The organism is Thermosynechococcus sp. (genome assembly GCF_046299655.1).
In the GTDB taxonomy this organism is placed as follows: Bacteria; Cyanobacteriota; Cyanobacteriia; order Thermosynechococcales; family Thermosynechococcaceae; genus Thermosynechococcus.
Genome location: NZ_JBKBHZ010000006.1, coordinates 55489 through 111021, shown reverse-complemented (window position 1 = coordinate 111021; position 55533 = coordinate 55489). Strand labels below are relative to the sequence as shown.

General features: G+C 54.0%; 56 protein-coding genes, 1 tRNA gene and 2 pseudogenes (2 of these 59 cut by a window edge). 34 read left to right on the top strand and 25 right to left on the bottom strand.

What is annotated here, in order from left to right; genetic code table 11:
* The 4 genes from ACK4HN_RS06050 to acsF all read left to right on the top strand — a co-directional run.
* A protein-coding gene (locus ACK4HN_RS06050) for a dienelactone hydrolase family protein (protein WP_409869598.1) crosses the window boundary here: on the top strand, window positions 1-337 show its end. 407 nt of this gene lie to the left of the window's left edge; 337 of the gene's 744 nt are visible here — the last part of the coding sequence; its start codon lies beyond the left edge, outside the window; the stop codon is at window positions 335-337.
* A 289-nt stretch (window positions 338-626) separates the two neighbouring features.
* Window positions 627-1307 carry a hypothetical protein gene (locus tag ACK4HN_RS06045; RefSeq protein ID WP_409869600.1) on the top strand — a complete coding sequence of 227 codons (681 nt, stop codon included), beginning with the start codon at window positions 627-629 and terminating at the stop codon, window positions 1305-1307.
* 11 nt (window positions 1308-1318) lie between these two features.
* A complete protein-coding gene (locus tag ACK4HN_RS06040; RefSeq protein ID WP_409869602.1) occupies window positions 1319-1687 on the top strand; it encodes an Npun_F0494 family protein in 369 nt (122 codons plus the stop codon).
* A gap of 86 nt (window positions 1688-1773) precedes the next feature.
* Window positions 1774-2916 carry a magnesium-protoporphyrin IX monomethyl ester (oxidative) cyclase gene (gene acsF / locus ACK4HN_RS06035; protein WP_409869604.1) on the top strand — a complete coding sequence of 381 codons (1143 nt, stop codon included), beginning with the start codon at window positions 1774-1776 and terminating at the stop codon, window positions 2914-2916.
* A gap of 469 nt (window positions 2917-3385) precedes the next feature.
* Here acsF and ACK4HN_RS06030 read toward each other — a convergent pair whose 3' ends face one another.
* Window positions 3386-4366, bottom strand: a complete 981-nt coding sequence (locus ACK4HN_RS06030) for a carbohydrate kinase family protein (RefSeq protein ID WP_409869606.1) — start codon at window positions 4364-4366, stop codon at window positions 3386-3388.
* A 113-nt stretch (window positions 4367-4479) separates the two neighbouring features.
* Between ACK4HN_RS06030 and ndhC the strand changes: the two genes are divergently transcribed.
* The 4 genes from ndhC to ACK4HN_RS06010 are packed head-to-tail and all read left to right on the top strand — an operon-like array spanning window position 4480 to window position 6837.
* On the top strand, window positions 4480-4842 hold the full coding sequence (gene ndhC / locus ACK4HN_RS06025) for a photosynthetic/respiratory NAD(P)H-quinone oxidoreductase subunit C (RefSeq protein WP_409850162.1): 363 nt from the start codon (window positions 4480-4482) through the stop codon (window positions 4840-4842).
* A gap of 35 nt (window positions 4843-4877) precedes the next feature.
* The gene (locus tag ACK4HN_RS06020; protein WP_409869608.1) at window positions 4878-5399 is read left to right on the top strand and encodes an NAD(P)H-quinone oxidoreductase subunit J; all 522 of its coding nucleotides are present in this window, start codon (window positions 4878-4880) and stop codon (window positions 5397-5399) included.
* A gap of 6 nt (window positions 5400-5405) precedes the next feature.
* Window positions 5406-6530, top strand: a complete 1125-nt coding sequence (gene dprA, locus ACK4HN_RS06015) for a DNA-processing protein DprA (RefSeq protein ID WP_409869610.1) — start codon at window positions 5406-5408, stop codon at window positions 6528-6530.
* Between the two features lie 22 nt (window positions 6531-6552).
* The gene (locus ACK4HN_RS06010) at window positions 6553-6837 is read left to right on the top strand and encodes a DUF3288 family protein (RefSeq protein ID WP_409869612.1); all 285 of its coding nucleotides are present in this window, start codon (window positions 6553-6555) and stop codon (window positions 6835-6837) included.
* Here ACK4HN_RS06010 and ACK4HN_RS06005 read toward each other — a convergent pair.
* Entirely contained in the window at window positions 6834-7400 is a 567-nt protein-coding gene (locus ACK4HN_RS06005; RefSeq protein WP_409877342.1) for a J domain-containing protein, read from the bottom strand. The two genes, ACK4HN_RS06010 and ACK4HN_RS06005, sit on opposite strands and share 4 nt — an antisense overlap.
* A gap of 90 nt (window positions 7401-7490) precedes the next feature.
* Between ACK4HN_RS06005 and ACK4HN_RS06000 the strand changes: the two genes are divergently transcribed.
* Window positions 7491-8282: a WecB/TagA/CpsF family glycosyltransferase gene (locus ACK4HN_RS06000; RefSeq protein WP_409869616.1), complete on the top strand. Its 792-nt coding sequence runs from the start codon at window positions 7491-7493 to the stop codon at window positions 8280-8282.
* Here the strand turns inward: ACK4HN_RS06000 and ACK4HN_RS05995 are convergent.
* The gene (locus tag ACK4HN_RS05995; protein WP_409869618.1) at window positions 8250-9497 is read right to left on the bottom strand and encodes a DUF697 domain-containing protein; all 1248 of its coding nucleotides are present in this window, start codon (window positions 9495-9497) and stop codon (window positions 8250-8252) included. The genes ACK4HN_RS06000 and ACK4HN_RS05995 overlap by 33 nt on opposite strands.
* A gap of 473 nt (window positions 9498-9970) precedes the next feature.
* On the opposite strand from ACK4HN_RS05995, the gene hisA reads away from it, so the two are divergent.
* Window positions 9971-10744: a 1-(5-phosphoribosyl)-5-[(5-phosphoribosylamino)methylideneamino]imidazole-4-carboxamide isomerase gene (gene hisA / locus ACK4HN_RS05990; RefSeq protein ID WP_409877340.1), complete on the top strand. Its 774-nt coding sequence runs from the start codon at window positions 9971-9973 to the stop codon at window positions 10742-10744.
* A gap of 37 nt (window positions 10745-10781) precedes the next feature.
* Complete coding sequence (locus tag ACK4HN_RS05985) at window positions 10782-12596, top strand: ABC transporter ATP-binding protein (protein WP_409877339.1); 1815 nt, start codon at window positions 10782-10784, stop codon at window positions 12594-12596.
* Here ACK4HN_RS05985 and ppk1 read toward each other — a convergent pair.
* Window positions 12593-14791: a polyphosphate kinase 1 gene (gene ppk1, locus ACK4HN_RS05980; protein ID WP_409869629.1), complete on the bottom strand. Its 2199-nt coding sequence runs from the start codon at window positions 14789-14791 to the stop codon at window positions 12593-12595. The two genes, ACK4HN_RS05985 and ppk1, sit on opposite strands and share 4 nt — an antisense overlap.
* Window positions 14792-14923: 132 nt before the next feature.
* Here ppk1 and lysS point away from each other — a divergent pair, with 132 nt between their 5' ends.
* The 3 genes from lysS (at window position 14924) to ACK4HN_RS05965 (ending at window position 17635) form a co-directional block, all read left to right on the top strand.
* Complete coding sequence (gene lysS / locus ACK4HN_RS05975; RefSeq protein WP_409869623.1) at window positions 14924-16444, top strand: lysine--tRNA ligase; 1521 nt, start codon at window positions 14924-14926, stop codon at window positions 16442-16444.
* 74 nt (window positions 16445-16518) lie between these two features.
* Window positions 16519-16800: an ATP-dependent Clp protease adapter ClpS gene (gene clpS / locus ACK4HN_RS05970; protein ID WP_298615240.1), complete on the top strand. Its 282-nt coding sequence runs from the start codon at window positions 16519-16521 to the stop codon at window positions 16798-16800.
* Between the two features lie 28 nt (window positions 16801-16828).
* Entirely contained in the window at window positions 16829-17635 is an 807-nt protein-coding gene (locus tag ACK4HN_RS05965) for a CPBP family intramembrane glutamic endopeptidase (protein ID WP_409869626.1), read from the top strand.
* On the opposite strand, the gene ACK4HN_RS05960 is transcribed toward ACK4HN_RS05965, so the two are convergent.
* From ACK4HN_RS05960 to ACK4HN_RS05940, 5 genes are all read right to left on the bottom strand, one after another.
* Entirely contained in the window at window positions 17607-18935 is a 1329-nt protein-coding gene (locus ACK4HN_RS05960) for a 16S rRNA (cytosine(967)-C(5))-methyltransferase (protein ID WP_409869627.1), read from the bottom strand. The two genes, ACK4HN_RS05965 and ACK4HN_RS05960, sit on opposite strands and share 29 nt — an antisense overlap.
* Window positions 18926-19384, bottom strand: a complete 459-nt coding sequence (locus tag ACK4HN_RS05955) for a DUF3531 family protein (RefSeq protein WP_409851721.1) — start codon at window positions 19382-19384, stop codon at window positions 18926-18928. The genes ACK4HN_RS05960 and ACK4HN_RS05955 overlap by 10 nt, the downstream gene beginning before the upstream one ends.
* A complete protein-coding gene (locus ACK4HN_RS05950) occupies window positions 19381-19941 on the bottom strand; it encodes a glutathione S-transferase family protein (protein ID WP_409851719.1) in 561 nt (186 codons plus the stop codon). The genes ACK4HN_RS05955 and ACK4HN_RS05950 overlap by 4 nt, the downstream gene beginning before the upstream one ends.
* Window positions 19942-20035: 94 nt before the next feature.
* Window positions 20036-20704: a dethiobiotin synthase gene (gene bioD / locus ACK4HN_RS05945; RefSeq protein ID WP_409877352.1), complete on the bottom strand. Its 669-nt coding sequence runs from the start codon at window positions 20702-20704 to the stop codon at window positions 20036-20038.
* A gap of 67 nt (window positions 20705-20771) precedes the next feature.
* A complete protein-coding gene (locus ACK4HN_RS05940; protein WP_409877338.1) occupies window positions 20772-21413 on the bottom strand; it encodes an L-threonylcarbamoyladenylate synthase in 642 nt (213 codons plus the stop codon).
* Between the two features lie 181 nt (window positions 21414-21594).
* Between ACK4HN_RS05940 and ACK4HN_RS05935 the strand changes: the two genes are divergently transcribed.
* The 6 genes from ACK4HN_RS05935 (at window position 21595) to ACK4HN_RS05910 (ending at window position 27260) form a co-directional block, all read left to right on the top strand.
* Window positions 21595-22578, top strand: a complete 984-nt coding sequence (locus tag ACK4HN_RS05935) for an alpha-ketoacid dehydrogenase subunit beta (protein WP_409869635.1) — start codon at window positions 21595-21597, stop codon at window positions 22576-22578.
* Window positions 22579-22580: 2 nt separating this feature from the next.
* Window positions 22581-24011, top strand: coding sequence for a protein translocase subunit SecD (secD, locus tag ACK4HN_RS05930; RefSeq protein WP_409869636.1), 1431 nt, complete (start codon window positions 22581-22583; stop codon window positions 24009-24011).
* Window positions 24008-24961 (top strand): protein translocase subunit SecF, encoded by a 954-nt coding sequence (secF, locus tag ACK4HN_RS05925; protein ID WP_409869638.1) that lies wholly within the window; start codon window positions 24008-24010, stop codon window positions 24959-24961. Before secD ends, secF begins: the two co-directional genes overlap by 4 nt.
* Before the next feature lie 6 nt (window positions 24962-24967).
* Window positions 24968-25663, top strand: a complete 696-nt coding sequence (locus tag ACK4HN_RS05920) for a phosphate ABC transporter permease (protein ID WP_409869640.1) — start codon at window positions 24968-24970, stop codon at window positions 25661-25663.
* Window positions 25664-25708: 45 nt separating this feature from the next.
* A complete protein-coding gene (locus ACK4HN_RS05915; protein WP_409869642.1) occupies window positions 25709-26431 on the top strand; it encodes a DUF3120 domain-containing protein in 723 nt (240 codons plus the stop codon).
* A 61-nt stretch (window positions 26432-26492) separates the two neighbouring features.
* Complete coding sequence (locus ACK4HN_RS05910; protein WP_409869644.1) at window positions 26493-27260, top strand: E3 ubiquitin ligase family protein; 768 nt, start codon at window positions 26493-26495, stop codon at window positions 27258-27260.
* Between the two features lie 7 nt (window positions 27261-27267).
* On the opposite strand, the gene ACK4HN_RS05905 is transcribed toward ACK4HN_RS05910, so the two are convergent.
* The 10 genes from ACK4HN_RS05905 to ACK4HN_RS05860 all read right to left on the bottom strand — a co-directional run bounded on the left by ACK4HN_RS05905 (window position 27268) and on the right by ACK4HN_RS05860 (window position 35649).
* Window positions 27268-27591 carry a hypothetical protein gene (locus ACK4HN_RS05905; protein ID WP_409869646.1) on the bottom strand — a complete coding sequence of 108 codons (324 nt, stop codon included), beginning with the start codon at window positions 27589-27591 and terminating at the stop codon, window positions 27268-27270.
* A 144-nt stretch (window positions 27592-27735) separates the two neighbouring features.
* Entirely contained in the window at window positions 27736-27831 is a 96-nt protein-coding gene (gene psaM / locus ACK4HN_RS05900; protein ID WP_409851699.1) for a photosystem I reaction center subunit XII, read from the bottom strand.
* Between the two features lie 106 nt (window positions 27832-27937).
* On the bottom strand, window positions 27938-28528 hold the full coding sequence (locus ACK4HN_RS05895; protein WP_409869648.1) for a PepSY domain-containing protein: 591 nt from the start codon (window positions 28526-28528) through the stop codon (window positions 27938-27940).
* A complete protein-coding gene (locus tag ACK4HN_RS05890; protein ID WP_409869650.1) occupies window positions 28525-29682 on the bottom strand; it encodes an ATP-binding protein in 1158 nt (385 codons plus the stop codon). Before ACK4HN_RS05890 ends, ACK4HN_RS05895 begins: the two co-directional genes overlap by 4 nt.
* Window positions 29683-30132 carry a hypothetical protein gene (locus tag ACK4HN_RS05885; protein WP_409869652.1) on the bottom strand — a complete coding sequence of 150 codons (450 nt, stop codon included), beginning with the start codon at window positions 30130-30132 and terminating at the stop codon, window positions 29683-29685. It abuts the gene before it with no gap.
* A gap of 127 nt (window positions 30133-30259) precedes the next feature.
* On the bottom strand, window positions 30260-32608 hold the full coding sequence (locus tag ACK4HN_RS05880; protein WP_409877336.1) for a GH116 family glycosyl hydrolase: 2349 nt from the start codon (window positions 32606-32608) through the stop codon (window positions 30260-30262).
* 45 nt (window positions 32609-32653) lie between these two features.
* Window positions 32654-33046, bottom strand: a complete 393-nt coding sequence (locus ACK4HN_RS05875) for a Fur family transcriptional regulator (protein ID WP_409869656.1) — start codon at window positions 33044-33046, stop codon at window positions 32654-32656.
* A gap of 67 nt (window positions 33047-33113) precedes the next feature.
* Window positions 33114-33704, bottom strand: coding sequence for an SAM-dependent methyltransferase (locus ACK4HN_RS05870; protein WP_409869658.1), 591 nt, complete (start codon window positions 33702-33704; stop codon window positions 33114-33116).
* Window positions 33705-33742: 38 nt separating this feature from the next.
* Complete coding sequence (locus ACK4HN_RS05865) at window positions 33743-35047, bottom strand: bifunctional folylpolyglutamate synthase/dihydrofolate synthase (RefSeq protein ID WP_409869660.1); 1305 nt, start codon at window positions 35045-35047, stop codon at window positions 33743-33745.
* The gene (locus tag ACK4HN_RS05860; RefSeq protein ID WP_409869662.1) at window positions 35017-35649 is read right to left on the bottom strand and encodes an MORN repeat-containing protein; all 633 of its coding nucleotides are present in this window, start codon (window positions 35647-35649) and stop codon (window positions 35017-35019) included. Before ACK4HN_RS05860 ends, ACK4HN_RS05865 begins: the two co-directional genes overlap by 31 nt.
* 255 nt (window positions 35650-35904) lie before the next feature.
* On the opposite strand from ACK4HN_RS05860, the gene ACK4HN_RS05855 reads away from it, so the two are divergent.
* The 6 genes from ACK4HN_RS05855 to purU all read left to right on the top strand — a co-directional run bounded on the left by ACK4HN_RS05855 (window position 35905) and on the right by purU (window position 44333).
* Window positions 35905-37428 carry an ammonium transporter gene (locus ACK4HN_RS05855; protein ID WP_409869664.1) on the top strand — a complete coding sequence of 508 codons (1524 nt, stop codon included), beginning with the start codon at window positions 35905-35907 and terminating at the stop codon, window positions 37426-37428.
* Window positions 37429-37462: 34 nt separating this feature from the next.
* Window positions 37463-38224 (top strand): carbohydrate ABC transporter permease, encoded by a 762-nt coding sequence (locus ACK4HN_RS05850; protein ID WP_409869665.1) that lies wholly within the window; start codon window positions 37463-37465, stop codon window positions 38222-38224.
* A 186-nt stretch (window positions 38225-38410) separates the two neighbouring features.
* A complete protein-coding gene (gene groES / locus ACK4HN_RS05845; protein WP_149820030.1) occupies window positions 38411-38722 on the top strand; it encodes a co-chaperone GroES in 312 nt (103 codons plus the stop codon).
* A 68-nt stretch (window positions 38723-38790) separates the two neighbouring features.
* Window positions 38791-40428: a chaperonin GroEL gene (groL, locus tag ACK4HN_RS05840; RefSeq protein ID WP_409869668.1), complete on the top strand. Its 1638-nt coding sequence runs from the start codon at window positions 38791-38793 to the stop codon at window positions 40426-40428.
* A gap of 139 nt (window positions 40429-40567) precedes the next feature.
* Complete coding sequence (gene uvrA / locus ACK4HN_RS05835; RefSeq protein ID WP_409869670.1) at window positions 40568-43453, top strand: excinuclease ABC subunit UvrA; 2886 nt, start codon at window positions 40568-40570, stop codon at window positions 43451-43453.
* 10 nt (window positions 43454-43463) lie between these two features.
* Window positions 43464-44333, top strand: coding sequence for a formyltetrahydrofolate deformylase (purU, locus tag ACK4HN_RS05830; RefSeq protein ID WP_409869672.1), 870 nt, complete (start codon window positions 43464-43466; stop codon window positions 44331-44333).
* A gap of 36 nt (window positions 44334-44369) precedes the next feature.
* Here the strand turns inward: purU and ACK4HN_RS05825 are convergent.
* Both ACK4HN_RS05825 and queF read right to left on the bottom strand, forming a co-directional pair.
* Window positions 44370-44441 (bottom strand) — tRNA-Gly (locus ACK4HN_RS05825).
* A gap of 19 nt (window positions 44442-44460) precedes the next feature.
* The gene (gene queF / locus ACK4HN_RS05820; RefSeq protein ID WP_409869674.1) at window positions 44461-44859 is read right to left on the bottom strand and encodes a preQ(1) synthase; all 399 of its coding nucleotides are present in this window, start codon (window positions 44857-44859) and stop codon (window positions 44461-44463) included.
* A 152-nt stretch (window positions 44860-45011) separates the two neighbouring features.
* On the opposite strand from queF, the gene ACK4HN_RS05815 reads away from it, so the two are divergent.
* A complete protein-coding gene (locus tag ACK4HN_RS05815; protein ID WP_181495410.1) occupies window positions 45012-45251 on the top strand; it encodes a hypothetical protein in 240 nt (79 codons plus the stop codon).
* A gap of 4 nt (window positions 45252-45255) precedes the next feature.
* On the opposite strand, the gene ACK4HN_RS05810 is transcribed toward ACK4HN_RS05815, so the two are convergent.
* From ACK4HN_RS05810 to ACK4HN_RS05800, 3 genes and pseudogenes are all read right to left on the bottom strand, one after another.
* On the bottom strand, window positions 45256-45378 hold the full coding sequence (locus tag ACK4HN_RS05810) for a hypothetical protein (protein WP_409869676.1): 123 nt from the start codon (window positions 45376-45378) through the stop codon (window positions 45256-45258).
* Between the two features lie 11 nt (window positions 45379-45389).
* Window positions 45390-45731, bottom strand: a pseudogene (locus ACK4HN_RS05805) (zinc ribbon domain-containing protein); the annotation flags it as partial.
* A gap of 79 nt (window positions 45732-45810) precedes the next feature.
* Window positions 45811-45945: a hypothetical protein gene (locus ACK4HN_RS05800; RefSeq protein WP_409868706.1), complete on the bottom strand. Its 135-nt coding sequence runs from the start codon at window positions 45943-45945 to the stop codon at window positions 45811-45813.
* A 164-nt stretch (window positions 45946-46109) separates the two neighbouring features.
* Between ACK4HN_RS05800 and ACK4HN_RS05795 the strand changes: the two genes are divergently transcribed.
* A complete protein-coding gene (locus tag ACK4HN_RS05795) occupies window positions 46110-47495 on the top strand; it encodes an NAD-dependent succinate-semialdehyde dehydrogenase (RefSeq protein ID WP_409868764.1) in 1386 nt (461 codons plus the stop codon).
* On the opposite strand, the gene ACK4HN_RS05790 is transcribed toward ACK4HN_RS05795, so the two are convergent.
* Window positions 47492-49435: an ABC transporter ATP-binding protein/permease gene (locus tag ACK4HN_RS05790; RefSeq protein ID WP_409868707.1), complete on the bottom strand. Its 1944-nt coding sequence runs from the start codon at window positions 49433-49435 to the stop codon at window positions 47492-47494. The two genes, ACK4HN_RS05795 and ACK4HN_RS05790, sit on opposite strands and share 4 nt — an antisense overlap.
* Before the next feature lie 73 nt (window positions 49436-49508).
* Here ACK4HN_RS05790 and ACK4HN_RS05785 point away from each other — a divergent pair, with 73 nt between their 5' ends.
* From ACK4HN_RS05785 to ACK4HN_RS05760, 6 genes and pseudogenes are all read left to right on the top strand, one after another.
* Window positions 49509-50165 (top strand): lysophospholipid acyltransferase family protein, encoded by a 657-nt coding sequence (locus tag ACK4HN_RS05785; protein ID WP_409868708.1) that lies wholly within the window; start codon window positions 49509-49511, stop codon window positions 50163-50165.
* Between the two features lie 492 nt (window positions 50166-50657).
* Window positions 50658-51419: a pyruvate formate-lyase-activating protein gene (pflA, locus tag ACK4HN_RS05780; RefSeq protein WP_409850567.1), complete on the top strand. Its 762-nt coding sequence runs from the start codon at window positions 50658-50660 to the stop codon at window positions 51417-51419.
* A gap of 33 nt (window positions 51420-51452) precedes the next feature.
* Window positions 51453-54116, top strand: a pseudogene (gene adhE, locus ACK4HN_RS05775) (bifunctional acetaldehyde-CoA/alcohol dehydrogenase); the annotation flags it as partial.
* Window positions 54116-54826: a lipoate--protein ligase family protein gene (locus ACK4HN_RS05770; RefSeq protein WP_409877334.1), complete on the top strand. Its 711-nt coding sequence runs from the start codon at window positions 54116-54118 to the stop codon at window positions 54824-54826. The pseudogene adhE and the gene ACK4HN_RS05770, both read left to right, overlap by 1 nt.
* Before the next feature lie 32 nt (window positions 54827-54858).
* On the top strand, window positions 54859-55359 hold the full coding sequence (locus ACK4HN_RS05765) for a hypothetical protein (protein ID WP_409850563.1): 501 nt from the start codon (window positions 54859-54861) through the stop codon (window positions 55357-55359).
* Between the two features lie 10 nt (window positions 55360-55369).
* On the top strand, window positions 55370-55533 hold the beginning of the coding sequence (locus tag ACK4HN_RS05760; protein WP_409850561.1) for a hypothetical protein. 724 nt of this gene lie beyond the right edge of the window; only the first 164 of its 888 coding nucleotides appear in the window; it begins with the start codon at window positions 55370-55372; the stop codon falls past the right edge of the window.

Sequence of the window (55533 nt, the reverse complement as noted above, 5' to 3'; positions counted from 1 at the left end):
CCAGTTACCCGACATTAAAGCCACGGCCTCCTTCTACGGTGCGGGCATTACCACCATGACGCCGGGCGGTGGCCCCCCTACCCTTGAAATCACCCCTAAAATTCGCGGCACCCTCTATGCCTTCTTTGGCGATCGCGACCAAAGTATTCCCATGGATCAGGTGAAACAAATTGAAACGGCGCTGCGCCACCATGGCATTCGCCACCACATCTTCATCTATCCAGCGGATCATGGCTTCTTCTGCGATCAACGGGACAGCTACGATGCGGCAGCCGCACAGGACGCTTGGCAGCAGGTAAAAGAGCTTTTCAATACCGTCTTACGCCAGCAACCTTGAGAATTGCCGCTCTTTTACAGGGATAGAATATACTCAAAGCTGCAAACACCAAGATGAGGGAAAATCCCATGCTCTTCAGGTGCTCCTTGGCTTAGAGAAAGGCTGTATTACTTTACAAGGCCTTAATTTGACTTACAAAGTCTTAATTTGACCCACTTTGACCGTATTCAATACAAAACAAAGGGCTATAGTATGAGGTAGATTTGTGTTTCCCATTGCCTTAGCAGTGCCAAGGGAAATTCCTAAAATTCTGCCACTCAAAACTACTCTATCCTCTCTGTTGCTGGTTATGACTAGTCCTACCCACAAAGTCCTGCTGAAGCAGGGAGCCTTGGTTCTCAAGCAGTGTCAAAAAGCCCTTCTTGAGCGAGATATGGCTGTGCTTCAGCAGCAGGCACGCATTTTGCAAGTGGCGGCAATAGCATCACGGCAAACGCTGATTGAGGCAGAAGCACGCCTTTTAGAGCAGGCAGCCCGGCAAAATCAACCCCGGCGGGCAACAGAAATTTTAATGAAAATTAGAGAGTGCTTGGTTGCCTTGGCAGGAGATCGGCGTGATTTTGATAGTGTGCCAAGTGTAGTAGCAGAGGGGAAGGAACCCACAAAGAAGGCTCCCTTTGGCCAGCCCCCCCATGATGACAACTATACGAAACGCTTGGGAGACTATCTGGTTGAGGCTGAGTTGGTAACGCCGGCCCAAATTGAAGTCGCCTTAGCCGATCAGCGGGCAACCGGAGCACGGCTAGGGGATATTTTGGTGGCACGGGGATGGCTGCGTAAGGGCACAATTGAGTTCATCATGGAGCGAGTGCTGTTGCCGGAGCGCCGTCGTCAGGTGTCAGAAGCTTCCTCTTCTAGACTGGATGCTGCGGCGGTTCAGTCCCAGTGCTCTAGAACACTGCCGCCAAGTGGAAGCTCAGCGAATGACCGCGCAACCCTCATTGATAGCAACTATTTAGATGCTCTGTAGGGATATCCCCTGTGGCGATCGTATATTCCCAAAGAGCCTTAGAACGGGGCGATCGCGCCCTGCGCTGTAGTCCTTTTTTGCCACCGTTGTTTCAGACCATGCAGCAGCGGAGTGTGGCACTTCTCGAAATTGTGGGGGAGGCAGGTCTCAAATCGGGATTCACGCGATCGCCCTTGCCAGTGCTCCTAGCAGAAGCGGAATTGGACTGGTTGATCCGCGTCGGTTTGCTGCGCCGCGAAGTGGATGGCCAAGGCCTCACCGATCGCTATCGTCTCACTCCCTTAGGGCAACAGTTGATTCAACGTTATAGCCAACCCACGTGGTCAGCTTCTTGGGGCGATCGCTGGCGCAACCAACTCAGCCGCTGGTGGGGAATGTAACGGTTCTGTAATGACCTGTAACGCATCGGTGATTTTCGCTACCATGCTTTATGAGTGCCGTTAGCAAGAGCGAGACGCAGCTTTTTATGGTTAATACCGTCGCCAAACCTGAGTTTGAAGAACTGCGGCCGGGCATCAAAGCCCCCGCCAAGGAAACCATCCTCACGCCCCGCTTCTACACCACTGACTTTGAAGCGATGGCCAATATGGACATTACGGAAAACAAAGCAGAGCTTGAGGCCATCCTTGAGGAGTTTCGCTGCGACTACAACCGCCATCACTTTGTGCGGGACGAAGAATTTGAACAGTCCTGGGATCATATTGATGGTGAAACCCGCCGACTATTTATTGAATTTCTGGAGCGCTCCTGCACGGCGGAGTTTTCTGGCTTTCTCCTTTACAAAGAGCTGAGTCGCAAGCTCAAGGATCGCAACCCCCTACTGGCGGAGTGTTTTGCCCTCATGTCTCGCGATGAGGCTCGCCACGCTGGCTTTCTCAACAAAGCAATGGCAGATTTCAATCTGTCGTTGGATCTAGGCTTTTTGACGCAGCACCGCAACTACACCTACTTTGAACCTGAATTCATCTTCTACGCCACCTACCTCTCTGAGAAAATTGGCTACTGGCGCTACATTACGATCTACCGCCATCTAGAAAAGCACCCCGAACACCGCATTTATCCCATCTTCCGCTTTTTTGAGAACTGGTGCCAAGACGAAAACCGCCACGGTGACTTCTTTGATGCCGTGATGCGTGCTCAGCCGCAAATGTTGGATCGCCCGCGCACCTTCTGGCAAAAGATTAAGGAAATTCCCCTCTCCCTCTCTGGGAAGAAATGGGCACGCTACTTCTTAGTCTGCTGGGTGCCACCAAAACTGTGGTGCCGCTTCTTCCTGTTGTCGGTCTTTGCCACCATGTACCTCAACGATGTGCAGCGGGCGAAATTTTATGCCGCCATTGGCTTGGATGCCCGTGAGTACGATCGCGAAGTGATTGCCAAAACGAATGAAACCGCAGGCCGTGTTTTTCCAGTGATTCTTGATGTGGATCATCCAGAATTTTATGAGCGGTTAGAGCGGTGTGTGGAAAACAACGCCAAGCTGACAGAAATTAGTAAGCAAAAGGGCGGTTTCCTCAAGAAACTTCCCTTCTATCTCTCGAATCTGTGGCAAATGATCAAGTTATTCTTGATCCCTGCCAAGGAACCCCCAGCAGTTGCAGTGCGTTAATTATCACTGCAACATAGAAATACAGGGATCGCTAGGGGTTGCGTCTGCGGACGTAACCTTTTTTATTCTTCCTAAAATTGATGTCTGTACTATTACGGAGTGTTGCGGGAGTATGAAAAGAATCTAAAAGCCCTTTTGAGTACTGGGGATCGCTAAAACCCGCTCCTTAAGCTGCTGCGCCCCTGTGATCGCTGAAAAAGTGGCTGAGGGGAATTTCATAGGATGGAAGGTAGAGAGCCTAAAGATTTTACTTCGGAGTTGATCCCCACGATGGACAGCCCAATTCTCACTCCCACAACTTGCCGTTTTTGCCACTTCTATTATTCCGAAGGGCGGCGGGGTGGTACCTGCCAAAAACTAAATGTACCGGTGCGGGGGTTTTGGCGGGCATGTCCTCTGGCGACAGCCATCCCTAGCCGTGAACATCAGCCAGCGATCGCAACCACACCATCAACAGCAGCCAACACAGCTAGGGCGTCAGTATTTTTTTTTCAGGATGATCCCGAAGCCATTGCGTGACCTCAGCAAGGGTCGGTTGACCAGCGATCGCCCCCCGTTTTGTCGTCACTAGGGCACCCACCACCGTGGCAAATTCTAAACAAGCAGCCTGCCATTGGGAGTCACGGTAGTTTTCCGGGCTGCCCTGCAACAATTGAGCAATCCAACCCGCAACAAAGCCATCGCCGGCACCAGTGGTATCCACAACCACCATGGCGGGTGGTTGTAATTCCCCTTGATTTTGGTGCCAGCAGTAGCGAATAGCTTGATCTCCATCTGTAATGACCACGGCATGGTCAGGTGCCATCCCCCAAAGGGCACGATAGACGACTTGGGGATCGCTGTCAGAGAAAAATAATTCCGCCTCTTCCTTGGCCAGTTTCAGGAAATGCGCCTGCGCTAAAAAAGGACGAATACGCTCAGGGGCAGCACTTGCATCCAGCCAAAAGATCGGTCGCCAATTCGCATCAATGAGAATTAAGGTTCCCCTTTGCCGCAGTTGTTGGACTAAATGTTGAATGGTGGTGGCGGTGGGTTCACTGGCTAGTCCGAGGGTGCCGGTGACGAAAAATCGTGCCGCAGCCAGTAGCGATGGGGAGACTTGGTGGCCATAGAACTGCATATCAGCAAAGACAGAAGTGCCTGCTGGTGCAAATCCGACAAACTGGCGATCGCCCCCCACCAGTTGAACACGTACTTGCCGCGTCGGAACCCCAGCGACCCGCTCGACCGCTTTGATATTCACCCCCAAAGCAGCTAATTCGGCACAGGCCTGCTCCCCCAAGGCATCGTCCCCCACTGCCCCCAAAAAAGCAGCACTGACCCCCAACTTCACCAAACCACAGGCGACATTGGCCGGGGCACCCCCAAGAAAGCACTGGGGGGGATCGGGGGGCACTTCTAGACAGTCAAAGAGAACTTCGCCAGCACAGAGGACAGTGGGTTGAGACATTACCAGTATTCGCTATAGGGCAATTTAGTTTTTTCTATTGATCCCTAGCCTAGCGATCGCTAGGGGAGTGTGTCAAAATGGTAGCGATTCCAAGATCGAGGGACACTGCAACCGTGTTTGTTCTTAGTGGGTACGAGTATTTTCTCGGCTTTTTGATTATTTGCAGTCTAGTACCCGTACTAGCTCTAGGTGCTTCTGCGCTATTGCGTCCCAAATCGGGGCGGATGATCCGCTTGACGACCTACGAATCGGGAATGGAACCCATTGGGGGGGCGTGGATTCAGTTCAATGTGCGCTACTACATGTTTGCCCTCGTCTTTGTCATTTTCGATGTGGAAACCGTCTTTTTATATCCTTGGGCGGTAGCCTTCCATCAGTTGGGCCTACTGGCCTTTATTGAAGCCTTGATTTTCATCGCCATTCTGGTTGTGGCTCTGGTTTATGCGTGGCGCAAACGTGCCCTCGAATGGTCTTGAGTGAATCAATAGCAGTTGAAGTTGGAGCAGCGAATATGAGTGACACCCCCGAAGTTTCTACCCCTGAGGCCGCCATTGTTGAAGCAGGGCCTGTCTGCCGCCTGTTGCAGTCCCAAAACTTGAGTGTGCAATCCCTTGGTACCAATGCCTCCGGCGTAGAAATGATTAAGGTGGATCGCGATCGCCTGTTAGCAGTGTGCCAAGCCCTCTATGCTGATGGCTTCAACTATTTGCGCTGCCAAGCAGCCTACGATTCTGGTCCCGGCCAAGACCTCGTGAGCACATACCACTTGGTCAAACTAACTGATAACGCCGATCGCCCCCCAGAGGTGTGCATCAAAGTCTTTGTCCCCCGTGAAGATCCGCGCGTCCCCTCGGTCTACTGGATTTGGAAGACTGCCGACTGGCAGGAGCGGGAATCCTACGACATGTTTGGCATTGTCTATGAGGGGCATCCAAATTTGAAGCGCATCCTCATGCCCGAGGATTGGGTGGGTTGGCCACTGCGCAAGGATTACATCACGCCTGACTTTTACGAGTTGCAGGAAGCCTACTAAGCTCCCTTGGTTCCCGCTGATGCTGCCTATTGGTACAGTTGGTCACAGGTACCCGGCCTTGGCCCGGTGTTACTCAAGCGACTGTGGCAGCACTTTGGGGACTTAAAAACGGCTTGGGAAGCGCCTCTAGAAGCGCTAGGGGAAGTGGAAGGCATTGGTGCCAAACTCCAAGGGGCGATCGCTCGCTATCGTCAGCAGTGCCACCCCATAGCCCTCTATGAACACCACCGCCAGCAAAATCCCCACCATTGGGTGCTGAGTGACCCTCGCTATCCACCCCTGCTGCGGGAAATTCCTGATCCGCCCCCCTTGCTATATTACGGCGGTGCCCGTGTCACAGAACTCCTGAGTCAACCCACACCAACGGTTGCTATTGTCGGTACCCGCGATCCTTCAGAATATGGGCAGCGTTGGGCACATAAGCTGGGATACGCCCTCGGTCAGGCGGGGTTTGTGGTTGTTTCGGGTATGGCCGCAGGCATTGATGGCGCAGCGCATCGCGGCTGTTTAGAAGCTGGAGGTGCTACACTGGCCGTTTTAGCCACCGGTGTGGATATGATCTACCCACCGGAAAATCGTCCCCTTTACTACCAAATCGGTGAACGTGGGGGATTCTTGAGCGAGTATCCTAAGGGGGTGGGTGCCGATCGCCCCCAATTTCCCCGCCGCAATCGCATTATTGCTGGTCTATGCCGTGCGGTGATTATTGCAGAGGCGCCCTACAAATCCGGTGCCCTCATCACGGCTCGCTATGCTGCCGAGTATGGTCGCGATGTCTATGTGCTGCCGGGGCATCTCGATAACCACCGTGCCAAGGGTGCCCTTAGTCTGGTGAATCAGGGGGCACACATTATCTTGGGAGAAGAAGCCCTCCTCGAACAGTTGGGGCATACACCCCCCCTTGATCCAACACCTTTTTCTGCTTTGTCCCCGACCCTATCCCCGCCGCAGCAACAAATTCTGGCAGCAATTCAACATCTGAATCAAGGTAGCCATAGTGTTGCTTTTGATGACATTGTGCAGCAAGCGGCCTTAGAGACGAGTGTCGTCATGGCAGAACTAATGCACTTGGAACTGATGGGTTGGGTGGAGCAACTGCCGGGAAATCGTTATCGCAAAATTGAACGTTAGCAATGTTGAGTTGGAGGTTGAGATGACAAACCCCCAGAACCTACAACATCCCCGCGAAGCCCAAGATCGGTTAGTCCTCGAGCGTCTGCGGCAAGAGGGCATCAGTGATTACAACTTAGCGGAGTTGGGACGCCTGCTCATTCGCTACGATGGTTTCCCTGGCGCCGAAACCAATAAGAAGTTAATGGCAGAGCTGCTAGAAAAATGGCAACTCACCGAGGAAGAACTTTTTGAGCGTACCCGTGCCATTCACGCTCGCGGCGGTGTGTACAAGGTGGGCAGCGATAAACGGGAGGATTGGACTTAGATTTCTTTGCCGTAGAGGCGATCAAGGGTACGAAAGTCCTTTTCAGCTTCTTGCCAAAGAATGCGGTTGTCTGGATCGGCTTTCAGCGCTCGATGCAGGTATTCCCGTGCCGCTTGGGGCTGGCGATCGCGCATGAGTTGCCGTGCCCAGCACTGATAAGTGACGGCTTGCCACTGGCGTACTTCCGCATCTTGGGGCAGCCGACTGGCCAACCCTTCCACAAGGGATATGGCACGTTGATAGCAGCGATATTTGAGAAATTCTTGAAGTTGGCGATAGCTAGCGTGCTTCAGTGCAATTTCAAAGGCAGAGAGAGGCGGGGGTGGCTGCGGCGGGCGAGATTGGGGTTCTGATTTAACAGGAGTGGGACGAAAGGTGGGCAGTACTCGTACTAATTTCTCATAGGCCTGTTGGAGGAGAATAAACTTCTCATGGGCAGTGCGATCGCCGGGGTTGACATCGGGATGATAGCGTCGTGCTAAGCGTCGGTAGGCGGATTTGACTTGGGCTAAGGACGCCCCTTGTGGCAACTCCAGAATGCGATAGCACTCTTCTAAATTCATTCCCCAGGGCACAACATGACATCTGCTTTGCATTGTCGGAGGTTCACTTCGGTTCTGCAACCAATGTCCTACGCTGGAATCAGGTGAAACATGCGGAGTCACCCCAGCGTGGAGTCAGCGCATATTTTAGGGACACGGATTGATGTCACCACCTACCACCAAGCCGGTGATCTCATTGCTGAATGGATCAGTCAAGGTAAGGGAGGCTATGTGGTGGCGGCCAATGTTCATGTGGTAATGACGGGGGTGTGGCGATCGCCCTTCCGACGGGTGGTGAATGGTGCCCAACTGGTGACCTCTGACGGCATGCCCTTGGTGTGGGGCTTACGGCTCTTAGGCTTTCCTGAGGCGGAACGGGTCTATGGTCCTGATTTGATGCTGGTGTTGTGCGATCGCGCCCAGCGGGAAGGTTGGCGGATTTTCCTCTATGGCAGTGAACTCCTCGTCTTAGAGCGGCTGCAACGGAAGCTGCGAGAACGCTTTCCCAATATCCAGTTAGTGGGTGCCTATGCACCGCCTTTTCGTCCTTTGACCCCTGAGGAGGAAGCCAGCGATCGCCAACGCATCCTTGATAGTGGTGCTGATCTGGTTTTTGTCAGCCTTGGCTGTCCTAAACAGGAGGAGTGGATGGCTCGCCAACGTCCTTTCTTGCCAATTGTCTTAGTGGGTGTCGGCGCCGCCTTTAACTTTCACAGTGGGGTTGTGGCGCAAGCCCCTCGCTGGATGATGGCGATCGGCTTAGAGTGGCTCTTTCGGCTCTTTCAGGAACCCCGTCGCCTTTGGCAGCGCTATCTGATTAACAATCCTGCCTTTGTTGTGCTGTTTGCGGGTCAACTTCTGCGCCACTGGCTAGGCCGACGGCAGGCCAAGAGAGTCTCCTAGGGTTTGCAGGGGAGAGCGTCCCACCCGTTGCTGTGCCCACTGAAGGCTTTGCTGCAATCGAGTCACCAGGGGCAAGGATTTTGTTTGGGGAGCCGTCTCAAAGTAATGAATCAAACTTAATCCACTCAAGCGCAGCACATAGGCTGCCGTTGCCCCCTGTAAACAACTGCCGGCCAAGTAGGTAAGGGAATTGCCCTTGAGCCACTGCCCTAGGGATTGCGTGCCCAGTTCTACTGCCCCCAACTGTACCATTAGCTGCAATAGCTCCTTAGCAAGGGGTTCGGCATCGGCTAAGGGGAAGGAGCGTTGGTAGATTTGCCCTAAGTCCCACGTGAGGCGCACCAATAGTCCCCCGGCCATAACGAGATCCAGAAGCGGGAGAGGATTCACTGCCGTTGCCGCTGCTGCCAGCCATTGATAGCGCTCAATGATCGGGGTGGCTCGTTCTTGGCGATAGTGGTTGAGGGCGGCTTGCGCCTGTTGATGGAGCTGTTGGGCACGGCGATAGGTGCCGGCTAGGACGAGATTTGCTCGCTGTTGGGTGAGACAGTGCAGCACTGCAGAGGTGAGGGCTTGGGGATTGTGAGGTGTAAAGGGAATGAGTTGGTCTTGCCCAATCTGGAGTTGTTGCAGTTGCTGTTGTAAATGCACTGCCACGCGATCGCAAAGCGCGCCCTTCGGGCGATCGCTCTCCTGCACCATTTCTGGATACCACACCACCAGAACGTGATAATGGCTTGCCTGCAACACCCGCAGCATCTCAAATTCACTGGCGGTGAGGGCGCCCCTGACCGTCAAAAGTACCAAGTCTGCTTGGGGCACGGTGGCTAAGGTTTGCCGCTGAACCGTACAGCGCTCAAGGGGTAAGGTAGCAACGGCATCGTGCACCTGATTGAGAGCATAAGCTGACTGACCGAGGACACAGACCTCAACCGTTGGGCTATCTAACCGCCGTTGGAGTTGGCTGTGGGTTGATTGTAGAGAGGCTTGACGCTCTGGGGGAAGTTCCTGCAAAAGAGTATGAGTCTCTGCCAGTTGCTTTTCGAGCAATTGAGGATGCAGAGTAGGTGGCGAGGCTTTGACTTCCGTAGGAGCGGGCGATCGCCGCCAGTACCAATAGCCCAATCCCAGAGCGAGAATCAGGAGCCATGCCCACGGATGATCATTCACCCAGCCACTCAACAACAAAAGAATGATGGCGGCAGCAACAGCCATGTCCTTTACCCCAAGCAAGATCCTCTGTTTGTTAGCTTACCTTGACTAGTGAGCAGCACTCAAATTCCCAAGACCCGAGGAAGGGCAGGCTGAGTTTTCTGCCCCCTTTTCAAAAAGGCAAGCACCTCTGGACTTAAATATTCTCTGGATTGGGCATTATTCAAAAATAGCCTCTTGACTTGATTTGATTTGAGAGTTTTTGTTAGATTTAGAGGTGCTTGAAAATCTCTGAACCTATTCCCCAGAGCGGGATTGACAACTGAAGACGAAGCTAAACTAAAAATTTTACAGCCGCCAAAAAATCAAGTGGCTGAGGTGCTTGAAAACAGAGTGTGCTAAGCTAGTCCTAGAGGCACTTTCAGAGTGCCGCGGTGCTTCTACCTCTGATGCCGCAAGGCGTTGCGCACCCACAACGCATTGAGCACAGAGTTACCCTTAAATTTTCAACTTTTCAACAAGGATTTCTGACGCCAATGGATGTTATCCCCGCCATTGATTTACTGGACGGCAAATGTGTGCGCCTCGTGCAAGGGGACTATGGTAAGGTTAACGTTTTCCATGATGATCCCCTAAAAGTCGCCCTCTACTGGCAGCGGTTGGGTGCCCCCCGCCTGCATGTCGTTGACTTGGATGCTGCCAAAACAGGAGAACCGCGGAACTACGATCTCATTGCCAAGATTGTTGCCTCCCTTGAAATTCCTGTGCAGGTGGGAGGTGGCTTGCGATCGCGCCAAGCCGTTGCGGAACTCTTTCTCCAAGGCGTCAATCGTGCCATTTTGGGCACCGTGGCTCTTGAGGATCCAGAGCTAGTGGCCAGTTTAGCCGCAGACTATCCAGGACGCATTTGGGTAGGGCTGGATGCTCGCGATGGCTATGTGGCAACGCGGGGTTGGCTAGAAACCTCAACCATTTTGGCAACAGATCTGGCTCAAAAAATGGCCGCAATGGGGGTGGCGGGGTTTGTTTACACCGATATTCAGCGGGATGGCACCCTGCAAGGGCCGAATATTCCAGCCCTGCGGCAGTTATTGGCGGCAACCGATCGCCCAGTCATTGCGTCGGGGGGCGTGAGTTCCCTCACGGATATTCTCAGTCTCTTTGCCCTCAGTCCTCAAGGGTTAGCGGGGGCGATCGTCGGCAAGGCACTTTACACCAAGGCGGTGGATTTACGGGAAGCCGTTCGGGCGGTGGGGCTGGGGCGCTGGCAGGATATTCCGCCCGACTTGGGCAGCACGACTTGGGCATAACCGGCCTAAGATTAAAACGTTGTTACCTCTAAACGCAATGTTGAAGCACCCTGCACTGCGCTCCCTTGGCAAAATTTGGCGACTACTTGATCGGGGCGATCGCTGGCAGCTGTTGGGTATTTTTTTGCTGATGCTGATCACCAGTCTGTGGGAAGCGGTGGGGGTTGGTTTGATTTTTCCCTTTATTGCAGTGGTTGAAAAGCCGGCGCGCCTCAACCAACTCCTCTTCTGGCGAACTGCTCCCTTAACCCCTACCGAGGAATATCAATGGCTCCTTCTCCTCAGTATTGCTTTAGCCGCTCTGTTTATCTTCAAAAACCTGTTTATTGTTGCCAGCACCTACATTCAGCTAAAGTTTCTAAATGCCAAGGAATGCAAGTTTTCTGTCCTGCTTCTGCGCAGCTACCTGTTTAAGCCCTATACCTTTCACCTGCAACACAATACAGCAACACTTATCCAAAATGCTGCCCGTGAAACCAACAACGTTTTTAACCTATACCTGCTGCCCCTACTGATTGTTATTTCAGAACTCCTAGTTGTCTTTGCTATTTTTACGGTCATTTTTTTGAGTGCACCTCTGATTTCAACTGTGGTCATTGTCTTAACCGTTGTTCTTGCGTATCTCTTCTTTCGCTTCTTTCGTCATCGCTTGAAACAGGCGGGGCTACAGCGGGTTCAGTATGCCCAAAAGGTGGTTCAGAGTATTAACGAAGCCCTAGGGGGGATTAAAGAAACCAAGATTCTAGGCAGGGAGCAAGTTTTTCTAGACACCTATAGCGAAAACCTGCTGCGTGAAAAACGCACTTCGCTCTTCCAACAGATTGCTTTCCAACTGCCCCGCTCCTACTTTGAAACCATCGGGGTGATTCTGCTGATTCTCATCCTCATCTTTTCTCTCCTGCAGCGGGGAACAACTGCGCAGATTTTGCCCCTTGTTTCCCTCTTTGCTGCCGCCGCCTTTCGGTTGCTGCCCTCTGCGAACCGCCTCATGGCAAACCTTGGTAACCTGATCTTTTATGCTGCGTCGGTGGATGTGCTTTACCATGACCTATTGGAAGCGCGAACACTAGAGCCACCTCGGCTCTCGGCCGTTAGCCCAGAAAGGGGCGCTTTGTGGGATCGCCTCGAACTCATAGATGTTCACTATACGTATCCCAATGCACCAAGGCCCGCCCTCTGTGGAGTTTCCCTCACGATTAAACAGGGGGAGATGGTTGGCTTGGTGGGAGCCTCAGGAGCAGGGAAAACCACCCTTGTGGATCTGATCCTAGGACTATTAGAACCCTGTCAGGGGGATATTCGGGTAGATGGTGAGAGTATTTATACCAATCTTGCAAAGTGGCAGCGGCAGATTGGCTATATCCCGCAAACGATTTATCTTTCCGATGATACGCTGCGGCGCAATATTGCCTTTGGCCTACCCGAGGCGCAAATAGATGAGGCCGCCCTTTGGCGGGCTGTAGAGGCTGCCCAGTTGGCTGAGTTTGTTGCCGGATTACCGGCTGGCCTAAACACGGTTGTGGGGGAACGGGGGGTGCGCCTTTCGGGGGGACAGCGACAGCGGGTGGGGATTGCCCGTGCCCTTTATCACAATCCCTCAGTGCTAATTATGGATGAGGCTACGGCGGCGCTTGACAACCAAACGGAAGCGGGGGTGATGGATGCCATTCAAGCCCTCAGTGGGGAGAAAACGATTATTATGATTGCCCACCGCCTGAGCACCGTCATGGCGTGCGATCGCCTGTACTTCATGGCCCATGGCCAAGTGGTGGCCGTCGGGAGCTACGAGAAGCTGCTGCAAACCAGTCCAGACTTCCGAGCCATGGCTCAGGGATATGCCAAAGCGAATTAGTGGCTTGCTTGTACTTCCTTGAGGGTACGCGCCATTAAAAGGCTGTGGGTGCCGCGTTCCGGTTCTCCGGGGGCGGGCTGCCGTTGGCGGTAGGTACCATCGGGTTGCAGCTCCCACGCCTGGCGATTATCTGCCAACATAATCTCCAGCAGCTCTTTAAGTTCCAGTTGAATGGCTGGGTCTTGAATAGGGGTAATGGCTTCAACACGGCGGTCGAGGTTGCGCGATCGCCAGTCAGCACTGCCAATGTAGTATTCGGGCTGACCATTATTGCCAAAGTAGAAAATCCGTGAGTGCTCCAAAAAGCGGCCAATGATACTAATTACTCGAATGCGATCGCTCACCCCCGGCACGCCGGGTCGCAGACAACACATACCGCGAATAATCAAATCAATTTCCACCCCTGCTTGGGAAGCCTCATAGAGGGCACGAATCACTTGGGTATCTGTAATCGCATTCATCTTGGCAATAATTCGCCCCGGTTGGCCATTGCGGGCGTGCTCAATCTCGCGGTAAATGAGTTGAAGTGTGCGATCGCGCATGGTGACCGGGGCAACGAGGAGCTGGCGATACTCCCGTTGGCGGGAATAGCCCGTGAGCACATTGAAGAGTTCTGAGAGATCGGCTCCCAATTCCTCACGGCAGGAAAACAACCCCAAGTCCTCATAGAGGCTAGCCGTTTTGGGATTGTAATTGCCCGTGCCAATGTGGACATAGCGGCGAATTTGTCCCGCCTCTTGGCGCACAACCAACACCGTTTTCGTATGGGTCTTCAGACCCGGCACGCCATAGACTACGTGGACGCCAACTTTCTCCAGCTTCCGCGCCCAGAGGATATTGTTCTCCTCATCAAAGCGTGCCTTCAGCTCCACCAAAACAGCCACTTGCTTGCCATTTTCCGCTGCCTTGATTAGGGCATTGACAATCGGTGAGTCGCCTGATGTGCGATAGAGCGTCATCTTAATTGCCAGCACCTGGGGATCATGGGCAGCCAAGGTAATAAAGCGCTGTACCGTTGCGGCAAAGGAATGGTAGGGATGGTGAACAAGGATATCTCCCTCGCGAATCAGACTAAAGAGTTCGTTCGCAACCGCTTCCCAATAGTCCGTGCCGAGGGTGGTCATTTCGCTGGTGGTATCAAACATGGATTCCCGTTCCTCGACCTGCTGGAAACGGGGAGGAACTTGAGGGTGCCACTCCGCATCCTTGAACTGGGGCAAGGGCAAGGCCATAAAGGCAAACAAATCATTCAAACACAACAGGCCATCAAGTTCATACACATCAATCTCCTCGAGATCCATTTCCTCCATGAGGGTTTGCTTGAGAAGTAAGGGAATGCCCCGCTGCACCTCTAGACGCACCACGGAGCCAAAGCGCCGCTTGCGAATTTCCTGCTCAATGGCAATCAGTAAGTCATCAGCCTTGTCCGTTTCCAGTTCAAGGTCAGCACTACGGGTAATGCGAAAGGCAAAGTAGGCCTGAATCTCCATCCCCGGAAAAAGGGTATTGAGGTTGTGGGCAATAATTTCCTCGAGGGGGACGCCAACCCAATGGGCACCTTGGGGAGAATGCAAGTGGGGGGGCAGGGCAATAAAGCGCGGAAACTGATTCGGTACCTTCACCCGTGCCAGTCGCTCTTGCCCAGAGTCTGGGTCACGGATGAGCACTGCGAGATTCAAACTTAGACTAGAAATGTAGGGAAAGGGATGGGCAGGATCAACTGCTAAGGGGGTGAGCACTGGAAAAACTTGGGCTTGGAAGTAGTCGTTGAGGTAGGCCTGCTGCTCGGGGGTCAACTCATCAAAACGGGTGAGGAAAATCGCTTCCTTAGCCAAGAGGGCACGCAGTTCTTGGTCGAAATAGCGGTGTTGCTCGGTAACAATCGGTAGCAGATATTGCCGCACTGCTTGTAATTGCTCTGCTGGAGGCATGCCATCGGCTCCCCCTTGAACAATGCCACTTTCCACTTGCTGCTTTAGACCGGCCACCCGCACCATGAAAAATTCATCTAAGTTGGAACTGAAAATGGCCATAAATTTGAGCCGCTCTAGTAGGGGGGTGCGGGGGTCATAGGCTTCATGGAGTACCCGCTTATTAAATTCCAGCCAACTTAAAGAGCGATTGAAGTAGTACTGTGGATTGTCAAGATCAATCGATTCAGGAGCTTTACGGCGAGGGGACTTCGCAGAAGGCATAGCCGTTTGTTCTTGGTCGTTGGTCACACTAGCTTCCACTGTACTCGATTCCCCTTTTGCAGCGTTGGTACCGCTTCCAGAGCGTACAATGAGAAGGTTAAGGTTTGCTAATCGGGGAGAGTTTCTACCAATATGGCTGACGTGGGGGCAACGGGAGCCGAAATTCGGGCAACACGGATTGAAAAAGCAAAAACATTGCAAGCACAGGGAATGAACCCCTATGCCTATCGTTGGGAACGCACCCATACGGCGGCAGTTCTACAGGAAAAATATGCCCACTTGGCCGCTGGCGAAGCGGTGGGCGATCGCGTGAGTGTGGCCGGTCGAATCATGGCGCGGCGAATTTTTGGTAAGCTCGCTTTTTTCACGCTGCAGGATGACAGCGGTACGATTCAGCTTTACCTCGATAAGCAAACCATTACTCAGGGGATGGGGGAAGCCGCCTTTGCCGATTTGAAGCACCTTACGGATGTCGGTGATATTCTTGGCGCTGTGGGTACCCTCAAGCGCACGGAAAAAGGCGAACTCTCGGTGGTGGTGGAATCCTACACCATGCTCACGAAGTCATTGCTGCCCCTACCCGACAAGTGGCACGGCCTCACGGATGTGGAAAAACGCTATCGTCAGCGCTATGTGGATCTCATCGTTAACCCCCACGTACGCGATACGTTCCGTAAGCGAGCGCTGATCACCGCCGCCATTCGCCGCTACCTCAATGATCAGGGCTTTATTGAAATTGAAACGCCGGTGTTACAGGCGGAAGCTGGGGGAGCCGAGGCGCGTCCTTTTATTACCTACCACAACACACTGGAGATGCAGCTTTATTTGCGTATTGCCACAGAACTGCACTTGAAGCGCTTGATTGTCGGTGGTTTTGAGAAGGTCTATGAACTGGGGCGCATCTTTCGCAATGAGGGCATCTCAACCAAACACAACCCCGAATTTACGTCCATTGAGGTCTATCAGGCCTACGCCGACTACAACGATATGATGGCGCTGACGGAGGCAATCATTACCACAGTGGCAATGGAGGTACTGGGTAGGCTCAAGATTACCTATCAAGGGGAAACGATTGATCTGACGCCCCCATGGCGACGGGTAACCATGCACGATGCGGTGGCAGAGGTCACTGGGATTGATTTTCGCCAAGTTAACGATTTGACAGCCGCAAAGACAGCAGCCCAAAAAGCAGGGGTAAAAGACCTAGACGCCTGTGACACGATTGGCCGGGTTCTCAACGAAGTCTTTGAGCAAACCGTTGAACCCACATTGATTCAACCCACATTTGTTCTCGACTATCCTGTGGAGATTTCCCCCTTGGCCAAGCGCCACCGCAGCCAACCGGGACTAGTCGAGCGATTTGAATTATTTATCGTCGGTCGCGAACACGCCAATAGTTTTTCGGAGTTAACGGATCCCTTGGATCAACGCCAACGCCTAGAGGAACAGGCGCGGCGCAAGGCGGCTGGCGATTTGGAAGCCCACAGTATTGATGAAGACTTTCTTACAGCTTTGGAATATGGAATGCCGCCCACAGGAGGCTTGGGGATTGGTATTGACCGCTTGGTGATGCTGCTGACGGATTCGCCCAGTATTCGGGATGTCATTGCTTTCCCGCTATTGCGTCCTGAATCGACAAGTGGTCAAGTTTGATCGGTTTGCTAAAATCTTAAGCATATTTCTTGAATTCTTTACTCAGCTTTCACTGAATGGAGGCATGGCCGACAATGTCAGTGCAAACCATTGAAAAACCAGCAACCGTTCGCAAGTTGGCGCCTCGCTATCGTGTGCTCCTTCACAATGACAACGTCAATTCCATGGAGTATGTGGTGGAGGTATTGCTAAAAACAGTGCCAAGTCTCACCCAGCCCCAAGCCGTGGATATCATGATGGAGGCGCACACGACGGGGGTAGCCTTGGTCATTACCTGTGCCCTTGAGCACGCTGAATTCTATTGTGAAGGCCTGAAAATGGCAGGGCTGACAAGCACCATTGAACCCGCTGAATAGGCCACCTTTTTCACAGTTTTGGCGGCAGATGATTCGCCGCCCCTTTTGGCTTCGCATCTTTAGTTTTGTCCTGACGCTGGTGCTGCTGTGGCTACCCATCGGCCTAAGTATCTATTTTCTCTGGGGAGAGGGTGGTGCCGCTAGCTTTGTCAATATGGGGCTGTTGTACCTGATCTTTATTCTCTTGCTGCGAGTCTGGGGGCGGCGGGTTCATCAACAGCGATCGCCCTTAGCATTTTACGGCCTGAAAGGGGGCCGGGCTTTTGGTGGTGATGCCCTGCTGGGCTGGCTGGCAGGTGTATTTTTGGTTGCATTGCTATTTCTCATCGAAGCACTCTTGGGTTGGGTGACGTGGCAGGGGCTACCCGATCGCTTTGGTCTGCTGCTGTTGAATGGCGTCCTAACCGGTGTCGCTGTGGGCTTTGCGGAGGAATTGCTGTTTCGCGGCTGGTTATTGCAGGAGCTGGAGCTAGAGTACCAACCGTGGTTTGCCTTGGTGCTCAATGGCCTGATCTTTGCTGCGTTGCACTATCTGCATCCCTTGGAGGTTATTTTGGCCACATGGCCGCAGTTTTTTGGCTTGGCGCTCTTGGGCTGGATTCTCGGATTAAGTAAATGGGTCTTTGGGGGGCGCTTAGGGTTTCCCATGGGACTTCATGGCGGGCTGGTCTGGGCCTACTTTGGTGTGAATGCAGGCAAGTTAGTGAGTTATACGGGGGTAGCCCCTGAGTGGCTGACGGGCATCAATGGTAATCCGATCGCTGGCCTAATGGGCGTCGGGATTTTAATTTTGGTGGCTTTGGGGCTTAGCTATCGCGTCGCAACCGCACCATAAAAAAGCCATCCATATCATCCCGTTGCGGCCAGATGGTGATCCAGCCTGCGGGTGCCGCTTTTAGGGGAAAGTCAGGAGGGGGCGCTTCTATGTGCCACTGAGGATGGTGAGCCAGAAAGTGTTGAATTTGCCTCTCATTTTCGGCAGGTTCTAGGCTACAGGTGGCATAAACCAGCACACCCTGGGGTTTCACCCAGCGCGAGACATTGGCTAAGAGTTGAGCCTGGAGGGGGAGGAGTTTGGCCAAGCGCGTTTTCAGGGGTTGCCAGCGGGCATCGGCATGGCGGTGCAGGGTACCGGTGCCAGAACAGGGCACATCCAAAAGCACGCGATCGCCCACTTCCACAAAGTCCTCAGCCGTTGCACTATCAAGGGTGTAAATTTCAATACTCCTCAGGCCGAGGCGATCGCGATTTTGCGCTAGCTGCCGCAGGCGACTAGGGGTGCGATCGCAGGCAATGACGCGGCCTTGATCGGCCATCAACTCAGCAATATGAGTGGTTTTACCCCCCGGCGCGGCACAGGCATCAATCACCACTTCACCAGGCTGCGGATCTAGCAGATGACTGACCCATTGCGCCGCCCGATCCTGAACCGACCAGTGCCCTTCAGTGTAGCGGGGAAGTTCCGACATAGCTTGGCCACAGTGGGGCAGAACCAGTCCTTGGGGCAAATGGGGAATGGGTTGCAACCTATAGCCTGCTGTCTCAAAATCCGCAATCAGTTGATCAGCGCTTGTCCGCAGGGGATTGAGACGCAGATCGAGGCGGGGAGTTCGATTAAACCACTGACAGAGGGCAGTGCATTCCTCTTGTCCTAAACGCTCCAGCCAAGCGCAAACCAGCTCATCGGGAAAGCTATAGCGACACCCCAGTTGAGAGACCAAGGGCCGATGGGCAATGAAAGCCTCGAGGGGATCAGTGGTAGAGCGGGTGTAACGGCGTAAGACCCCATTCACCAATTTGGCAAAGCCGCCTAAGCCCATCTCTTTCACCAGTTCAACACTGCTGTGGACTGCGGCATGGGGGGGAACGCGATCCAGATAGCGCAGTTGGTAGAGACCAAGGCGCAGCACAAGTTGCACCCTCAGGGGCGGCAGTTGCTGACAAAACCCCTGAATCAGGGTATCTAGGGTGCGCTGTTGGCGAATCGTCCCATAGACCAGCTCAGTCACTAGGGCGCGATCGCCCGCCTGCAGAGAGTGCCGCTGTAAGACTTGGTGGAGCGCCACATCAGCATAAGCGCCCTTGGCCACCCGCTCTAAGATCTCAAGAGCAAGACGCCGCGCAGTTAGTTCCACGCCGATTGTTCTATCATTTCCCGCTGTTCACTGGTGGCGATCGGCCATTCGGGGTTATCACCGCCAATGACAAGAGTTTTCAAGGGCACATAGTCCTCACTAAATTGATTGAGGGCATTAATCAGGACATCCAAGGCCAAAGCGTCACTGGTGCCTAGGTCAAACCAGCAGCGTGCCCAGCGATCGTTGTATTCGAACTCGCCCATATTATGCATCACGGCCATCATCGAACTGTCCGCTTGGGCGTGATCGTACTCTAGGTAACTGAGGTCTAAGCCTGTTTCTTGGACTTGGAGATTCTCAGCATTAAAGCCCCCCAACTTCCCCAGAAAAAACCACGAGTTAAAGACTTCCTCAAGGTACTGCTGCTCGATCGAAGAAGGCGGTGCCGCAAATTCCACCCAAATCCATACGTCAAAGGGATTCACTTCGCGAAAGATAATATTCATGCCCCAGCCCCCAGTAAACCCTTCTGGAATGCAGGCCGTTGTTGCAAGCGTGCCACATAGTCCGCCACCGCAGGGTAGGGACTTAAATCCACCTGAAAGAGCATCTGGAGATAGGCCAGCACTGAACCAAGGGCAACATCAGCAACGGAAAAGTCATTGCCCAGAATGAAGGATTGCCCCGTGAGGGCTGTCTCAATGCCCTTGAGCAGTCGAGGAAGCTGGCGATCGCGATTTTCAGGCGGAAACATCGCCTGTGTCAGGGTGGAATTAGCAAAGAGCACCCACTGATACACTTGGGCAGCCGCCGCCGCATCCTTGGGCAATTTATCGTGCACTTGAGCCAGATAGAGCAAAATCGCCCCCGATTCCCACAGCACCACATCACCATCCACGATCACGGGCACTTTACCCATGGGGTTGAGTTTGAGAAAGTCAGGCTGATGTTGCTCTCCCGCTTGTAGATCCATCAGCACAAATTCATAGGGAATACCCAATTCTTCTAGATACCAGCGCACAATACTGGCGCGGGATTTGGCACCGCCATAGAGCTTCAGCATAGGTCAGTTGCAGCGATCGGTGTGTCAATTCCATCTAAATCACTTTTATTATGCGCTTTGATCGGCTTCAAAATGATTGCTTGCTTCACTGTCCTCAACGCCAAAGCAGTTCCAGCGGCCATTCGGCTATCATTTGCGCCAACTGCTCATTGGAGTGTTGCCCCCAAGGCAGTACCCCCAGCACAGGCACTTGGGTGAAACGGCTGAGAAATTCTGACGGTGTCCACTGCGCAATATCCGTGTCGCTACAGAGGGTGACACAGTTGAGAATCAGACCGCGAATCTCCAGCTTGGACTGCCGCGCAAGGGCAATATTGGCCACAATTTGGGCGATCGCCCCCAAGCGCACCGTTGCCACCAAGACGATGGGCAGCTTCCAAGCCGCTGCCAGATCGGCCACCGTCCACTCCCAAGTAATGGGCGACCCCAGCCCCCCAATCCCTTCAACTAAAAGATAATCGAACCGTTCCTGAAGCTGCCGATAAGTCTGCCACACCGGCCCTAAGTCAATCGGGCGCTGCTCCAGCTCGGCTGCAATGGGCGGCGCAAGGGGGGCTGCAAAACTCAAGGGACACACTTCGGCGGCGGTTTGTTCAAGAGGCAGCGTTTGGCAGTAGTAGTCCCCATCTCCGATTTCGACCGCCGTACCGCTTTGCAGGGGTTTGAAAATGCCCCAGCGTTCTTGGGGGCGATAGCGACGGGCATAAGACCACAGCGCCCGCGTGATCCTTGTTTTGCCCACGGCGGTATCCACCCCTGTAATTAGGAGAGACCGGCAGTGCTGAGAAATGGTGATTCCCCCCTCATGCGAAAAGGCTCAATCATTATATCTATTTCATTAAATGGGACGGCAAAATAATATTGGGCAATATGGGTCGCAAATCGTCCACAGACACAGGGCCAAAGTTCATGATGGTGGGATATTCAAGGGTAAAGTCCACAAGGGTTCCCCTGCGCCCATACAGACAGCGCCCCCCATCCACAATCAGGGGCACGTGCTCACCGTAGTATTTCTGGGCATCTTCAAAGGTGACAATGAGTTCGGTGCCTACTTTCACCGTGGCTGCCACCAGAAAGAAGGGAAGAGCGCCCACCAGATCGTAAATAAAGCGATCTGGACAAGCTAAATAGACGCAATCAAACCCCTGCATAATCTGGGGGTCGAGATGGGGTTTGCCCTTCACAATCATGGTGACGGGGTAGGGAAAGTGGGCCAGCATTGTTTTTGCCTCTGGGGAGAGGCTTGCCACTTCCGCCGCGCGATCGCCCCGTGTGAGAATGGCAAGCGGTTGCTCGGTGCTAAAGTTCTTGAGAGCGCGCAGGTTCGCGATCGCCCCCGGACTTGTGCCGTTGACAACAAAGCTATAGACTGTGGCCATTGGCAGAATGATGACCTGATCCTGCGCTAGGTGGGCTTGAATGGTTGGAAAACTGCGGGTATCGGCGGGCAGCGATCGTGCCAAGGTGGCCATGTTAAAGACTCCAAGAACGACAGCAGGGCATTTTTCCGTTGATCTGTAGTCTATAGCGAGGAGGTCGTAGGGGAAGTTGAAAAAAGATTGCATTTAATAATGAGTCTGATAAGTGTGATCGCAAGCAGTGCAGTTTCAACTACCCTAGGAAATAGTCCTTAATAGCATATGCCGCGCAACCATGGCCGAAACTTTCATGTTTAATGCCCTGCGGGCTGCCATTGACGAAGAAATGGAGCGTGATCCCACCGTATTTGTGCTAGGGGAAGATGTGGGACATTATGGCGGCTCCTACAAGGTGACCAAAGACCTCTACAAAAAGTACGGTGAACTGCGCCTGTTGGATACCCCCATTGCCGAAAACAGCTTTACAGGCATGGCGATTGGGGCAGCAATGACCGGCTTGCGTCCGATTGTTGAGGGCATGAACATGGGCTTTTTGCTCTTGGCCTTCAACCAAATTGCCAACAACGCTGGCATGCTGCGCTATACCTCTGGGGGCAATTTCAAAATCCCGCTTGTGATTCGCGGTCCGGGGGGTGTCGGGCGGCAATTGGGGGCAGAGCACTCCCAGCGCTTGGAGGCCTACTTCCAAGCAGTCCCCGGCTTAAAAATTGTGGCCTGCTCCACCCCCTACAACGCCAAAGGCTTGCTCAAATCAGCGATTCGTGATCCCAATCCCGTGCTGTTTTTTGAGCATGTGCTTCTCTACAACCTCAAGGAAGACCTCCCCGAAGAGGAATACTTACTGCCGTTAGATAAGGCTGAGATTGTCCGCAGTGGTGAGGATGTTACCATTCTGACCTACTCACGGATGCGCCACCATGTGCTGCAAGCGGTGAAAACCCTCGAAAAAGAGGGCTATGACCCGGAAGTGATTGACCTGATTTCCCTGAAGCCTTTGGACTTTGAGACAATTGGTGCCTCAATTCGCAAAACCCACCGCGTGGTGATTGTCGAAGAGTGCATGAAGACAGGGGGCATTGGTGCTGAACTCTGCGCCTCAATTATGGAGCGCTACTTTGATGAGCTGGATGCGCCGGTGATCCGCCTCTCCTCCCAAGATATTCCCACGCCCTACAACGGCACCCTAGAGAATCTCACCATTGTCCAACCGCCCCAAATCGTAGCGGCCGTGCAGAAGCTGGTGCAAGGACAGGTTTAACCATGGGGAAATATCGCGGCTGGCTGATTGCCATTTTGGTCTTGCTGATGGCCGCCACATGGGTCATTGTGCGCACACCGACTCGGCTGGGGTTAGATCTGCGGGGGGGTGCCCAACTGACGCTGCAAGTGCAAACAACAGATAAAGTGCCGCAGATTACCCCCCAAGTGCTGGCAGCCGTTCAAGGGGTGGTGCAACGGCGGATTGATGGTCTAGGGGTTGCCGAAGCAGTGGTGCAAACCGCCGGGGATGACAAGCTCTTGGTGCAATTGCCGGGGGTAACAGATCCGCAGCAGGCAGAGCGGATTCTCAAGGGAACAGCACAACTGCTCTTTGCTGCCCAGAAGCCTGGTACAGAGGCGCAACTGCAAATTGAGCGGCAGCTTCAGTCGCAACTGCTCTTGGAACAGGCTCAACTCTTGGCGGAGCAGGCGCAGAATGTCAACAATCCTGAGGCGCTAAAGGAGATTGAGCCAAAGCTAGCCAAAAACCGTGACTCCTTGAAAAAGAGCCAGCAGGCGATCGCCAGCCTATTTGAACCCTCGGATTTAACCGGCGCCATGCTGCGGGAAGCCTTTGCCAGCCCCATCGCCCCGGGCTCCCCCAACTGGAGCGTGATTGTGCGCTTCGATAGCCAAGGGGCGGAGCTATTTGCAAAACTGACCAAAGCGATTGCAGGCACTGGGCGCAGCCTCGGCATTTTCCTTGACGATCGCCTGATTAGTGCGCCAACGGTGTCCGTGGAATATGCGGAAACGGGGATTGTGGGCGGCAGTGCCGAAATTTCCGGGGGCTTCAATGCCCAGAGCGCCAATGATTTGGCGATTCAGTTGCAAGGGGGGGCGCTGCCGGTGCCCCTCGAGGTGGTGGAAAACCGCACGGTGGGCGCTTCCTTGGGGCAAGATAGCATCCGCGATAGCCTCTATGCCGGTGTGGCGGGCTTGGGGTTGGTGCTGATCTTTATGGTGGCCTACTACCGCCTGCCGGGACTAATTGCTGATCTTGCCCTAATCCTCTACGCCATCTTTACCTATGCGGCCTTTCTGCTGTTTGGGGTGACGCTGACGCTGCCGGGGATTGCGGGTTTTATTCTCAGTATTGGTATGGCGGTGGATGCCAATGTGCTGATTTTTGAGCGCACCCGCGAGGAGTTGCGGGCAGGCAAAACCCTCTACCGTGCTGTTGAATCGGGGTTTGATCGCGCCTTTGCCAGTATTCTCGATAGCAATGTCACCACCTTGATTGCCTGTGCGGCTCTCTTTGCCTTGGGAACAGGGTTTGTGCGCGGTTTTGCCGTGACCTTAGCCATTGGTATTGGCATTAGTATGTTTACGGCCCTCACCTGTAGTCGCACCTTCCTGTTTTACGCCATTAGCATTCCCAGTCTGCGTAAGCCGAATTGGTTCTGTCCGAAACTGGAGAGCTTTCGATGAGCTTTAGTGTCAATCGCCAGCGATCGCTCTGGTGGGGGGTATCCCTCGTGGTCATTCTCAGTGGCCTTGTGGCGATGGTTCTCTCTTTGGCGTCCCTAGGCAGTCCTCTGCGCTTGGGCTTGGATTTTATTGGTGGCACGCGGCTGCAATTGGAACTGGCCTGTAGCGCTACGCAGACCTGTTCTCAGCCCATTGATATTGATGCCGTGCGTCAAGTGCTCAACCAACAGGGATTGGGCAACAGCAGTCTGCAAATCATTGATCAGTACGGGGTAAGTATTCGCACAGTGCCCCTTGATGTCGATCAGCGCACCCGCCTCAGGGATGCCCTCACGCAGAAAATTGGTGACTTTGACCCCCAGAAAACGCAGATTGAGACTGTTGGCCCTACCCTTGGCGAAGAAATCCTGCGATCGGGACTGCTGGCCCTATTGGTCTCGTTTATTGGCATTACAATTTATCTGACGCTGCGCTTCCAGTTTGACTATGCCTGTTTTGCCCTGGTCGCTCTTGTCCATGATGTGCTGGTGACCACGGGGGTCTTTGCCATTTTGGGACTGGTGGCCGGCGTGGAGATTGACAGTCTCTTTATTGTGGCGCTGCTCACAATCATTGGCTTTTCGGTGAACGATACGGTGGTCATCTACGATCGCGTGCGGGAGACCCTGAAGCTCAACCCTGACCTTGGCATTAAAGAGGTGGTGGATCAGGCGGTTGTGCAAACCCTTGGCCGCTCGATAAATACCACCCTAACGACGCTCCTGCCCCTGATGACGATCTTCATCTTTGGTGGTGATACGCTGCGCTACTTTGCCCTTGCCCTGATCATTGGTTTCACGACGGGCGCCTATTCCAGTATTTTTATTGCCAGTACTCTCCTTGCTTGGTGGCGCGATCGCCAGCCGCCTCGTCCCGCAACGAATACACTGGAGACAACGCCTGCGCCCTAACTGGTTGTGCTCATTCCCCTCACCCAAGAAAAAGTGCGTCAATTGGTGCCGCTGGTGGCCACGGGTTCCCAGTATCGCTATGTTTGGGGCAAACTTCAGGACTTTCTGCGACGCTTAACCTTCTCCGTTGTCGGTGCAGCCTTAGCGGCCTTTGGGTTGAATTTTTTAGGGGATAGCACCCAACTGGTGCTGGGGCTGATTGCGGGTCTCTATTGGCTGTGGGCACCGGCAGTGTTGGCCTCCTTTCGCAATCGTCGCCATCGGCGGTTTCCCTATGGGGGCTTTTGGCGCGGGCGTGTCTTAGATGTCTATGTCACTGAAGAATTAATTGGCAAAGAGGAGACGGTCAATGACAAGGGGGAACTGGTGATTATTGAGAACCGCGAACGCTGCTTGAATCTGGAGATTGGTGACAACACCGGCTTTGAAACCAGAGTTCGTGCCAAGTTGCTGCGCCAACACCGCGTCATTCGTCCCGGCGATGCGGCGGAAATGCTGGTTCTCTCCCGTCGCCCTGATCTGGCGGAGATTGGGCTGATTTCTGAAGTCTTCCTGCCCCGCCATCGCCTCTGGGTAGGCACCTACCCCATCTTGCAGCGGGATGTTTTTGAGGATCTCTCGGAAAGGCTGCGGCGCAAAGCACGCTCTCAATCTCCAAAATCTCCTCGGCGATCGCCCCGACCACGCGATTCCCGCCTGTGATACCTTAAAGGAAAGAAATAAAAGTTAACAATTTCTGATATTCTCTTGACTGCACTGACTTCCCGTCCTGTTTTCTCTGCCCTGCGCCTTGGCACGCGGCCGGCTTGGTTCCTCTTTGGCTTGGCTGGCTTCTTGGTGTCAGTTCCCGTCTTTGTTGAGGCGCCCCTTGTGCGGACACTGCCTTGGCTAAGTTTAGCTCTGACGCCGCTGCTTCTGGGTCTCAGTTTCTATCTCCAACGCCAACCCCACTGCCGCTATTGGGGGGAGATGCTCTATGGCTTTAGCTGGTGCTGGGGGGCAGGCTCCCTCTACTGGGGGTGGTTGCGCTGGGAACCCCTGTGGCACTTGCCCATTGAGGCGCTCCCCCTTCCCCTCATGCTCTGGCACCTAGGACGGCGGCAGCAACTGGTGGGGGTGTTCTTTTTTTGGGGATCGTTTCTGGGCACTGCCATTACCGATGCCTACTTTTACCTGATTGATGTGATCCCCCATTGGCGAGCCATTATGTACCTCGAGGAGGATGTCATTTCAGTTCAGGAGATGCTAGCGCAGGCGATCGCCAAAGCCCAGACCTTTAGTGGCCAAGTGTGGGGGGTGCTTTTGAGCTTGAGTTTACTGCTCATTGGTCTATTGCCCCTCTTTGAATACCAGATTCGCCGCGGCTCTCCTTCTGTTTTGCCCGTGTGGGGATTTATGGGCGCTGTCTTGAGTACACTCGTTGTTGATGGTCTCTTTGGCCTCACCATTGGCCTAATCTCTGTGGCTTAAAAGGGTGACGCTCTGCCAGCGCAAATGACTAAAATCAGCACAGAGGGATTGAACGGCGGCTATGGGGCTTTTTGCTCACCTTTGCTTAACGGGTTCGGCCTGTCTCTTTGCCTTGGAGGGCTATTATCGTCTGAAGCTAAAGGGCATGCAGGTGGCCAACCCTAGCTCTATTCGTGAGTTACAGCAATGCCAGCAACAGGTGACCCAAGAAATCGGTAGCGGCAGTTGGCGCGAGTACGTGCAGGTGGTTGGTCAAGTCACCACATCTCAACCCTTGCTCTCAGAAGTCAAGCGCATTCCCTGTGTTTACTACAAAACAATCATCAGCCGCGAGTATGAAAAAGAGGGCAGCGATCGCCACAATCGTCGAGAACGCCACTGGGAAATTATTGGCCGCCATGAACAGTCAACCCTATTTTTTCTGCGAGATCAGCAGGGGGAGATTGAGGTGAACCCCCTCGGCGCTGAGATTGAAGCAGTGCAAGTCTTAGACGAACTGCGACCAGTGGATAAACCCCATTCTTTTGCCGTCTCCTTGGGGTTTCTGTCATTGAATTGGCGCTTTGGTAGCACGACGACGCTGGGTTATCGCTATCAGGAGTGGGTGCTGCCCTTGGGGCAACCTGTTTCGGTGGTGGGCATGGTTTCGGATCAGGGGGGTGTTCTCCGCTTGCAAAAACCACAAAAGAGGGGACAAAAATTCATCATTTCCCTAAGTTTTGAAGATCAGCTCACTCAACAGTACAAACAGCAAAAACGGAAAATGACCTATGCCTCCCTCAGTGCCGCCCTCTGTGGTGCCTGTGGTTTAGTCTTGGCTTTGTTTTAGGCTGGGCTTAATTGGATTGCTTCGGGGGTTTAGGTTTTATCCAGATGATCCGCCGCTGATTGGCAGCAATTAAATTGGCCTCCTCTTGGGCAATGCGCTGCCGTGCTTGGGGTTGGCGATCGCGCTCCTGTTCTAGTTGCAATTCCTTAACTCGTGCCTCCAGTTGCGCCACTTCTGCTTCAAGGGCATGGAGCTTTTGCAGTTGACTGAGTTGATAGGGCAACAGCTTGGCGATCGCCCCAAGGGCAAAAGCCAGCAGGATCAGATTCACTGCTATTTTGGCAGCCGCTTCCCAAGCGAGGGGCGGAATTTTTCGAGAAGAGTGAACCATCACTAAACCATAAAGGGCGATTTGTCTATCAGTATAAAAAGAAAAAAGCAGCCCCCCTGTCTCAGCAACAACATCGGGAACCGCCTGATAAATTTTAGTTTGGAGAAATGAAGTGATGCAGCCAGTTGGGAAGAACAGTTGGGACTACTTGTACAACTCAGTGGCAAGCCGAAATGCCAGCACCGCGGGCAGCAGCGCAATCACAAGGGCAACGTAAACTTGGGTATCGGTCAGCGCCATGAACAACTCCTTTGTGGAATATACAGTCGCGATCAAGTGCTGTATTTATTACTCCATAGGCGCTTACCTTTGGCAACGCTTGCTCATAGTTTGTAACATTTCGCCTCTAGCTCTCTGGGGTGATCCTAGGACGCCAGAGAGGCAGCCGTCGCAGGAGAGTTAGCATCGAGAGTCCTGTGGCCAGAAGTGTCAGCAAACTTAGCCCCACTAAAAGAACATAGAAGGGACGCCCCACCTCCCCCCAGTAGGTTCCCTGATGCAGACTCAGGAAAATCGCCGCCTGTTCTTTGGAGAGGCCAAACCAGTTGCGGCCAAGGCGATAGGCCATTCCCGTCGTGGCACTCACCAGCAAGGGCAATGCGGCAAGGGCCGCCAAAAGATGATGCAGCCGCCGCGCTGACCACTGGGCGGGGAGCGATCGCCCCCACAGAAGACCTAAACCCGTGGCAATGATTCCCAGCAAGCCTAAACCAATGACCAATACATAGAGCGGCACGCCCCATTCCCCCAGATAGCGGCCTTCATGCAGCGTCATCATCGCCCGCCCAAAGTCCTTGGAGAGTCCAAACCAACTGCGCCCCAGACGATGGGCAATTCCTGTGGTGGCGGAGATCAATAGGGGGAGGGCAAAGAGTAGCACCAAGAACTGGTGCCCCTGACTGCTGAGTTTGGTCAAACGCTGTTTCAGAGGACTCATCGTTCCACCTTCATGGCCAAGGGAATGGTCAACATCAAGGCCGTACCGCGATCGCCCGCGTAGGGACTCTTGACCCGCAGACTCAGACCATAGGGACGCAGTAAATCCTGCGCGATCGCCAGACCGAGACCACTGCCCTCAATTTCGCTATTGGCTTGAATCCCTCGGTACCCCCGTTCAAAGAGGCGCGGCTGCACCTCCTGAGGAATGCCACAGCCCGTATCCCAAACTGTTAATTCTAGGGCTAGGGGGGTGAGGGTCAAGCGCAGCCCAATGGTGCCCCCCTTGGGAGTGTACTTAAAGGCATTGTCCAGCAGATTCCCCACGACCTCCTGAAGTACCCGTTCCTCTAGCCAGATGGGCGGCAGTTGAGGCGGCATCTCCACCACAAAGGTTTTGCCCTCCATTTCTGCGCGCGCTTGGGCGGCGCTGATCAGGGGGGAGAGAGCTTCTGTCACCTCTAGAGGTTGACCTGCCAAGGGGAGGGGTTGGCTGCCCGTGAGGGCAGGAATCTCGTTGTGCTGTTGGCGGTAGCCCTCCAACAATGCCATGAGCCGCTCTGTTTCCCGCGCAATTCCCTCCGCGAGGGGGCGTCCTTGGTGATTGGGTTCCAAGCGCTTGAGCAGCAGCTTAACAAACGTGCGAATAGCGGCCACGGGATTGCGCAGTTGATGGAGCAGATCCTCAAAGCGTTGCTGCTGTTGCTGGAGGGGGTTGCCAGAGGAGTGGCTGAGCCACTGTTGCCGTTGATCCAAAACGCAGGCGATCGCCAGGGTCTGTGCCACCTGTTGCAATTGGGCCTGCTCTGCTGCCGACCAAGACCGCTGTTGCCGTTGCGCCACCAGTACCCCCAAGACCCAATTTTGGTACATGAGGGGCAGGATCAGTTGATTGGTCAAAGACGAGACCACCTGTTGAGGGTGGTGCTTTGAGGGGGTCTCTGCTGCTTGCGCTGGCGGTGGTAGGGTGGGGGGAATGGGTAAGCTCAGGGGGGGAGCCGCCTCTGGATAGACGGCAACGGGAGACCATGAGGGGGAGTCATTGAGGGTTTCACTCAGATAAACCGCCAGTGAAGAGGCACCCAAGCTGTTGACAACGAGTTCTAATTGGGTACGACAGAGGGCAGCAAATTCTTCACTGGCTGGCCAGAGCATCTAGGCAGTAACCCCGGAGTGACTCGACGATTGCGGGAGCAGGGCTTGGAAGTCACCACTCCCCTTGGTATATTCCTCCAGCAACTGCTTCTCGACGGGCAGTAGGTTGGGGTCGGGGTCCGTATCCTGTTCCCGCAGGGTTTCCTCAATCAGCGCCATTTGTTCCTCTGCCTCGGCCAAGGCACTGAGGAGTTCATCGCTTACAGGTGCACTGCCGTTTTGACTGACGAGAAGCTGGTGGCGATCGCGCAAGTCATTGAGTTCCCGCTGCAGAGCCTCTTTTTCAGCCGCGAGCTGCTCTGCCATTTGCTTGTAGTACTTGAACGCCATGAGAAAAGGGACGAGCTTTTCCCGCAGCGTCATGTGGTCAATATCGAGTTTGGTATAGCGTTCTGCCAGTTGGCTATAGGCTTGGCACAGACGTAGGTAACGTTGGCTGAGGTTATCCATAAGGTTGTCTAAAGAAGTGGCTATTGACGCGCTACCCTCCATCATAAAGGGGCAGCCCATTGCTCACCATTGTCACGGCTTCACAAATTAAAGCAATGTAAAATAGACTACAAAATTTTTACCTGAATCATGATCCCCGACTTACAAGTGCCAATGCCCAAATCGCCATGGGGCGCAGGTACATACAGGCACGGAAGGCGCCATTGGCTGTGATTGCCTCCGGCGTCCGAAATTGCAGGCCATTCTCATAGATTTGGCGTACCACCACCTCGGCTAAGCGCCATGCTTCGTGGGTCATCCCCCGCTGCCATAAAAAGGCGGCCAAGCCAAAGTTAATCCCCGTCCACACTTCGAGGGGATGGGTAGCGTGGGGGTTTTCGGGTTGACCGTTGGGCAATAGGCCATTGGCGGCACCGAATTGGCCGTTGTGAAATTTAAGAAAACAGGTGTCGTAAATGTTTTGCAGGGCGCGATCGCAACAGTCTGGCGGCACAATATCTTCCAAACCCAACAGCCGAGCGTAGAACTGACCACACAGTTGATCGGCCATGATCACATCGGAGCCACTGCCGGTATCGAGACGGTAATACTGGCCATTCCACAGCAGTTGATGGTAGCGGGGGCGAGCTTGATGCAGCCACTGGCGGTAGGTCTCCACCTGTGGTTCTTGGAGAAGGGTGCCGAGGGCGATCGCCGCTTCGAGGGCTGCCAACCACAAGCCGCCACAGTAGGCACTGACCCCTTGGAGTTTCCAGTCATCGTAGGTTTGATCCGGGGCACCACCATTTTCGGGCAGGCCATCGCCATCGTGGTCAAATTGTTTTAAGTAATCTAGGGCAGCCACCACCGCCGGCCAGCACTCACGGGCAAAGTTAAGATCTGTCCCCCCAGTGAACAAAAAGTCGCGATAGACCAAGAGCACAAAGTCTGAGGCCAAGTCTTTCCAGAGATTGCAGTCTTGGTAGGCTGTGTAGTTGGTCTTTTCCCAAGGGTGCTCATTGGGGGCACCGAGATCATGGGGGACGGCATTGGCCAATTTGCGAGGTGCTTTGTAGGCCGTTTCGGGATCACCGCGATAGAAGTAGCCAATGATTCGCAGGGTTGCATCTGCTGTGGGGATCGCCCGCGCAAAGGCACGCATCACCGATTTTTCCAGTTCCGGCCACAGTTGCAGCAGGGCAAAGGAGCCATAGAGCCGCACATCGAGGCTTTCATACCAGCGGTAGTCAAGACATTCTAAAACGGCAAATTGCCCCACGGGATCGCGATCGCTGGCCGCACTCCAGAGGCTCCCCCCACTGCTGAGAACGTATAGCTCATTACACAGAGCCATCTTGAACCAGTCAGGCCAATCGGGGTGGGTGAGGATGGGACGCTGCCAAGCACGAATCTGCTCCTGCCAAGTAGCATAGGCAGCAAGGCCTCTGGCAGCTAGGGTGACGGCATTAGTTCCTTGGCGATCGCAAAAATCCGTGTAGCGACGATAATAGATCACCCCTTGGCCAAACTCAGTAACAGGAAAGTCCCACGCCAAGACTACGGGAATTTGCTTTGTGTCTCCCGCTGCCAAGGAAAAGCGCAGCGCAAAGGCGGCGGCCACCTGTTCTCCCGCTGCGGCTGGGGTTGAATCATTGACAATGGGGAGGGAGCCATCCCCAGCAAAGGATTGCCACAGTTCTGCCCCATCCCCCTCTGGCTGCCAACGACTACAGCCAAAGAATTCACCAAGACCCGTGGGGATCAGGGCTGCCCATTCACCATCGCCCTCTTGGGGGGGGGTGGGGTGGGGGTGGCGCCGCAGTCGCCAACCTTGATAGGACGCCGTTTGAATCAGTTCATTAAAATTCCCCTCACTTTGACGCCAGCGGGGCGTGTAGGTATAGACGGGGCTACCATCCTCGCGAATCTCAATGGCCGAAGAAGGGGTGGTGTTGCAAAACCAGCCGACCGTGTTTTGCCACGAAAACATCAAGCTTAAAGTGAGGGGCTGAGAGGTGGGATTGCGGAACGTCCACAGAAACACCGCCACGGGATAACTGGTTTCTTGGTAGTTGTGGGGCAAAATCGGTGAGAACTGTTCGCAGGTAATCTGGGCGCTAAAGACCCCCTCATAGACAAACCAACTGCGGGGATAGCGGGCGGCGTAGAGGCCTTGACCAGCGGGGTACCATTGCCAAGTGCTAAGGCAACCATCCTTAGGGGGAGTGCCTAGGGCATAAGCCTGGGTCTGCTCTCCCTGCTCAAAGAGACTAAATTGACAGGCGGGCAGGGTGCCAAAGAGATGCTCTCCGCCATCAAGGTGCCAGAGGTTAAAGTCGCCGCCAGAGGAACGGCCAAGACAGCCAGCGCCAAAGCCGCCGAGGGGCATGCCATGCCAAGGGCCATCGTCTAAATTGCTGGCATAGCGAACGCGGTAGGGATTTTCCCAGCCTTGGGCGATCGCCCGCGTCCAAGCACAATTGGCAAATTCAATCACAGGACTTTCTACTGTCTGAAGACGCCCCTAATCCAGAATACCGCTTCAGCGCTGCGCTGTGGCTTGACACTTGGCACAGAGGCCGAAAAATTCAAGGGTATGGTAGAAAATTTCAAAGTGGTGGGACTGTTGTAGCTCCGCTTCCAAATGCTGTACTGGACAGTGATCAATTTTTACTGATGTCCCACACTGCAAACAGGTGAGATAGTGTTGATCCTGCTGCACCAAGCTATAAACCAGTTCGCCGCTGGGCAAGGGACGGGCTTGCACTTCACCATTGACGCGCAAATGATCGAGTGTGCGATAAACCGTTGCCAGACCGAGGGGAGTTTGCCGTTGTCGCAGTTCTAAAAATAACTCCTGTGCCGAAAGCGATCGGCCACTGGCTCTAAGGGCATCGAGAATAATGATTTGGCTACGGGTGCGGCGCGGCGGCATAGCAATAGGACAACGTTACCTTGATTTTACCGTTCCCCTTGCGGCTGCAATTAAATTAGATGCAAGATCAGAACTTACGGCCAATCAGTTGGATCACCCAGCCTTGCCCACGATGGCCTTGACCCTCATGGATGTCCCGCTGGATTTCAACGGCGTGGAGCCACTCTAGACCAGCCAGCTCCCTCTTCATTTCCTCCAGGTCGTGCAGCAATTCTAGGGTGGGAGGTCCCCCTGTGCCCATCCCTAGTTGTTTCTTGCTGTAGCTCTCACTGAGATAGAGGCCTTGGGGCTTGAGGGCTTTGACAATACGCTGGTTGACTAATGTGCGCAGCTCTGGCGGTAGATGGCAAAAAATAGCAATAATCCCATCCCACGCATTTTCACCAAGGTCAAACTCCCGCAGATCGCAGTGACAGGTGGTAATGGCGACTCCCCGTTCTTGAGCAAGGCGCTGTGCCTTTGCAAGCCCCACTTGGGAGGCATCCACTGCCGTGACAGCATAGCCCTGTTGAGCCAGATAGACGGCATTACGCCCTTCCCCTTCAGCAAGGGAGAGAATTCGCCCCTGGGGTGCAAAGTCATGGGCATGGGCTTTGAGGAAGTCGTTTGGCTCCGTGCCATAGAAATAAGTGTCCCCTTGAAAGCGAGTGTCCCACATAGATATCAGCTCTTTCTGGCGTTGCGATTCATCGGGTCTCAGGTGGCTTGAGAGTCTTTCCAGGCGATCGCCCCCAAAACGCGAGCAATAAGATAGAGAGAACCGCAGACAACCGTGCGATCGCCCGCCTTATCCAGTGCTTCAGTCACATCGTTAAAAAGGCGGCACTCTCCTAGCGCAGGGCAACAGATGGGAGCCAACGCCTTCAAGTCCTCTAAATCAGCGCTAGCGTGATCTGGTACGGGCACCAACCACAGGCGATCGCCCGCCCGTAGGAGATGTTTGAGAATCCCCTCGTGATCTTTATTGGCCAGCATCCCCACCACCCACGTCACCGCTGTCCAGCCCAGTTGATCCACATATTGCCGCAGGTAGGCGGCTGCAGGGGCATTGTGGGCACCATCAATGAGCAGTTTTCGCCCTTGCCACTGTAGCCATTGCAGTCGTCCCGGCCAGCGGGTTTGGGCCATGCCCCGTTGAATCGCTTCGCGGGAAATCTGCCAGCCTTGAGATTGGAGCTGTTGTAGGGTGGCGATCGCGATCGCTGAATTGGTTAATTGCATCTCGCCAGCCAAAGGCAAGGGGTACTCAATTCCACCCCAAGTCGCCCAGCCAGCACGCTCAGCACACCACTGCGCCGGTTCCGGCCAAATCGCTGGGCACCCCAAGGCTGCCAAACGCTCCACAATCACGGCTTTTGCTTCGGGGGGAACAGGGCCAATGACAGCCGGTATCCCCTGCTTGAGAATGCCAGCCTTTTCGCCAGCGATCGCCCCCAAGGTATTGCCCAACCGCTGCCAATGATCCCAACCAATGGAGGTAATCACACTCACCAAAGGGGGCTGACACACATTCGTGGCATCCAAGCGTCCCCCCAAGCCCACCTCTATGACCGCCACCTCCACCTGCTGCTGGGCAAAATACAGCCATGCCGCCGCTGTAACTACTTCAAACTGACTGGGGGGATAAGCCACTTGGGGCAGTACTGCTTCAATTTGTTGAATTAAGGTCAAAAAGACTTCAGGGACAATGGGTTCACCATCGATACAAATGCGCTCACACCAACTCAACAGATGGGGCGAAGTATAACGCCCCGTGCGATAGCCCGCCGCTCGCAAAACACTATCCAAATAGGCACACACCGACCCTTTGCCATTGGTTCCCGCAACATGGATCAACGGCACCTGCAACTGGGGAGACCCCAAAGCAGTTAGCAGCGCTTGAATAGGTTCAAGGCCAAGGCGCACTCCAAAGCGGGCGTAGGGACTGAGCGCTGCCGTCAGCGGATCACTCACAGCCCGATTGAAGGAGATTAACGGGGTTCGCGGCGACCATTGCGCCATGTCGCAATAATGCGGGAGCCATCCGGTAGTGTAAAGACCCCCTGTCCTTCAAATAAGCCATTGCGAAACTGTCCGGCATAGCTTGTGCCATCTCCAAAGGAGAGCGTTCCAGTTCCATGATACTTGCCCGCGAGAAACTGCCCCTCATAGCGGGTACCGTCGGGAAAGGTGAGCACTCCCTCCCCGTGGTATTGACCATCGAGAAACATGCCCTCGTAGCGTTGACCATTGGCTAGTTGCAAAATCCCCTTGCCATTGAAGATGCCATCCACAAAGCCGCCTTCGTAGCGTCCCCCATCGGCATAGGTGAGCACCCCCTGACCGTGGTAGCGGCCATTGCGAAATTCCCCTTCGTAGCGGTTGCCATTGGCCATTGTGAGGATGCCTTGGCCATGAAAGCGACCATTCAGTAATTCCCCTTTGTACGTGCTGCCGTCGGGAAGGGTCATAGTAACGTCCCCGGTAACCCGTCGCCCTTCATAAACAGCAATTTGGGCACTCAGCGGTGCCAAGGGTAAGGTAGCGAGTCCAAAAGCAATCAGCCAAGAACCTATCCCCCAACGGCGGACAATAGTGGAATTGAGGTGGTTCGGATGAATCATGACTGGACACTCCACAAGGGTGGATAATCGCAACTTCTTTAACTAGCACAGCTTACCCCCTATGCAGAATTGAGGCAGAGACCCAAGTTTTTGTATTGTGGAATACATATAGCCAAAGGTAGATTCAGGGATGATGAACTCATTTGTGCCAAATTTTGCAACTAAACCCTAAGATTTTCCTAGGGATTTTGGCTGGGGGGGTACAAGTTTCAACTGTTTTCTTTTGTTTCCTTGGTAGATTGGACATCTGCATCTATGAAACTGCGTTCTGTCTTGCGCCGGGGGTTACGTCTTCAGCATCCTCTGACTCAAATTCTCTATCTGCCGACTCGCCGAACGCTATTGACTTTCGCGGTAATGATTGGCGTGCTGAGTGCCACAGCGGCGTTGGGACAAGACACGGCTGCCTCGGCAGGGATTCCTGAAAAGGTGCAGGTGGTACTCAACACGCTTTGGGTGATTTTTGCCGGTGTGTTGGTGTTTTTTATGAATGCTGGCTTTGCCATGCTGGAAACGGGGTTTTGCCGTGCCAAGAATGCGGTGAACCTGCTTTCAAAGAACCTGATTGTCTTTGCCCTTTCGAGTATTTCCTATTGGGCAATTGGCTTTGCCCTAATGTTTGGCGATGGCAATGGGGTCCTAGGTACGAGTGGTTTCTTTTTGCTGGGCGCCGATAATAGTCCGGCGACAGGAACAGCCTATCAGGGGGTATATGATGCCTTGAGTTGGGCGGCGGTGCCCCTCTCTGCTAAGTTTTTCTTTCAACTGGTGTTTGCCGGAACGGCAGCCACAATTGTTTCCGGGGCAGTAGCGGAGCGGATTAAGTTCTATGCCTTCTTTATCTTCAGCTTGCTCTTGGTGGGGATTTCCTATCCGATTACGGGTCACTGGATCTGGGGTGGTGGTTGGCTGCAACAGCTAGGCATGTGGGATTTTGCCGGTTCTACGGTGGTGCACTCTGTAGGCGGATGGGCCGCATTGATGGGGGCAGCTCTCCTAGGCCCGCGTTTGGGTCGCTTCCTGCCCGATGGGTCGGCGGCGGCTATACCGGGACACAATTTTGCGATCGCCACCCTAGGTTGTCTGATCCTCTGGTTGGGTTGGTTTGGCTTTAATCCGGGGTCAACGATGGCCGCAGATCCGGGGGCGATCGCCCACATTGTTGTGACCACAAACATGTCGGCTGCCTTTGGCGGCGTGACAGCAACTATTGTTTCGAGCCGCTATTTTGGCAAGCCTGACCTCTCCATGATCATCAACGGCATTCTGGCCGGACTAGTGGCAATTACTGCTCCCTGTGCCTTTGTTTCCATTGGGAGTGCTGTCCTCATTGGCATCGTGGCGGGTACGCTAATTGTCTTTTCGGTCGTGATGATTGACCGCTTGAAAATTGATGATCCGGTGGGCGCCATTTCCGTCCATTTGGTCAATGGCATTTGGGGCACCTTGGCGGTGGGTCTTTTTGCCGATGGACCGGGACGCTTTTATGAAGCTGGCGAAGGGCCTCTCAAGGGACTGCTTTGGAGTGGTGACTTTACGCAGTTGGGGCGTCAGTTGGTAGGAGTGCTGGCGGTAGGCGGCTTTACCGTTGCCTTTAGTACCGCAGTGTGGCTACTCCTGAATGCCACCATTGGTATCCGCGTTTCTGGGGCAGAGGAAATCGAGGGGCTGGATATTGGCGAGCATGGCATGGAGGCCTATGCGGGCTTCCTTTTCCGCGAGGAAGTCAAGGGATTTGTGGATTTGCTAAAACGGATGTCCGGCAGTGGTCGCTCCTAAGGTAGGGTTAACGCTGGTATTAGCATTGGGAGCCTTGCTGGTTCTCAGCCCCCTTCTGGTGGTCCTCTGTACGTCGGGCTGGCCACCGGGGACTTTACCTACCCAATTGTTGCCGCCCCAAGGCTGGACATGGCAGAGCTATCAAGCCGCATGGCAGCAGGGACACTTCATCTTGGCCTTTGCCAACTCAACACTTGTGGCTCTGGCGGTGACGGCGCTCCAGTTGCTGACCTCCGCCCTAGCAGGTTATGCCCTTGCGCGGCTTTCATTTCCGGGGCAACAGACGATGTTGCTGCTGATGCTGGCGACGCTGGTGATCCCGTTTCAACTCTTGGTGATCCCAATTTTCCTGATCCTCAAGGCGGGTCATCTGATCAATACCTACGGCGCGTTGATCTTACCTACGGCGGCCAATGGCTTTGGCGTCTTTTTGATGCGGCAGTTTTTTCTCACCTTGCCCGTTGCCCTAGAGGAGGCAGCCCTCTTGGATGGGGCAAATCGCTGGCAAGTGCTCTGGCATATCCTCTTACCTCTGAGCCGACCGGCCTTGGTCACGCTCTTTATCTTCACCTTCATCGGGGAGTGGAATGATCTCTTTAAGCCCTTGGTCTTTACCACTAAGCCAGAACTGATCACAGTACAGCTTTCCTTGGCCAATTTTCAGGAGCAGTTCACCAATGATTGGCCGTTGATGATGGCGGCGGCGGTGATTGCCACCGTACCAGTGATGATTGTGTTTATTTTGGGTCAGCGGCAACTGATTCGCGGCATTGCCACCACGGGGCTAAAAAACTAGGGTTCCGTTCGGAAAACCGTACTGCCACAGGAGTTGCGATCGCCAACGGTCTCTCGTTACATTAGCACTCGAAGGGTGAGAGTGCTAAACCATTGCAAGGTAGGCTCTTACCCCCAAAGACTGCGCGATCAGCTGTGCAGTGAGTGATATCAATCCATACTCTTACAACTGGGAGAACAGTACGCTATGGCAGCCGTATCTCTAAGCGTTTCAACTGTGAAGCCGTTAGGCGATCGCATTTTTGTCAAAGTCAGCGAAAGTGAGGAACGTACGGCAGGGGGGATTCTCCTCCCCGACAACGCCCGCGAAAAACCCCAAGTGGGCGAAGTGACCGCCGTCGGTCCCGGTAAACTCACTGAAGACGGCAAGCGTCAGCCCATGGATGTGAAAGTGGGGGACAAAGTGCTGTACTCCAAATACGCCGGTACCGAAGTGAAACTCGCAGGCGAAGACTACGTTCTCCTCTCGGAAAAAGACATTTTGGCCATTGTTGGCTAAGTCGCTGACTTCCTTTGATCTCTGTGCGATTTTTCATCACTGTTGAACGATTGAGGTAGGAAACACCTATGGCGAAGCGCATTATCTACAACGAAAATGCCCGTCGTGCCCTCGAAAAAGGGATGGACATTTTGGCGGAATCCGTAGCCGTGACCCTTGGGCCTAAAGGGCGGAACGTGGTTCTGGAGAAAAAATTTGGGGCACCCCAAATTGTGAACGATGGCGTCACCATTGCCAAAGAAATTGAGCTGGAAGATCACATTGAAAATACCGGTGTGGCTCTGATCCGCCAAGCTGCTTCGAAAACCAACGATGCTGCCGGCGACGGTACCACTACGGCAACGGTTCTCGCCCATGCCATGGTGAAAGAAGGGCTGCGCAACGTGGCTGCCGGTGCGAACCCCATTGCCCTGAAACGCGGGATTGACAAGGCCACCCACTTCCTTGTCGAAAAAATTGCCGAGCACGCCCGTCCCGTAGAAGACTCCAAAGCCATTGCCCAAGTGGCAGCGATCTCTGCGGGCAACGATGAAGAAGTGGGTCGGATGATTGCCGATGCCATGGATAAAGTGGGCAAAGAAGGTGTGATCTCCCTCGAAGAAGGCAAATCCATGACCACCGAACTGGAGGTCACTGAGGGGATGCGCTTTGACAAGGGCTACATCTCCCCCTACTTTGCCACCGACACCGAGCGCATGGAAGCAGTGCTGGATGAACCCTTCGTGCTGGTCACCGACAAGAAAATTACCTTGGTTCAAGACTTGGTGCCGATCCTCGAACAAGTGGCTCGCGCCGGCAAACCCTTGGTGATCATTGCCGAAGACATCGAGAAAGAGGCTCTAGCGACCCTAGTGGTCAACCGTCTGCGTGGTGTCTTGAGTGTGGCCGCGGTGAAAGCCCCTGGCTTTGGCGATCGCCGTAAAGCGATGCTCGAAGATATTGCCGTCCTCACAGGGGGTCAAGTGATCACCGAAGATGCCGGTCTGAAGCTGGAAAATGCCAAGCTGGATATGCTTGGAAAAGCTCGCCGCGTCACGATCACCAAAGATCACACCACAATTGTGGCGGAAGGCAATGAAAAAGCCGTCAAAGCTCGCTGCGAGCAAATCCGTCGCCAAATCGAAGAAACTGACTCCAGCTACGATAAAGAAAAACTGCAAGAGCGGCTAGCCAAACTGGCCGGTGGTGTGGCGGTGATTAAAGTGGGTGCCGCTACCGAAACCGAGATGAAAGATCGCAAACTCCGTCTGGAAGATGCGATTAACGCCACTAAAGCTGCCGTTGAAGAAGGGATTGTCCCTGGTGGCGGTACCACCTTGGTGCACTTGGCTCCTGAGCTGAGCAATTGGGCGGCTGAGCACCTGACAGGTGAAGAACTGATTGGTGCCAACATCGTTGAGCGCGCCCTGAGCGCACCCCTGCGTCGCATTGCTGAAAACGCGGGTCAAAATGGCTCTATCATTGTGGAGCGGGTCAAAGAAAAACCCTTCGATGTGGGGTATGATGCCGCCAAAGATGAATATGTCAACATGTTCGATGCGGGTATTGTTGACCCTGCCAAAGTCACTCGCTCCGCGCTGCAAAATGCGGCCTCCATTGCCGGTATGGTGCTGACCACCGAGTGCATCATCGTTGACAAACCCGAACCCAAGGAAAACAATCCGGCGGGTGCCGGTGCCGGCATGGGCGGTGACTTCGACTACTAAGCCCAACCGCTCCTAACCTAAGTCACACTCAGAGCGGGGGAACTCCCCCCGCTTTTTTATTAGGTGGCGCCAAAGGGGGCTGGCAGCGTTGCTATAATAACCCTCAACGTAACGTTTTTTAACATTCGCAGTTTGCAGCATGGGCGAGCCAGTGCCGACGGGTGAGATTCGCATTCGGGGTGCGCGGCAGCATAATCTAAAAAATATTGACCTCGATTTGCCCCGCGATCGCCTAATTGTGATGACGGGGGTTTCCGGTTCAGGGAAGTCCTCCCTTGCCTTTGACACCATTTTTGCTGAAGGGCAACGCCGCTATGTGGAGTCCCTCAGTGCCTATGCGCGGCAGTTTCTCGGCCAGTTGGACAAGCCCGATGTGGACGCCATTGAGGGGCTAAGTCCAGCGATTTCCATTGATCAAAAGTCCACCTCCCACAATCCTCGCTCCACTGTGGGCACAGTAACAGAAATCTATGACTACCTGCGGCTGCTCTATGGCCGTGCGGGTGAACCCCACTGCCCCCATTGCGATCGCTCAATTCGTCCGCAGACGGTTGACGAGATGGTGGATCAGGTGATGCAGTTGCCGCCCCAGACTCGCTTTCAAGTCTTGGCACCCATTGTCAAGGGCAAAAAGGGCAGCCACAAAAAACTGCTGTCAAGTTTGGCCAGTGAAGGCTTTGTGCGCGTGCGCATTGATGGGGAGGTACACGACCTCGGTGAAGCCATTGAATTGGAGAAAAACCAAGCCCACACGATTGAAATTGTTGTTGATCGCCTAGTGCTGAAGCCGGGGATTGAGGAACGCTTAGCCGATTCCCTGCGAACAGCATTACATCATGCCAACGGGACGGCTATGGTCAGTGTGGTACCCCGTGAGGGTGAGGCGGCGCAAACGCTCCTGTTTTCAGAGAATTTTGCCTGCCCTGAACATGGCGCCGTCATGGATGAGCTATCGCCGCGCCTCTTTTCCTTTAACTCCCCCTATGGTGCCTGTCCAGAGTGTCATGGCTTGGGCTATTTGCGTAAATTCAGCCCAGAGCTGATTGTCCCCAATCCTGAGCTGCCTGTCTATCTGGCGATCGCCCCTTGGGCAGAGAAGGGACATGACTACTACCTTGCCCTACTTTACGGCGTTGCTGAGGCCTTTGGCTTTGACATCAACACCCCTTGGTACCGCCTCACAGAATTACAGCGGGAAATTATTCTCTACGGCACCGACGCCCCGATTCGCATCCCCGCCGATTCCCGCTATCGCCAACGGGACTACTACCGCCAATTTGAAGGGGTAATCCCCATTTTGGAGCGGCAGTACCGTGAGACCACCTCCGAGACCTACCGCCAAAAGCTAGAAGAATACCAAGTCAACCAAACCTGCGCGGCCTGTGGCGGTCAACGCCTAAAACCTGCTGCCTTAGCGGTACGCTTGGGGCAGTATCGCATTACGGATCTCACAAGTGTTTCAATTCGCGAGTGTTTGGCTCGAATTCAGTCCCTAGACCTTAGCCCGCGCCAACAGCAAATTGCGGAGCTGGCTTTGCGGGAGGTGACAGCGCGGCTGCAATTTTTAATTGATGTGGGACTAGACTACCTGACCCTAGAGCGTAGTGCAGCCACCCTCTCTGGCGGTGAAGCCCAACGCATTCGCTTGGCCACCCAAATTGGCTCTGGCCTGACGGGGGTGCTCTATGTCCTCGATGAACCGAGTATTGGCCTACATCAGCGGGATAACGATCGCCTGCTGCAAACGCTCTTTCGCCTGCGGGACTTGGGGAATACGCTGATTGTGGTGGAACACGATGAAGAGACCATTCGGGCGGCAGATTACATTGTGGATATAGGCCCAGGCGCAGGTGTCCACGGTGGTCAGATTGTGGCTCAAGGCAGCCTAGAGGCGATTCTCAACCATCCCGACTCGCTGACAGGTGCCTATCTGTCGGGGCGCAAGCGCATTGAAACCCCCAGCGATCGCCGAGCGGGGAATGGCCAATTGTTGATTCTTAGAAATGTCTCTCGCAATAACCTCAAGAACATCACCGTGGAAATTCCCTTGGGCAAGCTGGTGTGTCTAACGGGGGTGTCGGGGTCGGGGAAATCCACCCTCATGCACGAAGTGCTCTATCCTGCCCTCCAGCACCATTTGGGTCACAGTGTACCGCTGCCCAAGGAACTGGGGTCTATTGAAGGCTTGAGCGCTATTGATAAGGTGATTGTTATTGATCAGTCGCCTATTGGTCGCACCCCCCGCTCGAACCCTGCCACCTACATTGGTGTGTTTGATGTCATCCGTGAGGTCTTTAGCCAAACCGTTGAGGCCAAGGCACGGGGCTATAAGCCGGGACAATTTTCCTTCAATATCAAGGGTGGCCGCTGTGAAGCCTGTGGTGGCCAAGGGGTGAATGTAATTGAGATGAACTTTCTGCCCGATGTCTATGTCCAGTGTGAGGTGTGCAAGGGGGCACGCTACAACCGCGATACCCTGCAAGTGAAGTACAAGGGCTGCTCGATCGCCGATGTTTTAGAGATGACTGCCGAGACGGCGCTGGCCTTTTTTGAAAATATCCCCAAGGCGGTGAGCAAACTGCAAACCCTTGTAGATGTGGGCTTGGGCTATCTGAAACTGGGGCAAAGTGCCCCCACCCTCTCCGGGGGCGAAGCCCAACGCCTCAAATTAGCGGCTGAACTGTCGCGCCGCGCCACGGGCAAAACCCTCTACCTGATTGATGAGCCGACCACAGGACTGTCCTTTTACGATGTGCACAAACTCCTCGAGGTGTTGCAGCGGCTGGTGGACAAGGGCAACTCCATTCTGGTGATTGAGCACAATTTGGATGTGATTCGCTGTGCCGATTGGATTATTGATCTCGGGCCAGAGGGGGGCGATCGCGGGGGAGAAGTGGTGGCCGTCGGCACCCCTGAAGCGGTGGCACTAATGCCCCAATCCTACACAGGGCAGTACCTTGCGAAGGTCTTAAATCGCGCTGCTCCCATTTCACAAGACATTTCACAAGTCACAAGAGTAGAATAGAGGTTGCTCTATGCCAACGATGACCCTCTCTATTTCCTGTCCCGATCAGCGGGGGCTAGTGGCCAAGTTGGCACAGTTTGTCTATCGCTACAACGGAAACATTGTCCATGCGGACCACCACACCGATGCCGTTGCGGGCATTTTTCTCTCCCGCCTCGAGTGGGAACTAGAGGGCTTTGAAATCCCCCGCGATCAAATTGCTGCGACTTTCATCACTTATGCGCAGCAGGAAAAGGTCTTTGCCAGTTGGCAGGGGGTGCGCTGGCAGTTGCGGGCATCGGATATGCCCTATCGTTTGGCCATTTGGGTGAGCCGCCAAGATCATTGCCTTTGGGATCTGCTGCTGCGACAGCGGTCGGGGGATCTCTTTGCTGAAATTCCCTTGATTATCAGTAACCATGAGCATTTGCGTCCCATTGCCGAGCAGTTTGGCATTGACTTTCACTATATCCCCGTGACGCCAGAGACCAAGCCCCTCGCAGAGGCCAAGGAACTGCAACTCCTCAAGGACTACCAGATTGATCTGGTGGTGCTGGCCAAGTATATGCAGGTGCTGAGTCCTGAATTTATTGCGGCCTTTCCCCAAGTGATCAACATTCACCATTCATTTTTGCCGGCTTTTGCGGGTGCCAATCCCTACCACCGTGCCTATGAGCGGGGGGTGAAAATCATTGGTGCCACGGCCCACTATGCCACAGCAGACTTAGATGAAGGGCCGATTATTGAGCAGGCGGTTGTGCCGGTAAGTCATCGCGATACGGTAGCGGATCTGATTCGCAAGGGCAAGGATTTGGAACGAGTGGTCTTGGCGCGGGCGGTACGGCTGCATTTGCAAAATCGGATTCTCGTGTATGGCAATCGCACCGTAGTCTTTGCCTAGGAGCTAATCAGGGGGCAGTGGTCTTTTTGCTGAAGAAGCGGACGATGGGACTCGAACCCACGACGTTCAGCTTGGGAAGCTGACATTCTACCACTGAATTACGTCCGCAGTCTTGTAATCTATAATTTTAGCACGAACTGTCCGGCTGGCGATGGTGTTCAACCGTAATCACGGTATGCACATTGCCACGAGGGGCAAAGTCCCCTTTGATTTTCATGTAGAGGGGGTCGCAGGCGGCCACGAGATCATCGAGGACTTGATTGACAGCTTCTTCGTGGGAAATGTAGCGATCGCGATAACTGTTGATGTAAAGCTTAATGGCTTTCAGTTCCACCACCTTCTCATGGGGAATATAGCTAACGTAAAGCGTGGCAAAGTCAGGATAGCCGGAAAAGGGACACTTACAGGTAAACTCTGGCAGGGTAATCTCAATGGTGTATTGCCGACCGGGACGCGGATTGGGAAATGTAATCAGTCGCCCTTCTTGAATAGCACGTTCACCGTACTTCATTTCGGATACTTGCATTGTTTGGTTCCAACAGTTTGAGAATGACTCAGAGATTTTCTTCAGACCATAACTAACAGTTTATCAAGATTTAAGTTCCTACCCCCTCCACACCCGTGTGCCGCGGTCAGAATAGGGTAGAGAGGTAGAGAGGTTGTTGAGGCGAGAGTGCCATGGAACGTTATCAGCCAAATGGAACCCCTCTCTCAGAGGCCGATAAAGCAGAACTAGCCCGACTGAAGCAACTGCTAGAGCGAGCGATCGCCGACGGGGTATTAACTGCCGATGAAATGGCGCAAATCAAGCGACAAATTAGCGCCGATGGCAAAGTTACCTATGAAGAGCTAGAGCTTTACCGCCAGCTTGTGGAGGAGAAAATCCGCCAAGGGCTTTTGGTGCGGGAAATCCGCTAACACCCTAGACTTTGTAGGGGATGTTGGTGTCCTGAAAGGAGTGGACAGGATTCAGTCCCATCAGGATCACGGTGTCAATTTGGAACACCGTAAAAGGCCCCGGCGATTGCAGAGCTTCCAGTGACATACTCCCAACCCTCACGCTTCGCGTAGAGGGCGGGCTTCTCCAGTCTTTCGACCTTCGCGTTTTATAGTGAGCCGATGCCCCAGGCCCACTGTTTTGATGAGTTTCGCCGAGTTGATGTCTCGCGACATGGATGCGCCACAATGAGAACATTCATGCCAGCGGTCAGACCACTCCTTGGGGACTCGGTTCAGGCAACTTGCACAATACTGGGACGTGCCAGCGGGGTTAACCTTCACGACCCACCGCCCAGCGTTTGCAGCTTTGTACGGCAGGATGTTGTTTAGGAACCCCGCTATCTCCGCATCGGCAAAACTTTTGTTCAGGCCAGACTTTGCTGCCTGACCATTGGGCAGCGATTATAGCACACACTTATTGAACAGCAAGACTCCCCTCGCTCGGGTACTTCGGGGGCATCGAACCCCCTCAGCGCCCCTAGCTCTCATCCTGACGCTCCCCTTCGGAAGAGCGCGGGGCTTCCCGCCGATTAGCTAAGTTGGCCACTTTCACAGCAGTCACTAATGTGGAAAAGCCGGGAGTATTCACTGCAATATCAATGATAGTTGCCATAAAAGCGCGCCCCAAAACTGCGATGCCAATGCACAACGATGGTTTACGATCGATCACCCCATGCAAAAAGGATGGCGACTTCAACAAACGCTAGAATTAGCATACTGAACCCGCATCCTAGGCGCTAGCGATCGCTGGCGTCAGCCAGATAGGGAAATTTAATGATGCCAATCGCCTCCGTTAATCCCACCACTGCTGAGGTCTTAAAAACCTTTTTGCCCTTGGGGGCTGAGGAAGTAGAGAGCGCCATTGCCCAAGCGGCGAGAACCTTTGAGACTTATCGCCTGACCTCCTTTGATCAGCGTGCCCAGTGGCTAGAAAACACGGCAAATCTGCTCCAACAGCAGCGGGATGCGCTTGCTCGCCTGATGACCCTTGAGATGGGCAAACCGATTACAGAGGCGCGGGCTGAAATTGACAAATGTGCGTGGGTGTGTCGTTACTATGCCGAGCAGGGGGCGGCTTTCCTGCGGCCTGAATTAATTCCTACGGAGGCAAGCCACAGCGCGATTCATTACCAACCCCTTGGCATTATTTTGGCAGTGATGCCGTGGAATTTTCCCTTTTGGCAGGTGTTTCGTTTTGCGGCACCGGCCTTGATGGCGGGGAATGTGGCGCTGCTCAAGCATGCTTCCAATGTGCCGCAGTGTGCGCTGGCGATCGCTCAGCTCTTGAGTGAAGCGGGCTTTCCTAAGGGGGTCTTTCAAACCCTGCTCATCCCCGGCAGTGCCGTTGCTAATCTGGTGGCGGATCCGCGTATTCAGGCAGCTACTCTCACCGGCAGCGAAGCAGCGGGCAAAAGCCTAGCCCAAGCAGCAGGTCAGCACCTCAAGAAAACCGTTCTGGAACTGGGGGGGAGTGATCCCTTTATTGTGATGCCCAGTGCCAATCTCCCTCAGGCGATCGCCACCGCTGTCCAAGCCCGCATGATTAACAATGGCCAATCCTGCATTGCCGCCAAACGATTTATTGTCCATGAAGCGGTTTATGAGGCCTTTGCCGAGGGGATCAAAGCGGCTTTTGAAAAATGGGTGATTGGCGATCCCCTCGAACCCACCACCCAGCTTGGTCCCCTTGCCACCGCCGCCATTCGCGATGAACTTCATGCTCAAGTTGAACTTGCCCTGAGTCATGGTGCCAAGGTATTTTATCGCCGCTGTCTGAATCTACCGAGCCATTGTCAGCAAGGATATTTCTTTGCGCCGACAATTTTGACAGAAGTGACTCCAGATAACCCCGTGTTTAGCCAAGAGCTATTTGGGCCTGTGGCGATGCTGTTTCGGGTACCGTCCCTGACTGCGGCAATTGAACTGGCCAATGCCACCCCCTTTGGTTTAGGCGCCAGTGCTTGGACACAGGAGAACGATGAAGCCGAGATACTTGTGCGAGATCTCGAAGCTGGTGCCGTCTTCATTAATGCCATGGTCAAGTCCGATCCACGTTTGCCCTTTGGGGGCATCAAGGCCTCAGGCTATGGCCGCGAACTGGGACGGGTAGGCCTATTGGAGTTTGTCAACATCAAAACGGTGTGTCGCTACGGCGATCCCTAACTGAGGGCATAAAATTTCCATTCGCGATCGCCCTTCAGTTCTAAAACGTACGTGTGATATTGCATTAGACTCTCACGGTGGCCAACACTAATGTAGTTGCGGGTGGTGCGCTGAATATGCTCATAAACCCGTTTTTCATTGGCCAAGTCTAGGGCACTGGTGGCTTCATCCAAAATGGCATAGGGACGGTGATTCAGCAGCAGGCGGGCGATCGCCAGTCGTTGCTGCTCCCCAAGAGACAACACATCATCCCAAGCTAATTCCACATCGAGGCCACCGACGCGATCGGGCAAATGTGCCAAGTTGACTTCGTCAAGGGCGTGCAAAAGCACGTCGTCTGGCGTCTGGCGATCGCCACTGGGATAGAGCAATTGAGTACGCAGCGTACCCAGCACCATGTAGGGGCGTTGCGGCAAAAAGAGCACTTCCTCTACGGGTGGGCGAATAATCCGCCCACTGCCCGTTTGCCAGAGTCCAGCGATCGCCCGCAATAGCGAGCTTTTGCCGACCCCACTCGGTCCCATGATCACCACGCTTTCGCCAGCCTCAAGGGCAAACGTAACGTCCTCCACCAGCCGCCGTGCCAAATTCGGCGTATCCACGGTCACATGTTCTAGGGCAATATAGGGCTTCTCTACCAATTCAATTTGCGATTGGGGTGGTACAGGGGGTGTCGCTAGCGCCTCATCAAACTCTGCCAAACGCTCAATGCCGGCAATAAAGCCCGTGAGGTTCGTAAACTGGTTCACAATGATTGAGAGTGCCCCCAGTACCTGAGAGAAGGCAAAACTGGCTTGGCTAATGGCACCAAAGTCAATCTCACCGGCAAAGTAGCGGGGCGCAACGACCGCCGCTGGCACAATGACGACAAAGTAGTTATAGGCGGTCGTGAAAAAATCAAGATTTCGCTGCCAGCCAATCAAAAGGTTAAAATTCCGCAGTACTTCGAGAAAGCGTTGACGCACCTGCACTGACTCTTGGCCTTCACCGCGATAAAAGGCAATGGACTCGGCGTTATCGCGCACATGGACAAGGCCATAACGGAAATCCGCTTCTCGCCGCAGTTGGTTAAAATTCAACCAAATTAAGCGCTGACCAATCAAAACCGTGACAATGGTACCGACAACCGCATAGCCAATCAATGTCAGTGTCAGGGTTTGCGAGATACTCCAGAGAATGCCGCTAAAGGCAATGAGGTCAATAATTTCCCCGAGAATGATCAGCAAAAACTGGAGCGAGGTTTGGGTAAATGAGCGCACATCCTCACTAATCCGTTGGTCGGGATTATCAATCTCCCCTTGGTTCTCAATAGTGTAGTAGGCGCGGTTTTGAAAATAGCGCTCTAAAAAGCGACGGGTGAGCCAATCCCGCCAGCGTAGCCCTAGATATTCGCGCACATAGCGATAAATGACAACAATAGGCGTCCCCACCACAAACACCCCTGCATAAACCCAGAGAAACCGCCAGTAGGTCTCGGGATTTTTCTCCGCTAGGGCCGTCTGAAAGAAACGCCCCACAAAGCTAATGATCACATTGAGGCCACTTACAGACAGAGAGAGCATCAGCAGCAACGCTAGGAGACTCCACGCTTGCCAGCAGGGGCGCAAAGGGCGTCGCAGCAGCACAAAGACCGTTAGAGGCACAATCACGGCCCCAAGAAGAATACTGCGGCTGAAAGGCTGTGCCCACAGGGATTGAATCGTCTCCATTAGGCCGCCGGCAATTTGACCCATCAGTTCGGGGGCAAGGGCATTGAGGCCAAAGGTGACTGCTGCCGTCAGGCCAAAGAGGAAACCAAACATGAGGGCAATGACTAGAAAAAGCAGCAGAATAAAGATCACACTGCTGCCGCGGCGATCGCGGGGAAAGAAATAGGGTTGGGCAATCCGCAGAAACTGCCCCCAAACACGGAGATTAAAGCGATGGGCCGGCTGCGACATTGGCTTGTTCCTCAACAGTGGCAAGGGGCTACAGGCCTACTATTGTAGTGGGGGCAGCTACGGAGGAGAACGGATGCGCCATAAAAAAACGGCACCCACCACCTCTCACATCTCACCGTGGCTCTATTGGGGGTTATGGCCGATTCATCGCCTATTTTTGCCCCTGTACTTTTCGCGAATTACCATTGTCGGTCGTGAGCAGTTGCCCAAGGAGGGGCCTTTCTTGCTTGCCCCCAAGCACTGTAGCCGTTGGGATCCCGTGATTTTGCCCTTGGTGTGGCCTTATCCGCTGCGTTTTATGACCAACGCGATCGAGTTTGGGGGGGTGCAGGGCTGGCTTATCCGCCGTCTCGGTGCCTTTGCTGTGAACCTCAACCGTCCTCAGCCCAGTAGTTTGCGCCATGCGCTGGAAATTCTCAAGGCAGGTCAGCCCCTAGTCATCTTTCCCGAGGGTGGGATTGTCCGGGATCAGGTGGTGCGCCCCCTAAAGCCCGGTCTTGCTCGCTTGGTCTTGCAGGCCGATCGCCCCCTGCCGATTTTTCCCGTGGGCATTGCCTACGATCCGCAGCCACAGTTTCGGGCACGGGTGGCCCTCTGGATCGGAGCACCCCTGTGGACGCCCACAGAGCGCCAAGGCAACCTCAAGCAACAGGCTCAGGAATTGACGCAGCAACTGGAAGCCGCCTTGCATGCAGCCGTCCTTGAAGCGCGTAAATGTGCGCGACCCTAGGACTAACGGGCGTAGTTTGTAACTAATTACACATTGGCCTAGGCCACCAGAATTTTGTAGAATAAAGACAAGATCGAACAAGTCATCAAAAGGCTCAATCCTGATATTTTCCAACCTTTGAGCGGGCGATCGCGCTCCACTATTCGCCAACTTAAAACCTCTTCATTAAGTTAGGAAAAGTTGGGAAAGTGCCACCAATCCTAAAAGTTAATTAAGACAGCGTACAAATCGTTTTTCTGCTCTTATGCTGAAATTATAGTTTTAGCAAAGTTCAGCACTCTACAGCCCTTTTCCTAGGAATAACAACAGAGGTCACCTCCTTGATAGGGCTTCCCTATCTTAGAAACCGGCTGTGGGCAAGAGTGCAAGCAATTGAAACCTGAGTTGAGGGGGATATTTGCAGCGATTGAAATTTTCGCGAATTCTTAGGGAGGTGCTCTTTAACCCTATAAAAGCTATCTCAAGCGATCTGTTGTCACCGAGGTTCCAATCATGGTTTCCACACTCCCTGAAAAACAACCGCAAAAACAAGAGGTGACAGGTTACATTCACTCCGTTGAGACCTGTGGCACAGTGGATGGCCCCGGCATTCGCTATGTGATTTTTACCCAAGGGTGTCCGCTGCGGTGTCTGTACTGCCATAACCCCGACTGCCGTGAACCCCATCAAGGCAAGCTCGTAACGGTGGATGAACTGATTGCCGATATTCAGCACTATCAGTCCTATCTGCGCCAAGGGGGCGTAACGGTCAGTGGCGGGGAACCGCTGATGCAGCCGGAGTTTGTACGGGAAATTTTTGTGCGCTGCCACGAATTAGGATTGCACACCGCCTTGGATACGTCGGGTTATGTAATCTTGGAGGTGGCCAAACCGGTTGTAGCAGCAACGGATTTAGTGCTGCTAGACATCAAATCCTTTCTGCCGCATCTCTATCGGCGGGTGACGGGGGTTGCCATTACTCCCACCTTGGAGTTGGCCAAGTACCTTGATGAGATCCATAAACCAACGTGGATCCGCTTTGTCTTGGTGCCAGGGCTGACGGATGATCCCGAAAATATCCGCGGATTGGCCCAATTTGTGGCGAGTCTGCGTAACGTGGAGAAAGTGGAGGTGTTGCCCTTTCACAAAATGGGGGAATACAAGTGGCGGCAATTAGGCTTGCCCTATGAACTCTTTGATACGCCAGCAGCAAGTCCCGAAGATGTCCAGCGGGCGATCGCCCTCTTCCGTGAATATGATCTCAACGTTCAATAACTTGCCCACTTAAGAAATTTCTTTCCTAAGGAGTCGCCCATGACTGCCCAAACCTTAACTCATTCTCAACCTGTTCAAAGCATTGCCGATCTCGAAGCACTCATTGAACGTGTCCAAAGGGCACAAACCCAGTATGCTCAGTTTACCCAAGAGCAAGTGGATCACATTTTCCACCAAGCGGCCATGGCGGCCAACCAAGCGCGGATTCCCCTTGCCAAACAAGCTGTCGCCGAAACGGGCATGGGGGTGGTCGAAGATAAAGTCATTAAAAATCACTTTGCCTCGGAATACATCTACAACAAGTACAAACATGAGAAAACCTGCGGTGTGATTGAGGATGATCCCATCTTTGGCATCCAAAAAATCGCTGAACCTGTGGGGGTCATTGCCGGTGTGGTGCCGGTAACTAACCCAACCTCGACGACCCTCTTTAAGGCACTGATTGCCCTGAAAACCCGCAATGGCATTATCTTCTCGCCCCACCCCCGTGCTAAAGCTTGTACGATTGCAGCGGCTCAGGTGGTGTTGGAGGCAGCGGTCGCCGCTGGCGCCCCCCCCGATATTATTGGCTGGATTGATGAGCCGACGATTGAACTCTCCCAAGCCCTGATGCAGCACCCGCAAATCAAGCTGATTTTGGCCACGGGTGGACCGGGCATGGTGAAGACCGCCTATTCCTCTGGCCATCCGGCGATCGGAGTCGGGGCGGGGAATACCCCCGCGCTCATTGATGCCACAGCCGACATTCCAACAGCGGTGAGTTCGATTCTCCTGAGTAAGGCCTTTGACAATGGCATGATCTGTGCCTCGGAGCAGGCGGTGATTGTCGTTGATGAGATCTATGACGCGGTCAAGGCCGAGTTTCAACACCGGGGAGGCTACATTCTCTCCCCTGAGGAACGGCAGCGGGTGGCCCAACTACTCCTGAAGGATGGTCGCCTCAATGCCGCCATTGTGGGTCAATCGGCAGCCACCATTGCTGCCATGGCCAATATCCAAGTGCCACTGGAGACGCGGGTACTTATTGGTGAAGTGAGTGAAGTCGGGCCACAGGAGCCATTTTCCTATGAAAAACTCTGTCCCGTATTGGCCTTGTATCGCGCCCCCCAGTTTCATAAAGGGGTGGAGATTGCAGCGCAGTTGGTAAATTTTGGCGGTATGGGGCATACCTCCGTGCTCTACACCGATCCCCGCAATCAAGATGATATTGCCTATTTCAAATACCGCATGCAAACGGCGCGGGTTCTGATTAACACGCCTTCTTCCCAAGGGGCGATCGGAGATCTGTACAACTTCAAGTTGGATCCATCCCTGACCTTGGGTTGTGGTACGTGGGGCGGTAACATCACGTCAGAAAATGTTGGTCCCCATCACCTGTTGAACATCAAAACGGTGAGCGATCGCCGTGAAAATATGCTCTGGTTCCGCGTGCCGCCCAAAATTTACTTCAAACCCGGCTGCCTACCCATTGCCCTGCGGGAGCTAGAGGGCAAAAAACGCGCCTTCCTTGTCACCGATAAGCCCCTCTTTGACTTGGGAGTTACCGACCCTGTGGTGCGTACCCTCGAAGAGTTGGGCATCAAGCACGATATTTTCCACGAAGTGGAGCCGGATCCGACGCTGAGTACGGTGAACCGAGGCCTAGAACTCCTGCGGGAATATCAGCCCGACGTCATTATTGCCGTGGGGGGTGGCTCACCCATGGATGCGGCCAAGGTGATGTGGCTATTGTACGAGCATCCAGAGGTGGAATTTGATGGCCTTGCCATGCGCTTCATGGATATTCGCAAGCGAGTGTATCAACTGCCCCCCTTGGGTCAAAAGGCAATCATGGTGGCGATTCCCACCACCTCAGGGACAGGTTCAGAAGTAACCCCCTTTGCTGTGGTTACTGACGATCGCGTCGGGATTAAATACCCCTTGGCGGACTATGCCCTCACCCCCACGATGGCGATTGTCGATCCCGACTTGGTGCTGCACATGCCCAAGAGACTCACGGCCTATGGTGGCATTGATGCCCTGACCCATGCCCTAGAGTCCTATGTATCGGTGCTCTCAACGGAGTTTACTGAGGGTCTAGCATTAGAGGCAATCAAACTGCTCTTTACCTATCTGCCTCGCGCCTATCGCTTGGGGGCCGCTGATCCAGAGGCACGCGAAAAAGTCCACTATGCAGCGACGATCGCTGGCATGGCCTTTGCCAACGCCTTCTTGGGAGTCTGCCACTCAATGGCCCACAAGCTTGGCTCCACCTTCCATTTGCCCCACGGTCTGGCCAATGCGCTGATGATTTGCCATGTTATCCGCTATAACGCCACGGATGCCCCTCTGAAACAGGCAATTTTCCCGCAGTACAAGTATCCCCAAGCCAAGGAACGCTATGCCCAAATTGCCGACTTCCTTAAACTAGGGGGTAGCACCCCAGAGGAAAAAGTGGAGCGCCTGATTGCCGCTATTGAAGACCTGAAGGCGCAGTTAGAGATTCCAGCCACCATTAAGGAAGCCCTCAACAGTGAGGATCAAGCCTTCTATGAACAGGTAGAGAGCATGGCGGAACTGGCCTTTGACGATCAGTGCACGGGGGCAAATCCGCGCTATCCGCTGATCCAAGACCTCAAGGAGTTGTATATCCTTGCCTATATGGGCTGTCGGCGGGATGCGGCAGCCTATCATCCGGTGGAAGCGGCTTCGAGTTGATGTGGCGTTACCTTCCTCCCTTGGCAGCACCGGGGAGGGTGCAAATGGCGGTGGATCGGTGGTTATGGCAGGTGAGCGATCGCCCCTGTCTGCGGTTTTACACTTGGTCACCACTCGCCATTTCCCTTGGTTATAGCCAACGGCAAATTCCAGAGCACTGGCAACACCTGCACTGGCAGGGGCAACCCGTAGAACTGGTGCGACGACCCACAGGCGGGCGAGCGGTGTTGCACCAAGGGGATCTCACCTACAGTCTGGTGGTGTGGGGGTTAGGACAACGGCGGCGACAGGTCTATGCCGATCTGTGTCAATTCCTGAGGGTGGGGTTTGCGCGCCTAGGGTGGCCACTTCAGTTGGGACAGGAACGCTATGCCGCCAATGCTCCCCTCAATTGCTTTGCGCGGGCAACGGCGGCCGATTTAGTGTTACCGAGCGGCGAGAAGGTGATTGGCAGTGCCCAAGCATGGCGGGGCGATCGCGTTCTTCAGCATGGTTCGCTTGTCCTTACCCCTGATCCCGACCTATGGCAGCAGGTCTTTGGCAGTATTCCCCATCGGCAGTCCCTTCCCCCTTTAGAGGTAGTGCAAACGGCTCTTCTAGAGGCCTTTGAAGCGCAGTGGCAAGTGAAACTGACCCCAGAACCCTTGAGCGATCGCGAGTGGCAAGAAATTAATAGAATGTCAAACTTAGCCTGTGGTTTGCCCGTCTAGGCTATGATTGGCTTGTTGTCTTGGGTATCCACATGGCACGCTGGCTGACTGCGCTTGTTTTAGCCCTGACGCTTCTCATTACTGGTTGCACCCCCACCCCGCCCTCCCCCTATGAGCAGGTGCAACAGGAAAGCACCCAGCGCAATGCACCACCGGCAGTGAGCCGCGAGGCCACCCAAGGCAGTGAATTTAATCGCTTCTTTCCGCCCGAGGGGAATGGCTTTGAGCGCATCTATGTCCAAGAGAAAAAGGGCTTTGCTGAGGCCAAGCTGAAAAAAGATGGTAAAGAATTGGCGATGCTGGCCATTTCCGATACGCTTAGCACCCCTGCGGCTGCTGCGAAGTTTCAAAACAGCACGATGCAAATTGCCGGCTATCCAGCGGTGGAGGTGGGGACGACGCAAACGGCAATTCTGGTGGCCAATCGCTATCAGGTGAAGGTGCTCTCCCGCGATCCCAGTTTTACCGCCAGCGATCGCCGAGAATGGATTGAAAAATTTGATCTTGCTGGTTTAGCCCAACTTGCCCCCTAAGGAGACCACCGTGAGCGAAGCTATCTACAAAATTGTTGATCAACTCCCCACTGGGGGCATCACCGTTATGGCCCTCAAATCCTTGGATTTCATCATTCCCGGCCAGTGGCAAAATATCGTTGGTTTTGATAACACGATCCGCCATGTCACCGGGGAAACCGATCCTGCCTTGAT

Excerpts from the sequence above, each read along its gene's own strand:
- ACK4HN_RS06045 (WP_409869600.1), top strand. The coding sequence starts at position 627 with ATGACTAGTCCTACCCACAAAGTCCTGCTGAAGCAGGGAGCCTTGGTT.
- acsF (WP_409869604.1), top strand. The coding sequence starts at position 1,774 with ATGGTTAATACCGTCGCCAAACCTGAGTTTGAAGAACTGCGGCCGGGC.
- ACK4HN_RS06030 (WP_409869606.1), bottom strand. The coding sequence starts at position 4,366 with ATGTCTCAACCCACTGTCCTCTGTGCTGGCGAAGTTCTCTTTGACTGT.
- ACK4HN_RS06020 (WP_409869608.1), top strand. The coding sequence starts at position 4,878 with ATGAGTGACACCCCCGAAGTTTCTACCCCTGAGGCCGCCATTGTTGAA.
- ACK4HN_RS06010 (WP_409869612.1), top strand. The coding sequence starts at position 6,553 with ATGACAAACCCCCAGAACCTACAACATCCCCGCGAAGCCCAAGATCGG.
- ACK4HN_RS06005 (WP_409877342.1), bottom strand. The coding sequence starts at position 7,400 with ATGAATTTAGAAGAGTGCTATCGCATTCTGGAGTTGCCACAAGGGGCG.
- ACK4HN_RS06000 (WP_409869616.1), top strand. The coding sequence starts at position 7,491 with ATGCGGAGTCACCCCAGCGTGGAGTCAGCGCATATTTTAGGGACACGG.
- ACK4HN_RS05995 (WP_409869618.1), bottom strand. The coding sequence starts at position 9,497 with ATGGCTGTTGCTGCCGCCATCATTCTTTTGTTGTTGAGTGGCTGGGTG.
- hisA (WP_409877340.1), top strand. The coding sequence starts at position 9,971 with ATGGATGTTATCCCCGCCATTGATTTACTGGACGGCAAATGTGTGCGC.
- ACK4HN_RS05985 (WP_409877339.1), top strand. The coding sequence starts at position 10,782 with ATGTTGAAGCACCCTGCACTGCGCTCCCTTGGCAAAATTTGGCGACTA.
- ppk1 (WP_409869629.1), bottom strand. The coding sequence starts at position 14,791 with ATGCCTTCTGCGAAGTCCCCTCGCCGTAAAGCTCCTGAATCGATTGAT.
- lysS (WP_409869623.1), top strand. The coding sequence starts at position 14,924 with ATGGCTGACGTGGGGGCAACGGGAGCCGAAATTCGGGCAACACGGATT.
- clpS (WP_298615240.1), top strand. The coding sequence starts at position 16,519 with ATGTCAGTGCAAACCATTGAAAAACCAGCAACCGTTCGCAAGTTGGCG.
- ACK4HN_RS05965 (WP_409869626.1), top strand. The coding sequence starts at position 16,829 with ATGATTCGCCGCCCCTTTTGGCTTCGCATCTTTAGTTTTGTCCTGACG.
- ACK4HN_RS05955 (WP_409851721.1), bottom strand. The coding sequence starts at position 19,384 with ATGAATATTATCTTTCGCGAAGTGAATCCCTTTGACGTATGGATTTGG.
- ACK4HN_RS05950 (WP_409851719.1), bottom strand. The coding sequence starts at position 19,941 with ATGCTGAAGCTCTATGGCGGTGCCAAATCCCGCGCCAGTATTGTGCGC.
- ACK4HN_RS05940 (WP_409877338.1), bottom strand. The coding sequence starts at position 21,413 with ATGGCCACCTTGGCACGATCGCTGCCCGCCGATACCCGCAGTTTTCCA.
- ACK4HN_RS05935 (WP_409869635.1), top strand. The coding sequence starts at position 21,595 with ATGGCCGAAACTTTCATGTTTAATGCCCTGCGGGCTGCCATTGACGAA.
- secD (WP_409869636.1), top strand. The coding sequence starts at position 22,581 with ATGGGGAAATATCGCGGCTGGCTGATTGCCATTTTGGTCTTGCTGATG.
- secF (WP_409869638.1), top strand. The coding sequence starts at position 24,008 with ATGAGCTTTAGTGTCAATCGCCAGCGATCGCTCTGGTGGGGGGTATCC.
- ACK4HN_RS05910 (WP_409869644.1), top strand. The coding sequence starts at position 26,493 with ATGGGGCTTTTTGCTCACCTTTGCTTAACGGGTTCGGCCTGTCTCTTT.
- ACK4HN_RS05905 (WP_409869646.1), bottom strand. The coding sequence starts at position 27,591 with ATGGTTCACTCTTCTCGAAAAATTCCGCCCCTCGCTTGGGAAGCGGCT.
- psaM (WP_409851699.1), bottom strand. The coding sequence starts at position 27,831 with ATGGCGCTGACCGATACCCAAGTTTACGTTGCCCTTGTGATTGCGCTG.
- ACK4HN_RS05895 (WP_409869648.1), bottom strand. The coding sequence starts at position 28,528 with ATGAGTCCTCTGAAACAGCGTTTGACCAAACTCAGCAGTCAGGGGCAC.
- ACK4HN_RS05890 (WP_409869650.1), bottom strand. The coding sequence starts at position 29,682 with ATGCTCTGGCCAGCCAGTGAAGAATTTGCTGCCCTCTGTCGTACCCAA.
- ACK4HN_RS05885 (WP_409869652.1), bottom strand. The coding sequence starts at position 30,132 with ATGGATAACCTCAGCCAACGTTACCTACGTCTGTGCCAAGCCTATAGC.
- ACK4HN_RS05875 (WP_409869656.1), bottom strand. The coding sequence starts at position 33,046 with ATGCCGCCGCGCCGCACCCGTAGCCAAATCATTATTCTCGATGCCCTT.
- ACK4HN_RS05870 (WP_409869658.1), bottom strand. The coding sequence starts at position 33,704 with ATGTGGGACACTCGCTTTCAAGGGGACACTTATTTCTATGGCACGGAG.
- ACK4HN_RS05865 (WP_409869660.1), bottom strand. The coding sequence starts at position 35,047 with ATGGCGCAATGGTCGCCGCGAACCCCGTTAATCTCCTTCAATCGGGCT.
- ACK4HN_RS05860 (WP_409869662.1), bottom strand. The coding sequence starts at position 35,649 with ATGATTCATCCGAACCACCTCAATTCCACTATTGTCCGCCGTTGGGGG.
- ACK4HN_RS05855 (WP_409869664.1), top strand. The coding sequence starts at position 35,905 with ATGAAACTGCGTTCTGTCTTGCGCCGGGGGTTACGTCTTCAGCATCCT.
- groES (WP_149820030.1), top strand. The coding sequence starts at position 38,411 with ATGGCAGCCGTATCTCTAAGCGTTTCAACTGTGAAGCCGTTAGGCGAT.
- groL (WP_409869668.1), top strand. The coding sequence starts at position 38,791 with ATGGCGAAGCGCATTATCTACAACGAAAATGCCCGTCGTGCCCTCGAA.
- uvrA (WP_409869670.1), top strand. The coding sequence starts at position 40,568 with ATGGGCGAGCCAGTGCCGACGGGTGAGATTCGCATTCGGGGTGCGCGG.
- purU (WP_409869672.1), top strand. The coding sequence starts at position 43,464 with ATGCCAACGATGACCCTCTCTATTTCCTGTCCCGATCAGCGGGGGCTA.
- queF (WP_409869674.1), bottom strand. The coding sequence starts at position 44,859 with ATGCAAGTATCCGAAATGAAGTACGGTGAACGTGCTATTCAAGAAGGG.
- ACK4HN_RS05815 (WP_181495410.1), top strand. The coding sequence starts at position 45,012 with ATGGAACGTTATCAGCCAAATGGAACCCCTCTCTCAGAGGCCGATAAA.
- ACK4HN_RS05810 (WP_409869676.1), bottom strand. The coding sequence starts at position 45,378 with ATGTCACTGGAAGCTCTGCAATCGCCGGGGCCTTTTACGGTGTTCCAA.
- ACK4HN_RS05800 (WP_409868706.1), bottom strand. The coding sequence starts at position 45,945 with ATGGCAACTATCATTGATATTGCAGTGAATACTCCCGGCTTTTCCACA.
- ACK4HN_RS05795 (WP_409868764.1), top strand. The coding sequence starts at position 46,110 with ATGCCAATCGCCTCCGTTAATCCCACCACTGCTGAGGTCTTAAAAACC.
- ACK4HN_RS05790 (WP_409868707.1), bottom strand. The coding sequence starts at position 49,435 with ATGTCGCAGCCGGCCCATCGCTTTAATCTCCGTGTTTGGGGGCAGTTT.
- ACK4HN_RS05785 (WP_409868708.1), top strand. The coding sequence starts at position 49,509 with ATGCGCCATAAAAAAACGGCACCCACCACCTCTCACATCTCACCGTGG.
- pflA (WP_409850567.1), top strand. The coding sequence starts at position 50,658 with ATGGTTTCCACACTCCCTGAAAAACAACCGCAAAAACAAGAGGTGACA.
- ACK4HN_RS05770 (WP_409877334.1), top strand. The coding sequence starts at position 54,116 with ATGTGGCGTTACCTTCCTCCCTTGGCAGCACCGGGGAGGGTGCAAATG.
- ACK4HN_RS05765 (WP_409850563.1), top strand. The coding sequence starts at position 54,859 with ATGGCACGCTGGCTGACTGCGCTTGTTTTAGCCCTGACGCTTCTCATT.